General features: G+C 68.2%; 47 protein-coding genes, 1 tRNA gene and 1 pseudogene (2 of these 49 cut by a window edge). 31 read left to right on the top strand and 18 right to left on the bottom strand.

All coding sequences use genetic code 11. From position 1 onward, the window contains the following. From ACG0Z3_RS00485 to ACG0Z3_RS00445, 9 genes are all read right to left on the bottom strand, one after another. Positions 1-1099, bottom strand: partial view of a PAS domain-containing sensor histidine kinase gene (locus tag ACG0Z3_RS00485; RefSeq protein ID WP_394394436.1) — the beginning only. Its footprint begins 1697 nt before the window's first position; the window shows 1099 of its 2796 coding nt (coding positions 1-1099); its start codon is at positions 1097-1099; the stop codon falls past the left edge of the window. Next, the gene (locus tag ACG0Z3_RS00480; protein WP_394394435.1) at positions 1074-2177 is read right to left on the bottom strand and encodes an ABC transporter substrate-binding protein; all 1104 of its coding nucleotides are present in this window, start codon (positions 2175-2177) and stop codon (positions 1074-1076) included. The genes ACG0Z3_RS00485 and ACG0Z3_RS00480 overlap by 26 nt, the downstream gene beginning before the upstream one ends. Continuing rightward, on the bottom strand, positions 2174-4351 hold the full coding sequence (locus tag ACG0Z3_RS00475; protein WP_394394434.1) for a putative bifunctional diguanylate cyclase/phosphodiesterase: 2178 nt from the start codon (positions 4349-4351) through the stop codon (positions 2174-2176). Before ACG0Z3_RS00475 ends, ACG0Z3_RS00480 begins: the two co-directional genes overlap by 4 nt. Before the next feature lie 160 nt (positions 4352-4511). Continuing rightward, on the bottom strand, positions 4512-5276 hold the full coding sequence (locus ACG0Z3_RS00470) for a rhamnogalacturonan acetylesterase (protein ID WP_394394433.1): 765 nt from the start codon (positions 5274-5276) through the stop codon (positions 4512-4514). Between the two features lie 7 nt (positions 5277-5283). After that, positions 5284-6591: a pectate lyase family protein gene (locus ACG0Z3_RS00465; RefSeq protein WP_394394431.1), complete on the bottom strand. Its 1308-nt coding sequence runs from the start codon at positions 6589-6591 to the stop codon at positions 5284-5286. An 8-nt stretch (positions 6592-6599) separates the two neighbouring features. Further along, positions 6600-9509: a TonB-dependent receptor domain-containing protein gene (locus tag ACG0Z3_RS00460; RefSeq protein WP_394394430.1), complete on the bottom strand. Its 2910-nt coding sequence runs from the start codon at positions 9507-9509 to the stop codon at positions 6600-6602. A gap of 52 nt (positions 9510-9561) precedes the next feature. After that, the gene (locus ACG0Z3_RS00455) at positions 9562-12366 is read right to left on the bottom strand and encodes a pectinesterase family protein (protein WP_394394429.1); all 2805 of its coding nucleotides are present in this window, start codon (positions 12364-12366) and stop codon (positions 9562-9564) included. Positions 12367-12397: 31 nt separating this feature from the next. Further along, a complete protein-coding gene (locus ACG0Z3_RS00450; protein WP_394394428.1) occupies positions 12398-12961 on the bottom strand; it encodes a PEP-CTERM sorting domain-containing protein in 564 nt (187 codons plus the stop codon). Between the two features lie 11 nt (positions 12962-12972). Continuing rightward, entirely contained in the window at positions 12973-15915 is a 2943-nt protein-coding gene (locus tag ACG0Z3_RS00445) for a TonB-dependent receptor (RefSeq protein ID WP_394394427.1), read from the bottom strand. Positions 15916-16355: 440 nt separating this feature from the next. Between ACG0Z3_RS00445 and kduD the strand changes: the two genes are divergently transcribed. From kduD to ACG0Z3_RS00340, 21 genes are all read left to right on the top strand, one after another. Continuing rightward, complete coding sequence (kduD, locus tag ACG0Z3_RS00440; protein WP_394394426.1) at positions 16356-17117, top strand: 2-dehydro-3-deoxy-D-gluconate 5-dehydrogenase KduD; 762 nt, start codon at positions 16356-16358, stop codon at positions 17115-17117. Between the two features lie 171 nt (positions 17118-17288). Then, the gene (locus ACG0Z3_RS00435) at positions 17289-18458 is read left to right on the top strand and encodes an oligogalacturonate lyase family protein (protein WP_394394425.1); all 1170 of its coding nucleotides are present in this window, start codon (positions 17289-17291) and stop codon (positions 18456-18458) included. Further along, on the top strand, positions 18455-19549 hold the full coding sequence (locus ACG0Z3_RS00430; protein WP_394394424.1) for a pectinesterase family protein: 1095 nt from the start codon (positions 18455-18457) through the stop codon (positions 19547-19549). The genes ACG0Z3_RS00435 and ACG0Z3_RS00430 overlap by 4 nt, the downstream gene beginning before the upstream one ends. Then, on the top strand, positions 19546-20775 hold the full coding sequence (locus ACG0Z3_RS00425) for a pectate lyase family protein (RefSeq protein WP_394394423.1): 1230 nt from the start codon (positions 19546-19548) through the stop codon (positions 20773-20775). Before ACG0Z3_RS00430 ends, ACG0Z3_RS00425 begins: the two co-directional genes overlap by 4 nt. A gap of 51 nt (positions 20776-20826) precedes the next feature. Then, complete coding sequence (kdgR, locus tag ACG0Z3_RS00420) at positions 20827-21633, top strand: DNA-binding transcriptional regulator KdgR (RefSeq protein WP_394394422.1); 807 nt, start codon at positions 20827-20829, stop codon at positions 21631-21633. Between the two features lie 113 nt (positions 21634-21746). Continuing rightward, positions 21747-22766, top strand: a complete 1020-nt coding sequence (locus tag ACG0Z3_RS00415; RefSeq protein ID WP_394394421.1) for an NADP-dependent oxidoreductase — start codon at positions 21747-21749, stop codon at positions 22764-22766. Beyond that, complete coding sequence (locus tag ACG0Z3_RS00410; RefSeq protein WP_394394420.1) at positions 22766-23215, top strand: GNAT family N-acetyltransferase; 450 nt, start codon at positions 22766-22768, stop codon at positions 23213-23215. Before ACG0Z3_RS00415 ends, ACG0Z3_RS00410 begins: the two co-directional genes overlap by 1 nt. After that, complete coding sequence (locus tag ACG0Z3_RS00405) at positions 23212-24099, top strand: SDR family oxidoreductase (protein ID WP_394394419.1); 888 nt, start codon at positions 23212-23214, stop codon at positions 24097-24099. The genes ACG0Z3_RS00410 and ACG0Z3_RS00405 overlap by 4 nt, the downstream gene beginning before the upstream one ends. A gap of 18 nt (positions 24100-24117) precedes the next feature. Beyond that, on the top strand, positions 24118-25362 hold the full coding sequence (locus tag ACG0Z3_RS00400; protein ID WP_394394417.1) for a TIGR03862 family flavoprotein: 1245 nt from the start codon (positions 24118-24120) through the stop codon (positions 25360-25362). A 50-nt stretch (positions 25363-25412) separates the two neighbouring features. After that, a complete protein-coding gene (locus ACG0Z3_RS00395; RefSeq protein WP_394394415.1) occupies positions 25413-27731 on the top strand; it encodes a Tex family protein in 2319 nt (772 codons plus the stop codon). A gap of 151 nt (positions 27732-27882) precedes the next feature. Continuing rightward, positions 27883-30129: a TonB-dependent receptor plug domain-containing protein gene (locus ACG0Z3_RS00390; protein ID WP_394394413.1), complete on the top strand. Its 2247-nt coding sequence runs from the start codon at positions 27883-27885 to the stop codon at positions 30127-30129. A 61-nt stretch (positions 30130-30190) separates the two neighbouring features. Further along, positions 30191-31291, top strand: coding sequence for a patatin-like phospholipase family protein (locus ACG0Z3_RS00385; RefSeq protein ID WP_394394412.1), 1101 nt, complete (start codon positions 30191-30193; stop codon positions 31289-31291). A 183-nt stretch (positions 31292-31474) separates the two neighbouring features. Further along, positions 31475-33382: a threonine--tRNA ligase gene (gene thrS, locus ACG0Z3_RS00380; protein ID WP_394394410.1), complete on the top strand. Its 1908-nt coding sequence runs from the start codon at positions 31475-31477 to the stop codon at positions 33380-33382. Positions 33383-33453: 71 nt separating this feature from the next. After that, positions 33454-33999, top strand: a complete 546-nt coding sequence (gene infC, locus ACG0Z3_RS00375; protein WP_394395349.1) for a translation initiation factor IF-3 — start codon at positions 33454-33456, stop codon at positions 33997-33999. Positions 34000-34120: 121 nt separating this feature from the next. After that, on the top strand, positions 34121-34324 hold the full coding sequence (gene rpmI / locus ACG0Z3_RS00370; protein ID WP_028601240.1) for a 50S ribosomal protein L35: 204 nt from the start codon (positions 34121-34123) through the stop codon (positions 34322-34324). Between the two features lie 26 nt (positions 34325-34350). Next, on the top strand, positions 34351-34707 hold the full coding sequence (rplT, locus tag ACG0Z3_RS00365) for a 50S ribosomal protein L20 (protein ID WP_025564000.1): 357 nt from the start codon (positions 34351-34353) through the stop codon (positions 34705-34707). Positions 34708-34794: 87 nt separating this feature from the next. Continuing rightward, positions 34795-35838: a phenylalanine--tRNA ligase subunit alpha gene (pheS, locus tag ACG0Z3_RS00360; RefSeq protein WP_394394407.1), complete on the top strand. Its 1044-nt coding sequence runs from the start codon at positions 34795-34797 to the stop codon at positions 35836-35838. 30 nt (positions 35839-35868) lie between these two features. Continuing rightward, on the top strand, positions 35869-38295 hold the full coding sequence (pheT, locus tag ACG0Z3_RS00355) for a phenylalanine--tRNA ligase subunit beta (RefSeq protein ID WP_394394405.1): 2427 nt from the start codon (positions 35869-35871) through the stop codon (positions 38293-38295). A gap of 11 nt (positions 38296-38306) precedes the next feature. Further along, on the top strand, positions 38307-38675 hold the full coding sequence (locus ACG0Z3_RS00350; RefSeq protein ID WP_394394403.1) for an integration host factor subunit alpha: 369 nt from the start codon (positions 38307-38309) through the stop codon (positions 38673-38675). 35 nt (positions 38676-38710) lie between these two features. Next, complete coding sequence (locus ACG0Z3_RS00345) at positions 38711-39226, top strand: MerR family transcriptional regulator (protein WP_394394401.1); 516 nt, start codon at positions 38711-38713, stop codon at positions 39224-39226. A gap of 33 nt (positions 39227-39259) precedes the next feature. Then, positions 39260-39336, top strand: a tRNA-Pro gene (locus tag ACG0Z3_RS00340). Positions 39337-39505: 169 nt separating this feature from the next. On the opposite strand, the pseudogene ACG0Z3_RS00335 reads toward ACG0Z3_RS00340, so the two are convergent. Further along, positions 39506-40175: pseudogene (locus ACG0Z3_RS00335) on the bottom strand (IS256 family transposase); the annotation flags it as partial. Positions 40176-40245: 70 nt separating this feature from the next. Between ACG0Z3_RS00335 and ACG0Z3_RS00330 the strand changes: the two are divergent. Next, positions 40246-41037 (top strand): PEP-CTERM/exosortase system-associated acyltransferase, encoded by a 792-nt coding sequence (locus ACG0Z3_RS00330; protein WP_394394399.1) that lies wholly within the window; start codon positions 40246-40248, stop codon positions 41035-41037. Positions 41038-41120: 83 nt separating this feature from the next. Here ACG0Z3_RS00330 and ACG0Z3_RS00325 read toward each other — a convergent pair whose 3' ends face one another. From ACG0Z3_RS00325 to ACG0Z3_RS00300, 6 genes are read right to left on the bottom strand one after another with little or no spacing between them, the layout of a single operon-like run. Then, a complete protein-coding gene (locus ACG0Z3_RS00325) occupies positions 41121-42224 on the bottom strand; it encodes a porin (RefSeq protein ID WP_394394397.1) in 1104 nt (367 codons plus the stop codon). Between the two features lie 32 nt (positions 42225-42256). Then, positions 42257-43549: a gallate dioxygenase gene (locus tag ACG0Z3_RS00320; RefSeq protein ID WP_394394396.1), complete on the bottom strand. Its 1293-nt coding sequence runs from the start codon at positions 43547-43549 to the stop codon at positions 42257-42259. 45 nt (positions 43550-43594) lie between these two features. Then, positions 43595-45310: a subtype B tannase gene (locus ACG0Z3_RS00315; protein ID WP_394394394.1), complete on the bottom strand. Its 1716-nt coding sequence runs from the start codon at positions 45308-45310 to the stop codon at positions 43595-43597. A 54-nt stretch (positions 45311-45364) separates the two neighbouring features. Beyond that, positions 45365-46396 (bottom strand): TRAP transporter substrate-binding protein, encoded by a 1032-nt coding sequence (locus ACG0Z3_RS00310; protein WP_394394393.1) that lies wholly within the window; start codon positions 46394-46396, stop codon positions 45365-45367. 23 nt (positions 46397-46419) lie between these two features. Beyond that, on the bottom strand, positions 46420-47742 hold the full coding sequence (locus ACG0Z3_RS00305; RefSeq protein WP_394394392.1) for a TRAP transporter large permease: 1323 nt from the start codon (positions 47740-47742) through the stop codon (positions 46420-46422). After that, positions 47739-48248, bottom strand: coding sequence for a TRAP transporter small permease (locus ACG0Z3_RS00300; protein WP_394394391.1), 510 nt, complete (start codon positions 48246-48248; stop codon positions 47739-47741). Before ACG0Z3_RS00300 ends, ACG0Z3_RS00305 begins: the two co-directional genes overlap by 4 nt. A 147-nt stretch (positions 48249-48395) precedes the next feature. On the opposite strand from ACG0Z3_RS00300, the gene ACG0Z3_RS00295 reads away from it, so the two are divergent. Both ACG0Z3_RS00295 and ACG0Z3_RS00290 read left to right on the top strand, forming a co-directional pair. Continuing rightward, a complete protein-coding gene (locus ACG0Z3_RS00295; RefSeq protein ID WP_394394389.1) occupies positions 48396-49304 on the top strand; it encodes a LysR family transcriptional regulator in 909 nt (302 codons plus the stop codon). 154 nt (positions 49305-49458) lie between these two features. Continuing rightward, positions 49459-50448, top strand: coding sequence for a Bug family tripartite tricarboxylate transporter substrate binding protein (locus ACG0Z3_RS00290; RefSeq protein WP_394394388.1), 990 nt, complete (start codon positions 49459-49461; stop codon positions 50446-50448). Positions 50449-50497: 49 nt separating this feature from the next. Here ACG0Z3_RS00290 and ACG0Z3_RS00285 read toward each other — a convergent pair whose 3' ends face one another. Beyond that, entirely contained in the window at positions 50498-51391 is an 894-nt protein-coding gene (locus ACG0Z3_RS00285; RefSeq protein WP_394394387.1) for a helix-turn-helix domain-containing protein, read from the bottom strand. Positions 51392-51497: 106 nt separating this feature from the next. Between ACG0Z3_RS00285 and pobA the strand changes: the two genes are divergently transcribed. Then, on the top strand, positions 51498-52670 hold the full coding sequence (pobA, locus tag ACG0Z3_RS00280; RefSeq protein WP_394395347.1) for a 4-hydroxybenzoate 3-monooxygenase: 1173 nt from the start codon (positions 51498-51500) through the stop codon (positions 52668-52670). Here the strand turns inward: pobA and ACG0Z3_RS00275 are convergent. Further along, positions 52649-53557, bottom strand: coding sequence for a LysR family transcriptional regulator (locus ACG0Z3_RS00275; RefSeq protein ID WP_394394385.1), 909 nt, complete (start codon positions 53555-53557; stop codon positions 52649-52651). The two genes, pobA and ACG0Z3_RS00275, sit on opposite strands and share 22 nt — an antisense overlap. Positions 53558-53652: 95 nt before the next feature. Here ACG0Z3_RS00275 and ACG0Z3_RS00270 point away from each other — a divergent pair, with 95 nt between their 5' ends. The 6 genes from ACG0Z3_RS00270 to ACG0Z3_RS00245 all read left to right on the top strand — a co-directional run. Further along, positions 53653-54351, top strand: a complete 699-nt coding sequence (locus ACG0Z3_RS00270; RefSeq protein ID WP_394394383.1) for a substrate-binding domain-containing protein — start codon at positions 53653-53655, stop codon at positions 54349-54351. Positions 54352-54386: 35 nt separating this feature from the next. Further along, the gene (locus ACG0Z3_RS00265) at positions 54387-55415 is read left to right on the top strand and encodes an amidohydrolase family protein (RefSeq protein ID WP_394394381.1); all 1029 of its coding nucleotides are present in this window, start codon (positions 54387-54389) and stop codon (positions 55413-55415) included. Between the two features lie 2 nt (positions 55416-55417). Beyond that, the gene (gene ligK / locus ACG0Z3_RS00260) at positions 55418-56101 is read left to right on the top strand and encodes a 4-carboxy-4-hydroxy-2-oxoadipate aldolase/oxaloacetate decarboxylase (RefSeq protein WP_394394379.1); all 684 of its coding nucleotides are present in this window, start codon (positions 55418-55420) and stop codon (positions 56099-56101) included. Positions 56102-56107: 6 nt separating this feature from the next. Beyond that, complete coding sequence (locus ACG0Z3_RS00255; RefSeq protein ID WP_394394378.1) at positions 56108-57019, top strand: amidohydrolase family protein; 912 nt, start codon at positions 56108-56110, stop codon at positions 57017-57019. A 148-nt stretch (positions 57020-57167) separates the two neighbouring features. Beyond that, positions 57168-57608 carry a protocatechuate 4,5-dioxygenase subunit alpha gene (ligA, locus tag ACG0Z3_RS00250; protein ID WP_394394377.1) on the top strand — a complete coding sequence of 147 codons (441 nt, stop codon included), beginning with the start codon at positions 57168-57170 and terminating at the stop codon, positions 57606-57608. 2 nt (positions 57609-57610) lie between these two features. Then, on the top strand, positions 57611-57671 hold the start of the coding sequence (locus tag ACG0Z3_RS00245; RefSeq protein ID WP_394394376.1) for a class III extradiol dioxygenase subunit beta. 806 nt of this gene lie beyond the right edge of the window; the window shows 61 of its 867 coding nt (coding positions 1-61); it begins with the start codon at positions 57611-57613; its stop codon lies off the right edge, out of view.

Raw genomic sequence — 57671 nt, 5'->3', positions numbered from 1 at the left:
TGAGCGCCATGCGGTCCAGGTCGGTCAGCAGCGCACTGATCTCGCGCACCTGGCGCCGGCGCGGGCGGCGCACGCCGAAGTTGCCCAGCGCCAACTCGTGCGCCGTGGCTGCCGCCTCGGCCAGCGGCTGCGCCATGCGCGCCGCCGAGAACGGCGCCACGAGCAGGGCCACGGCCAGCGCCACGCAGAAACCGGCGAACACCATCCACACCGTGGCGCGGTAGGACTCATGGGCCATGCCGCCGTCCGCGATGGTCTCGATGACCCAGCCCAGCCGGGGCACCTGCACCGCGCCCACCAGCAGGCGCCGGCCATCCTCGGCGGCGATGGAGGCCGGCAGCGGCCGGCCCTGCAGCACGGCCTTGAACACCGGCGATGTGCGGAAGTCGTCGAAGGCCCAGCCGAAGCCGTCGCGCTGGCTGGCGCCCAGGAAATGCCCCGTGCCATCAACCACCACCAGCCCGAGGCCGGCCTCCGCGCCGTCGCCCAGCAGGATGCGCAGCAGACGCTGCGGCGACAGCTCGAAGATGGCGATGCGGTCGCCGAAGCGCAGGCCCATGGCCACGGCCCGGGTACCGCTGAGCACCGAGAGGTACTCGTCCGTCCACACCACCGCCGGCGCGGCGGCGTCGTCGCCGACGCGAGCCCGCAGCGCGCGCACGAAGGCGCTGCGGCCCAGGTCCAGGCCCACCAGCGACGCGGCCAGCGCCTGGTTGCCCGACGGCAGGCCCAGTGCCTCCACGCGGTCGTTGGCGGCCAGCAGGTAGACGGCGTCGAACAGGTCCCCCTCGCGGGCGAACCGGTTGGCCAGCGCCGGCAGCTCCGCAGCGCCCGCGGTAGCAGCGGCCCCCACAAGGTGGCGCGGCGCGAGCTCGACAGCCGTCAGGAACTGCCCCAGCTGCAGCGACGCGGCCTGCGCCCGGGTCTGCAGCTCGGCGCGCGTGTTGCGCTCGATCTGCGGCAGGCGGTACGCGAGGATGGCGCCGCCCACCAGCACGAAGATGACCGTGACGGTGAGCACCAGCGTGCCCGCCAGCCACGCCCGCACGCCCAGGCCGCGCGCGGCCAGCGCCTCAGCCCACGACTTGAAACCGGCCATGGATCACTTCGGCAACACGCAGCTTGCGCCGGGAGTCCCCGAAGGCGTCGAAGCGCCAGGACTCCTGCAGGCCGATGTAGGGGCCGCCCTCCAGCAGCGCGCGCTTCAACGCGGCCGCCCCGGTGCCGGCGCGGGCCAGCCCGTGGGCAAGGGCCTGCACGGCGTCGTAGGCACTCACCGAGGCGAAGCCGGGCGGCTCGGCAAAGCGCTCGCGATACCGCGACGCAAAGGCCAGGTAGGCGGGGGAACGGTCGTCGCGGTCGAAATACTGCGGCGTGCGCACCCCCTCCACGGTGGCGCCACCGAGCTGGATCAGGGACTCGGTGCCGCCCCAGCTGGAGGTGCTCCAGCGCGCCGCACCCAGCCCGCCGTTGCGCAGCGACTGGACGAGGCGCGCCGTGTCCACGGCGCTGCAGATCAGCAGCACATGGTCGGGCCGCGCCGCCAGCACGGCCGCCGTCGCCTGCAGGTAGCTGGCGTCATCGCCGGAACGCATGGTGGCCTGCACCACCACCGCCATGCCCAGCCGGCCGGCCACCTCCGCATAGCGGCGCGCCCAGTCGGAGGAATAGGCCTGGTTGCTCAGGTCCAGCACGATGGCCACGCGCCGTGCGCCACGGCGGTGGTCGTCCCGCACCTGCACCGCCACGAAGTCGCCGATGCTCGGGCAGGCGCGCAGGAAGAAGTCGTCCTGGCCGCTGAGCAGCGTCGTCGTCGCCGACGGGCTGACGGTGACCAGCGCTGCCGCATTGATGTCGGGCAGGATGGCCTCGGCCATGCCGCTGGTGACGGGGCCCACCACCGCGATCACGCCCTCGCCCGCCAGCCGCCGCACGGCCTGCCGGGCGGTGTCGGCGTTCTGCGCGTCGTCGGCCACATGCAGCGCCAGCGGCCGCCCGGCCACGCCGCCGGCCGCGTTGATGTCGTCCACGGCCAGCCGCGCGCCGTGGTGGGCGGCCGCGCCCAGGTCGGCCGTACGGCCGGTGATGCCGGCCAGCAAACCCAGCCGCCACGGCGTCGACGGGCTGCAGGCCGCCAGCCACGGCAGCGCCGCCAGCACGGCCTCGCGGCGCCTCATGCGGCCGGTCCGCCGGCCTGGGCCCGCAACCAGGCCTGCAGCTCCACCAGCGGCATGGGCCGGGCCCTCAGGTAGCCCTGACCCTCGTCGCAGCCCAGCGCCGCCAGGGCCTGAGCCTGTTCGGGGGTTTCGATGCCTTCGGCCAGCACGCGCATGTCCAGGTGGTGGCCGATGGAGACCATCAGCTCGGCGATGCGGTTGCTGCGGCCATCGCCGCGCAGGCCGCGCGTGAAGGAGCGATCGATCTTGACGCGGTCCACCGGCATGCGGTCTAGGTAGCTCAGCGACGAATAGCCGGTGCCGAAGTCGTCGATGGCCAGCGACACGCCCAGGCCCTTGAGCGCATGCAGCGTGTCCAGCAGCTGCGCCTCGCCCGTGACGGCCAGCGACTCCGTGATCTCCAGCTCCAGCACCTGCGCCGGCAGGCCGCTGTCGGCCAGCGCCTGGCGCACGGTGCCGACGAAGTCGCCCGCCTGCAGCTGCAGCACCGACACGTTGACGCCCATGCGCAGGTCGGCCCAGCCCGCCTCGCGCAGCGTCAGCAGCGCCTGCAGGGCCGTGCGCAGCACCCACTCGCCGGTCTCGACGATGAGGCCGGCGCTTTCGATGACCGGGATGAAGCGGTCCGGCGGCACCATGGTGCCGCTGGCATCGCGCCAGCGCAGCAGCGCCTCCACGCCGCAGATGCGGCCGCTGGCGATGTCCCACTGCGGCTGGAAGGCCAGCGACAGCTGCTCGCGCGTGGGCGCGTCGGCGAAGGCCTGCAGCAGCTGCATGCGGGCACGGGCGTTGGCCTCGTAGTCGGCATCGAACCAGGCCGTACCGCCCCGCCCCTGGTCCTTGGCGCGCTTGAGCGCCAGCGACGCCTGCTGCAGCGCCTGGGCCGGCAGCATCGTGCCCCCGAACAACTGCACCAGGCCGATGCCGGCCGTGATGCGCACCGGCTCCTGCCCGACCTGGAAGGGCTCGCGGCACAACTCGCACAGGTCCGGCCCGCCCGCCGGCAGGCCGTCGGTCAGCAGGGCCAACTGGTCGGAGCCGGTGCGGGCCAGGAAGGCCTCGTCGCCGACCAGCGCGCGCACGCGCGCCGCGAAGGCCTGCAGCAGCTGGTCGCCGCAGTCGTCGCCGAACATGTCGTTGATGCCGGCGAAGCCATCGATGTCCAGCAGCGCCAGCACGGCCGGACGCTCGGGCAGGCGCCGCGCCAGTTCCTCCAGCAGCGCCGTGCGGTTGGGCAGGCCCAGCAGCGGGTCGAAATAGGCCAGCAGCCGCAGGTGCTCGCTGAGCACGACGGTGGATGCGCTGAGGTCGAGGTTGCGGCACAGCACCTCCATCAGCTGCAGCGACACGTTGGCCACCGGCTTCTGCGCCCGCGCCACCACCACCAGCCCGCGCTCACCCGGCAGGCCTATCCAGGCGGCCAGCGAGTTGGTTTCCATGCAGATGCCACGGCTGGCCGCGCACTGCCACGCGCGGGCCGCGCACCAGGCGTCGCTCAGCCCTGCCAGCGTGGCAGCTGCGGCGGCCTCTGGCGGGCCGGCCAGCAGCCGCAGGTCGGCCGGCAACGCGCCGGGCGGCACCTCGAAGACATGGGCCTGCACCGGCACGCCCAGCGGCTGCTCCAGCCCGGCCACCAGGCCGCGCGCGAAATGCGCCAGGTCGGGCAGGCTGGAAAGCCGGCTCGTCAGGTCCAGCGTGCCCTGCAGGAAGTGGCGCTGCGTCAGGCCCTGGTGCAGTTGGTCGTAGGCGCGGATGGCGGTGAACAGCGCGACGAAAAGCTTGGCCCGCGTCAGCTCGCTCTTGGTGCGGTAGTCGTTGATGTCGTAGGCCGCGACCGTGCGCTCGTCGGGCGCGAAGCCGGGCTGGCCGGTGCGCAGGATGATGCGGGTGTCCTGCAGGCCCAGCCGGCCTCGGATCTCCTCGATGACATCCAGCCCGGCGGACACGGTCTCCATGACCACGTCCAGCAGGATGACCGCGACCTGGGATTCGCGCTGCAGCACGGCCAGCGACTCCGCCGCCGAGTACGCATGCAGCAGCCGCAGCGGACGGCCGAGGATCTCGACGTCGCGCAGTGCGAATGTGGTGCTTTCATGGACCTCGGGGTCGTCGTCAACGACCAGCACGGTCCATGGCGAGACGGCCCGGACCTCGCCGGCGTCCGACTCTGGCATGAACTCGATCTCCGGTTCATCGCCAGGTGGTATCGCTTGCAATCCGTCGCCCGAGTGCATGCGCCATCCTATCCCGACTATCCCAGCGCCAAGCTGACACCAGCTTGAGCTCGGCTGGCGGCCTGGGACACCGCAAACGATGGCAGGGCGTGCCGGCGCCTCAGGGCTGCAGCGTGCGGGCGGCAGCCAGCTCGGGCCGCAGCGGGAGCAGGCCGTCGAGCACCTGGCCAGAGAACAGTGCCGCGCCCTTGGGGCCGAGGTGGGTGCGATCAAAGCGCGGCGGCGCCTCGGCCAGCGTGTCCGCGGCGGCCTGGCCCATGGCGGCCACGGCGGCGTGGCTGATGGCGTTCAAGTCAAGCACCGGCACGCCCTGCTCCGCGCCCACCCGCTGGATGGCGTCGGCCCAGGGGCGCAGATCGTTGGGCAGCTCGCCGGCCTTGAAGGTGCGGCGAGTCAGCGGCGTCAGCAGCACCACATCGCCGCCGGCGGCGCGCACGTCCTTCACGTAGCCGGCCATGTTGGGACCGAACTCGGTGGCGAGGTCGGTCGAGCGGCCAGGCTTGCCAGGCTGGTCGTTGTGGCCAAACTGGATCAGCACCAGCGTCTTCTGGCGGCCCGAGCCGGCGGCCTTGCCTTCGTTCAGCAGGGCCATCACGGTGTCCCACAGCCCTTCGGCGCGGAAGCTCATGCTGGAACGCCCGCCACGCGCCAGGTTGATGCAGGCCACCTGCTGCAGCCGCGCGCACAGCGCGTTGCCGTAGCCACTGCGCGGCGCCATCGTCGAGTCACCGACGAGGATGACGCGCGGGCCGGTGGCGACGTTGGCGGTGGTTTCAGCCGCCTTGGGTGCCGAGGCGGCGGGCACGGGCTGGGCCGAGGCGGCACTGATCAGCAGCGCCAGCAGGGAGGGGAACAGGAGCTTCATCGTGGAGTCAGGGTTTGGTGAGGCCAGGCCAGCCGGCCTTGGGGCTCATGTCGTCGAGGTTCCAGTCGTCGGGCCTGAACGCACGTCGGGTCGGTGCGTGGCGCGGGTAGCCCAGCGCGTTCTCCACTTCCGAGTCGATCAGCTTGCCGCGGCCCTGGGCCAGGTCGGCCAGCAGCTTGGCGTCCAGCGGGTCGCGGGCCCAGGGGCGTGCGCCGACCTGGGGCGGCAGCTCGCGCGCCAGGTCGGCCGCTGGGAGGATGGCCAGGCCGGCCGGCAGCTCGGGCTGCGGCAGCACGATGAGCTTGCCCGTCGTCTGCGCGTTGTTGCCCAGCAGCGGCACGGGCCGGCCCTGGGTATCGTGCGCGAGGTTGTCGGTCATGTGCAGCGCCAGGTCGCCCTGGCCCAGCATCGTGAAGAAGGCCGTGCCGGGCACGGTGCTGGGGCCATGGCGCAGCGTGTTGCCCACCAGCGTCAGCCGGCCGGTCTGCCAGGGCTGGCCGGTCCATTCGTGGGCCAGCAGGTTGTAGTGCACCGCACGGTCGCCGGGGTTGAAGATGAGGTTGTTCACCATCGCGCCCTGCGCACCGCCCTTGAACAGCGCGTTGCGCTGGCGGTTGGACGCGTAGACGTTGCCGTACAGCAGCACGCCGCTGGTGTTGTCGTGGATGAGGCTGCCCTTGCTGTGCTCGCCCTTCTCGTGCACCGAGTGGCCCAGGCCCTCGTACAGCAGGTTGTGGCTGTAGGTGATGCGGTGTGAGGTCGCACGGCGCCAGTCCTCGGGCGTCGCGCCCTCGAAGCGCGGGCCGCTGGCGGAGAGGTTCTCGTCCGTGGCCCAGGAGAAGCTGCAGTGGTCGACGATGACGTCGCGTGCGCCGCCCAGCGCGGAGATGCCGTCCTGGTCGCCGCCACCCTTCTTGGGGCGGCCGAACTCGCCCGGGCGGAAGCTCAGGTGCTGGATGACCACATCATGCGTCGCGACGGTCGTCTCGGCCTTGATGATGTGGATGCCCGGGTCGGGCGCCGTCTGGCCGGCCAGCGTCAGGTAGGGCTGCGTGATCTTCAGGGGCTGGCCGCCCATGTCGATCACGCCGCCCACCTCGAACACGACGATGCGCGGCCCGCTGGCCTCGATGGCGGCCTTCAGGCTGCCCGGGCCGTCGGCGGCCAGCGTCGTCACCTTGATGAGGCGGCCGCCCCGGCCGCCCTCGGTCTGCGTCCAGCCCTTGTGGGCAATGCCGGCCGCGTGAACGGGCGGTGCCATCGGGGCCGACAGCGCCAGCACGAGCCCGGCCAGGGCCAGCATCTTGAACGTCATCGCGATCCTCAGAAGAACGTGTACTCGGCCGTGACGCGGTAGGCGCGGCCCATCACGTCGGCGTTGCTCAGCAGGTAGCCGTCGAAGCGGGTGTTGGCCGTCAGCACCGGGTAGACGTTGGTCAGGTTGTTGACGCCCACGCTCAGCTTCAGGTTCTTGATGCCGCCGTAGCTGGCGCTGAGGTTGTACTGCTTGTAGGCCTTCACGTCGGTGTAGGTGGACGTGCCGCGCGGGGTCAAGTCGGTCAGGCCGCTGTTGTAGCGCTGCGAGACCTGCGTGGACCAGTTGCCCAGGCGCCAGGCCACGGCAGCCGTGTGCTTCCAGCGGTAGACGATCTGCTGCGCGGTGGCCAGGCCGGCGTTGGGGCCCACGTAGCGGGCGTCACCGGTGAGGATGCCGACGTTGTCCAGCATCGCGCCGCCCTTCTCCACCGAGAACGAGTACTTGTCGTAGTAGCTGCCGTCGAGCTTGAAGTTGAAGGTACCCAAGTCCTTGGTGCGCAGCTGGTAGGTGGCGGCGACATCCAGGCCGCGCATGTTCATGTCGCCGCGGTTGGCCTGGCTGGTCAGGATGTAGTTGATGGTGCCATCGGCCTTGCGCAGGATGTTGGCGCTGTACTTGGCAGGCTGCTGCTGCACCTCGGCCAGCGTCAGAGCGCCCAGCACATCCTTGACCTTGAGGCTCCAGTAGTCCACCGTCACCAGCAGGCCACGCATCGGCTCGAACGCGCCACCGATGGACCAGCCCTCGGACTTCTCGGGCTTGAGGTGGCTGTTGTCGGGCGACTTGGTCCAGTAGTCGGTGATGACGTTGCAAACCTTGGACGCGTCAGCGCCCGGCACGGCCGTGCCGGTGTTGGTGGTCAGCGGCGTGGCGCTGGGGCACAGCACGGGGTCATCCATCTGCACCTGGCGCACCTCGGGCGTCGGGTTCTGGATGTCCATGATGGAGGGGGCGCGGAAGCCCGTGTTCGCCGAGGCACGCAGCATCAGCTCGGTCATGGGCTGGTAGCGCACCGACAGCTTGGGGTTGACCGTGGTGGTCTTGAGGTCGCTGTAGGTGTCGGAGCGCACGGCGCCGTTGACGCTCCACTGCTTGGTCAGCGGCGCGTCGATTTCGGCGACGACGGACTTGATGTCGCGGTGCAGCTTGGCTGCCACGCCGGTCGGGTTCTCGCCGACGATGTCGTCCTTCAGCACGACGCCGGCGCTGCTGATGTTGTAGTTGCCGTTGGCCAGCTTGGCGACGTAGTCCAGCGGCGCGGCATGCACCTTGGCCTCGTCACGGCGCAGCTCGCCGGTCACGGCCAGCACCAGCGGACCGCCCTTGAGCTGCATCAGCTCGCGCGTCAGCGTCGCGTCGATGGCCTTGTTGTAGGCCTCGTTCTTGCGGTAGACGTAGTCACGCAGCTCGATGCTCTTGAGGTACTCAAGGCCGGCGGCGTCCTGCGGGCCGAAGGGGTTCAGCGTGCCGTTGGTGAAGCCTTCCTGTGCCTTGCTGTACAGCAGGTAACCGCCGCCGGTGGCGGTGTTGCGCTGCGAGTGGCCGTAGTTCAGGCCCACGCGGTAGTCCCAGTTCCACACCGAGCCCTCGGCGCTCAGCACCAGGCGGTCGTTGATCTGCTCGTCGTTGCGGTAGGCCGCGCCCAGCTCGCCCGGGCCCCACTGGAAATAGACCAGCCGGTTGTTCATGTTCAGCGCCGAGACGGTGCCGGGCGTCTTGGTCGAGTCGATGAACATGGCCGGCGAGTTGGTGCCGTCGTTGACACCCACCACGTTGACCAGCGGCGTGATGCCCTTGCCCGGATAGAACTTGCTGGTCGACGGGATGGTGTAGGTGGTGGCCGGCTCGTTGGAGCTGGGCAGCTGCATGCCGCGATACTTTTCGACCGTGAAGGCCGAGTGCAGCAGCTCCAGGCTGACGCGGTGGCCGCCGGCCACGTTCATGCTGCCCTTGGCGAACAGGTTGGTGATCTTGCTGCCGTCGGACACGGCATCGAAGAAGTTGGGGTCGCGGTAGCAGCCGGCATTGCTGTAGCTGACCGGCGTGGCGACGCTGCCGGCGCCCAGCGTGGGCAGCGAGTAAGGCGCCACGCAGCCCGTGGCGAAGCTGGAGTTGTAGTTGTTGTTGTTGCGGTTGCCCGAGGCAGACGACGCCGAGAAGCCATAGTTGGCGATGGGGCTCTGGTTCTTGTTGCTGGGCGCTACCGAGAAGCCGAGTTGCGTCAACGCCGAGCCGTCGTACAGCTCCGGACGGTCGCCCTTGAACAGGGCCGACTTGCTCTGGTGGTCCAGCGATCCGTAGATGTTCCAGCCGTCGGCGGCCAAGTCGCCGAAACCGGCGATTGCAGCCACCGCCTTGGTCTGGCCGGGGCTGGAGCGCTCGGGCGCGTTGAAGTCCAGCTTCAGCTTGGCGCCCTTGAACGTGTCCTTCATGACGAAGTTCTGCACGCCGCCGATGGCGTCGGAGCCATAGATGGACGAGGCGCCGTCACGCAGTGTCTCGGCGCGGTCCATGGCCATGCGCGGGATGACGTTGGCCGAGACGTACTGGTCCTGCAGCGGCTCGTTGGCCAGGCGGCGGCCGTTGAGCAGCGTCAGCGTGCGCATCGGGCCCAGCCCGCGCAGGTTCAGCACCGGACCGGCCGCACCGGAGTTGAAACCCATGGACTGCGACTGCGGCAGCTCCAGCAGCAGATCCTTGAGCTCGGTGTGGCCGCGCGCCTCCAGTTCCTCAGCCTTGTTGACCGAGACCGGCAGCGCCGTCTCGCCGGCCAGCCGCTTGATGGAAGAGCCGGTCACCTGGATGCGCTCCATGGTGACGGGGGCGGCAGTCTCCTGCGCCTGGGCGGCGCCGGTCAGCGCGAAAACGGCGGCAGCACACAGCGTGAGCTGGCTGGGAAGGCGGGCGTGGGTCATGGTTCGGTTCTCCTGGTGTCGTGTCTTGTGTCGTGATCGGGCCGTGCCCGTCTCAGGGGGTAGGCACCCAGCCGCCGGGCGAGCCGGTGGCGATGGTGGACTTGCGGAAGATGTCGGCGCGGCTGGTCAGGCTGCTGGTGCTGTCCAGCGTCTTGGCCAGCTGCACGGCGGCAGGCACGCCGCTGACAGTCACGGTCGCCAGGCCCAGGCGGGCAGTGGTGTTCAGCAGGTTGCCGTCCAGATCCCGGCTGCCCGACTCGCGCCAGCCGGCAGCGTCGGTGGCGCCGCCGTTGGCAGTGCCGGCCCAGGGCGGCGGGTTGGAGCTGCAGGTGCCCTGCCCCGTACCGGTCTTGCTGGTGCCGGTACCGCTGCACCAGCCGATGGGCAGGATGTGCGGGCCGATGCGGCTGTTGATGAAGGCGATGTTGTCGACGTAGGCGGTGCTGGTCGTGCCGCCGCTGCGCGCCAGGTAGGCCGACGTCACGCCGGGGCCGGCGGTGAGCTGGCTGTTCAGGAACACGAAGCCCGTGTCACCCGCCGTGGCGCGCGCCTGCAGGATGTAGCCGGGCGAGCTGCTGGACCCGTCCAGCACGCTGCGGATCTCGCAATCCTCGAACAGCGCGGCCATCACGTTGCCCCAGATGAAGTCCACGTTGCCAGCCACCAGAGAGTTGTAGACCCACACATAGCCCTTGAGCTGCAGCGTGTCCTGCTCGGAGATGAAGTTCATCTCACGCGCCACCAGACGGTGTGCAGCGGGCGTGGTGCTGGTGTTGAAGTAGATCGCCTCGGCCTGGTTGTCGTAGATGGACGCGCGGGCATGCGGGTTGACCAGCGTGAAGTTGCGCAACTGCAGCAGGTCGCTGCTCTCGACCAGCAGCACCGAGCGACCGCCGCCCAGCACGCGATGGCCCACGACGCGGCCGCCGGTAGTCAGCGTGCTGGGGGCCGACGTGGCGCTGGTACCGCTGCCGCTGTTGAGCGACTCGAAGTTCAGCCGGCCCACCTGCACGCCGTCGCGGCTCTCGCCCACCAGGCTGAGGTTGGCAACGTTGCGCAGCATCAGCAGCTCGGGGTAGAGGCCGTTGCGGATGCTGATGGTCTTGGGCGTGGCCACCGTGTTGCACGCGCTGGACGGGCTGCCGGTGGAGCACCAGCTCATGACCCAGTTCAGCGCGCCCTGCACGCTGCGGAAGTCGGCCGTCGTGCCGTCGTCATCCACCGTGACGCTGGTCTTGCTAGCCGGTGCGCTGCGGGTGGTGAAGCTCCAGCTCAGGCCCGCGAACGGCGAGTTGTTGATGCTGCCGCTGAAGGCGGCCGCATCGACGCTGACCGTGTAGGCGGTGTCAAAGGCCAGGCGGTTGCTGCGCAGCCGGATGACGGCCTGGTTGCCAAGCACGCTGACCGGCCGGTACCAGACGAAGCGCGCCCGCGCGGCGTTCTCGGGCATGGCGCCCAGCGCCAGCGCGTCGATCTCGAGGTTGGTGCGCGGGATGACAGTCTGGGTGTCGGTGGACGACGGCGCGTTGGACAGATCCAGCCGGTCCACCACCACGCCATCGCTGGCGCGGCGCACGGTGATGGCGCCGCTGCCGGTCAGCACGGGTGCGGCATCGAAAGCGATGGCCAGCGGCGTGTCGATGTGCACACCGGTCGCGTTGCGCGCCGGCTCCACGCTACCGGGCACCACGCCCACGCCGCCGGTGCCGCTGATCTGGGTGCTGATCTTGCCGGCACCGGCACGCGCCAGCGCATTGGCCTTGACCAGAGCCGCCGGCCGCGCAGCGAAGGCATAGGGCACGCTCCAGCCAACGTTGGCCGACACGGCGCAGGCGCCCAGGGGCGCGCCGTTGAGCGTGGAGCCGGCGTCGGCAAAGCTGCTGGCCGCGTCGGGGTTGAGCGTCTGCACGACCGAGGCACAGCCCGGCGCCGCGCCGTTGATGGCGTGCACGTTGGCGTGCGAGATCACGCGCGCACCGGTGCCGATGCCCACGCTGTAGCTGTGCGCATAGACCGGCGCTGCCTTGCTGCCCGCGTGGTAGTTGTTCAGCAGGTGCACCTGGCCGTGGCGCACGCGCGGCGCGCGCTGCGCGACGCTGGTGAACACGTTGTTGGCGATGGTGACCTTGAGGCGGCCGATGTCCGCCGTGTAGCTGTCGGAGTGGCCGATCAGCATGGTCTTGTCGTGCCGGTCGATGACGTTGTGGCTGACCGTCACGTGGTTGGCACCACGCGTGATGTCGATCGCGCCGTCGTGGCACTGGCGCGGCTTGCCGTTCTCGATGGGCAGCTGGTCGTCGGTGATCGGCGCGTCGGTGATGGTGTTGCGGTCGATCCAGACGCGCTCGGCACCCTGCACCGAGATGGCGTCGTAGGCCGCGTTCCAGCTGCCGCTGCTGCCGTCGGTCGGGTCCCACACGGGCGCCACGTCGCAGGGCGCCATGATGGCCAGGTTGCGCACGATGACGTTGGCCACGCCAATGATCTCGATGCGGCCGTTGGCCAGGCCCGCGCCCGGGCCGGCGCCGATCAGCGTGGTGTTGGACGGCAGGCGCACACCGGCACGCTGGTCCTGGTCGGCACGGCTGGCGAAGGGCAGGCCTTCGCTCATGTCGATGCGGCCCACGACCTTGACGATCTTGGGCAGCGTGCCGCCGCTGGCCAGCGCGGTCAGCAGCTGCTGGCGGTTGGTGACGGTGTAGATCTGGCTCAGGCTGGCGGCCGAACCGCCGGTGGTGCCGCCGCCCAGGGCGGCGAAGCCGTCGGCCGGCGCGGCCTCGCGCGCCGGGTCGACCTGGGAAAACGCAGGCAAAGGCAGGGCCAGCAGCGCGCTCAGCGCCGCAAGGGGCAACTTCATACGACCTCCTGGAAACGAAGGAAGACGGGGCTCAGCGCCGGATGCGGCGGCGCAGCGCCAGGCCAAGCAGGCCCAGGGCCAGCAGGGCCGCGGGGGCGGGCTCGGGCACGGGGGCCAGGGCCAGCTGGGCGTCGACGTAGGCGAAATTCGTGTCGGTGCGGGCGTCCGTCAGCGTCAGGCGAACGGACTGCGGGCTCAGCAGCTCGAACTGCAGGCTGCCCGACAGCAGCGGCGTGAGCGCGCTAAGCGTGGGCCGGGCCAGTCGCAGCCCGGCATCGGCAAAGCTGAGCTCGATGACGCGGCTGCCCAGCTCGCCGGTGCCGCTGTTGTCCCACAGGCGCAGCAGGCCGCTGCTGTCCAGGTCCAGGCCCAGGGTGGCGTCGGCGGACATGAACTCGATGTCGCCGTCGAGCACCGGCGCGGCCTGGCCGGCCACGTAGTCCTGCAGCGTAGGGTCGAAACCCGACAGGGCCTGGGCGTCGCCGCCCAGCGTGGCGCTGACCCGCGTGCCGGGCGGGAGCACAGCGGCCGAAGCCGCCAGCGACGCCGTCGACGCAAGCAGCGCTGCCGCTGCCAACACAGAGAAGCGCTTCATGGCGGACCCTCTCAGAACTTGTAGCGGCCGCCGATGATGAACTCGCGGCCGGTGTAGTTGTTCACCACCACGTTGTCCATGGCGCGCGAGATGAACTGGTCGTTGGGCTGGTTGGTCAGGTTGGCGGCCTCGAACGTGACCTCCAGCTGCTTGTTGATCTTGTAGCCCATCGACAGGTCGACGTTGAAGGTCTTGTTCTTGCCCGCCACGTCCTGGTTGTTGCCGGCCGGCACTGCCGTCAGGAAGGCCGAGCGCGCCGAGGTGGACACGCGGCCGCTGAAGGTGCCGTCGTCGTAGTACAGCGACGCGTTCCAGGACCGCGGCGACAGGTTGACCAGGTCTTCCGTGACGGTGGAGGCGCCCACCGCGGTGGTCGACAGCACATAGGCCATCTTGGACTTGACCTGCGTGTAGTTGGCCAGCATGCCGAAGTTCTTGCCCCAGCCCGGCAGGAAGCTGAAGGGCTGTTGCACGTTGATCTCGAAGCCACTGAGCTTGCCGCCCGGGGTGTTGACCGGCGCGCTGAAGCGGAAGACCTCGTCGCCCGTGAAGTTGCTGGGCAGCAGCGACATGGGCAGGCCGCTGTCCTTGTAGGGCGCGTCGTAACCCTTGGTCAGCACATAGCTCTTGATGTCCTTCTGGAACAGGCCCAGACCGATGAAGGCGTTCTTGGCGTGGTACCACTCGATGTTGGCGTCCACGGTGGTGGCACGGAAGGGGTCCAGCGCCGGGTTGCCGCCGGTGTAGTGCAGCGTGCCGGTGGTGGACAGCGTGCCGCCGGGGCTCAGGCTCTGCAGCGGCGGGCGGGACATCACCTTGGCCACAGCCGCGCGCACGATCACGTCCTTGGCAAGGTTGACCGACACGTTGGCCGAGGGCAGCCAGTCGTTGTATTCCCGCTTGGCGGTGACCAGGCTGCCGCCACCGGTGGCCAGGTAGCCGTTGGCGACGATGGCCGTCTTGACGTGGCGCAGGCCGGCGTTGCCGCGCACGGCCATGCCGGCCAGGCGGGTCTCGAAGTCGGCCATGAACCAGGCGCCGGTGTCGGTCTCGGTGATGGCGCGGTTGCCGCTGCGCCCCGTGCCGTTCGTGACAGAACCCAGTCGGAAGTCACCGGGGCCGCCAGCCACGCCGCTCTTCAGGCAGTTGCAGTAGATGTCGTAGAGCGCGGCGATGGCGTCCAGGTTGGGGATGACCCAGGACGTGATCGAGCCAGCCGGCAGGTTCTGGCCCTTGCCGAAGCCTTCCACGCGTGTCACCAGCGCATTGGGCAGCGCGTTGGCGGGCAACGTCGCCATCGTCTCATTGGCGGTGCTGACGTTGACGCCGCGGCGGAAGTCATAGCTCGTGAAGCTGAAGCGCTTGTAGCTGACGCCACCCTTGAGCGTCAGGCCGTCCATCGCATCCCAGGCCAGGTCGAAGGTGGCGACATCCTGCTTGTTGGTCACGCCGTTGGGGCGGATGCGGATTTCGCTGGGCGTGAAGTTGGCGATGCTGGTGGAGCCCACCGGCACGCCGCGGATCTGCAGCGCACCGCTGGGGTCGTTGGGATTCAGGTTGCCGTAGGTGATCAGCGGCGCCCGGTCGTCGCCACGGGCGTCGAACACATAGCCATCGACATTGGGCGCATCCAGCGTCGTCGTCGTCTGGATGGGGTTGTTGAAGCGCGACTTGGCGGTGCCGATGCGAACGGTGGCCTTGAGCGTGTCGCCGATGTCCTGCTCCATCGTCAGCGTGGGCTGGGTGAACTCGGTGCTGAGCTTGTCAAAGCGCGACTCGGAGCGGATGTCCACGCCGTTGAACTTGCCGTAGACCATCTGGCCGGCGGCGTTGTACTCGGCCGCCAGCACGCTGGTCTGCTGCTTACCACCCTGCGACAGGTTGCGACTGAAGGAGATGGCCTCCAGGAAGTCCTCCTGGCGCGTCGCGTCGAGCTTCGAATACATCATGTCGAAGGTCAGCAGCGTGGTGTCCGACGGGCGCACCTGCACCGAGCCGGTCAGGCCCAGGCGGGACTGGTCATGCGTCAGACGGCCATAGCGCGGCAGGCGCGGGTGGAAGTTGGCGGCCGACGACGCCGTGTTGTAGGCGGCAACGTTCTCGGTCGTGTTGGGCAGGCGGGCCGCCGTGGTGGACGGGCCGCACAGCGCCGTGGCCGGCGTCGTCGACGGGCTCAGCGGCGTCACGCCCACCGGCGAGCACCAGCCGCCGCTGGACGGGCCGTTGTCCCAGCGCACGGTGCTGAAGCCTTCCTCAAACACCTCACGCTTGGAGTAGGCGCCAGAGAACAGCACGCCGATCTTCTTGTCGGCAAAGGTGTTGGAAATCAGGAACGAGGTCTTGGGCGTGGTCTTGCCGCGCAGCTCGTTGTAGGTGCCCTTCACGGACATCGCCGCCACGAAGCCCTTCATGTCGAAGGGGCGCGCGGTCTGCAGGTCCACGGTGGCGCCCAGCGATCCCTCGTCGACGTCGGCGGAGCTGCTCTTGCGCACGGTCAGCGAGCTGAACAGGTCGGCGGCGAAGACGTTGAAGTCGAAGGCGCGGGTGCGGTTGGCACCGCCCGAGCTGTCGGTGCCGCCGGTGGTGGCCAGCGCCTCGATGCCGTTGATGCGGGTGCGGGTGAAGTCACCGCCCAGGCCGCGCACCGTGATGTTGCGACCCTCACCGGCGTCGCGGTCGATCACCACACCCGGGATCCGCTGCAGCGACTCCGCCAGGTTGGTGTCGGGGAACTTGCCCATGTCCTCAGCCTTGATGACATCGACGATGCCCTTCTCCTGCCGCTTGGCATTCAGCGCGCTTTCCAGCGAAGCGCGGATGCCTGTGACGGTGACAGTTTCCAGCTGCGCGGCGGGCGCGGCCGCCTGCTGCGCCCAAGCGGGCGCGACGACGAAGGCGGCGGCCAGCGCCACAGGGCTGAGGGCCAGACGGCGGGACGGACGGAATGCGGGCATGAGGGTCTCCTGGTGCATGGCCTCCTAGCGCGACAGGCGCTGGCGGCTCGGGGTCTTGAATGGGGGCGCAGGCCCGGGCGCACGCAGGGCACCCGTTGGTTCTTGTCTCCGGCTCCGCAGCAGTGCGGGCACCGGTTTTGCCGCAACCACAGGGGCCGCAGCGAGGAAAACAGGCCGGCTTGATCGCTGGCTTGTGGACGATGATAGGGTGAAGCTGGCAAAATCGGAACAGTGGTTCACTAAATAGAAACCATGATTCCGTGGCGCAGCTCCGACGGTCTAAGCTTCGAGCGGCAAAAGATCTGGAACCGCGTTTCAATTCCAACTCTCCTCCACGGCACTCGCCGGACAGGCGGCTCGGCCGCCACGCCGCAAGGCATGTCCCGGCCCGCCGCCCTTCATCGACGCAACTGGTGCCCCGCGCGCCTCGGACAACAACAATGGTTCTTCAACACTTCAACCTGGCCGGCAAGACGGCCATCGTGACCGGCTGCAACACGGGCCTGGGCCAGGGCATGGCTGTCGCGCTCGCGCAGGCCGGCGCCGACGTCGTGGGCGTCAACGTGTCCGAGCCTGACGAAACCAAGGCGGCCGTCGAGGCCCTGGGTCGCAAGTTCCTGGACCTGCGCGCCAACCTGGGCGACATCAGCTGCATCCCCGACCTGGTGGCCCAGGCCAAGGCGCTCAATGGCGAGGTTCACGTGCTCGTCAACAACGCCGGCATCATCCGCCGCGAGGACGCCATCAAGTTCTCCGAGGCTGACTGGGACGACGTGATGGATCTGAACCTGAAGTCGGTCTTCTTCCTGTCGCAGGCCGTGGCCAAGGCCTTCATCGCCCAGGGCAAGGGCGGGAAGATCATCAACATCGCGTCGATGCTGAGCTTCCAGGGCGGCATCCGCGTGCCGTCCTACACCGCCAGCAAGAGCGGCGTCATGGGCATCACGCGCCTGATGGCCAACGAGTGGGCCGCGCACGGCATCAACGTGAACGCCATCGCCCCGGGCTACATGGCCACCAACAACACGGCCCAGCTGCGCGCCGACGAGAACCGCAACGCCGCCATCCTGGAGCGCATCCCCGCCGGCCGCTGGGGCAAGCCCGAAGACCTGGCCGGCCCGGTCGTGTTCCTGTCGTCGCCCGCTTCTGACTACGTCAACGGCTACACCATCGCCGTGGACGGCGGCTGGCTGGCCAGGTAAAGCAGCCCCTCGCCCAGCCTCGCCGCGCTGAATGCGGGCGAGTCTGGTCGGTCCCCCAAGGGGACGGCGATGCTCGCGGCATTGAGCCGCTCGCACATCGCCAGCACGGGCCGGCTTGGGGCGGCCCGGCGCTCGGCCCCAAAGGCCACTGCACCAACGAGGATGCCCTCCATGAAATCCACCGAACGCAAGTTTGAATTCCTCACCCGTGAGGACCCCGACACCGGCGCCCGCGTCACGCGACTGACGCCGCCCGAGGTCACCTGCCATCGCAATTACTTCTATCAGAAGTGCTTCACGAGCGACGGCCGCAAGCTGGTGTTCGGCGGCGAGTTTGGCCCCAACCCCAGCCCCAACTGGAACTACCACCTGCTGGACCTGGACACGCAGCGCTGCATCCAGCTGACCGATGGCGCAGGCGAGAACACATTCGGCGGCTTCCTGAGCCCTGATGACAAATACCTGTACTTCGTGCGCGCCACGCGCCAGTTCATTCGCCTGGACTTGGCCACGCTGAAAGAGGAAGTCCTCTACGTCGTGCCGGACGGCTGGGTGGGCTACGGCACCTGGGTCAGCAACAGCGCCTGCACCAAGATCGTCGGCATCGAGATCGCTGCGGACGACTGGTTTCCGCTGAGCACCTGGCAGAAGTTCAACGAGATGTTCCACAAGCAGCCGCTTTGCCGGCTGTTCAGTGTGGACCTGGCCACCGGGCAGCGCACCGTCATCCTGGAGCAGCGTGGCTGGCTGGGCCACCCGCAGTACCGTCCGTTCGACGACAACACCGTCGCCTACTGCCACGAAGGCCCGCACGACCTCATCGACGCGCGCATGTGGTTCATCAACGAGGACGGCACCAACCGCCGCTGCGGCAAGGAACACCTGGACGGCGAGAGCTGTACCCATGAGTTCTGGGTGCCGGACGGCAGCGCCATGATCTACGTCAGCTACAACCACAGCTCACCTGAACGCTGGATCTGCAGCCTGGACCCGGTCACGCTGGAGAACAAGGTGCTCACCACCATGCCCCAGTGCTCTCACCTGATGAGCAACCACGACGGCACGCTCATCGTCGGCGACGGCTGCGGCAAGGTCAGCAACGACAGCACGGCCAGCAACGAGATGCTGACCGGCGACCCCTACCTGCACGTCTTCGACCTCAAGGCGGGCACCACGCGCAAGCTCGCCCGCCACGACAGCGGCTGGGGCGTCTACAAGGACGACCGCCAGGTCACGCATCCCCACCCCAGCTTCACGCCCGACGAGAAGCAGGTGCTGTTCAGCTGCGACAAGGAGCGCGAGAACGGCGTGGAGCCGGCGCTCTACCTGGTGGACCTGTGAAGCTGCTGCCCGCCCTGGCCCTGGTCGTGCTGGCGGGCGCCAGCCAGGCGCAGTCACGCCCGCAGCTGAGCGCCGAACAGGCCGCCCAGCACACGGTGGCCGCCTACCTCGGCGACTGGGCGCCCGCGCCGCTGGCCGACCTCGGTGCCGCCGCGCCCGACTTCACGGTCAGGCCGGGCGAGTCCGTGCAGGCCGCCATCGACAAGGTGCCGGCAGACAGCAAGGACAGCACCAAGCGCTGGGTCATCCACATCCAGCCGGGCACCTACCGCGGCCCGGTCTGCATCAAGGACAAGGCCCCCCTCGCACTGGTCGGCAGCGCGATCGACGCGGCCGCCGTCGTGCTGGTGGACAACCGCTTCTCTGGCAAACCGAAGGGCGAGAACGAACCCGCCCACCCCTGCTGGCCCGAGCTCGGCAAGACCACCATCGGCACCAGCGGCAGCACCAGCCTGCTGGTGCAGAGCAACGATGTGCAGCTGCTGTCGCTGACCATCGCCAACGACGCCATGGACGGCGTGCGCCGCGGCGAGGCCTACCCGCCCGGCGTGGGCGAGAGCGGCGGCGCGCAGGCCGTCGCGCTGACGCTGATGGGCGACCGCCTGCAGCTCGACAACGTGCGCCTGCTCGGCCACCAGGACACGCTCTACGTGAAGCGCCGCACGCCGCAAGCGCCGGCCCGCCAGCTGATTCGCCACAGCCTGATCGCAGGCGACGTGGACTTCATCTTCGGCAATGCCACGCTGGTCATCGAGCACTCCACCATCCTGACCCGCGCCAACCGGCGCACGCCCGGCCACGGCGGCATCATCCTGGCACCCAGCACGGCGCCCGACGTGCCGCACGGCTTCCTCATCACGCACAGCCGCCTAGTCGGCGAACCCGGCATCGCCCCCGGCGCCAGCGCCCTCGGCCGCGCCTGGGATGCCGGCGTCAAGCACGGCACCTGGGTGGCCGGTGTCAGCCCCAACGGCCTGGCCGTCGTGCGCGACAGCGAGATCGGCGCCCACGTGGGCCCGTGGCAGGCCAGCACCTCGCGCCGCCCCTTCGACGCGGCCACGAACCGCCTGCACGAGTACAACAACCGATGACCCGCCTGACCCGCCGCGAACTGCTGGCCCTGGCCGCACTGCCTGGCTGCGCCGCACTGCCGACAGTCGACGAACGCCCGCTGGGCTGGGCCGCCGTGGGCCAGACCACCGGCGGCGCCGGCGCCCGGCCCGAGCACATCCTCGACATCCGTGACCGCGCTGGCCTGGACGCGGCACTGCGCCTGGGCGACACACCCAAGATCCTGCGCATCCACACGATGATCGACCTGGGCCCCGGCGACGCCGAGCAGTGGCGCGACCCGGCCTTCGACGCCGCCGCCTTCGACCGTGCCTTCGACCCCGCCACCTGGGGCCGCAGCGACCCCGTTGGCCCGCTGGAAGACGCCCGCGCGCGCTCAGCCAGGCGCCAGGCCAAGGCCATCGTCGTGCGCCTGCCGTCCAACACCACGGTGATGGGCGCCGCGCCCGGCGCCGGCTTCCGGCACGGTACGCTGCTGCTGGACAAGGTCAGCAACATCGTGCTGCACGACCTGCGCCTGCACGACGCCTTCGATCACTTCCCCGAATGGGAGCCGCGCGACAACGGCCACGGTGAATGGAACTCCGCCTACGACCCGGTCAGCCTGACCGGCGCGCAACGCGTGTGGGTACACCACTGCCACCTGGACGACGGCGACCGCCCCGACCACCTGGCCGCCACGCGCCTGGGCCGCCCGGTGCAGCACCACGACGGATTGCTGGACATCACACTGGGCAGTGACCTCGTCACCGTGTCCTGGTGCCGTTTCCAGAGCCATGACAAGACCATGCTCATCGGCGGCGACGACAAGCTCGTCGGCGATGACGGCAAGCTGCGCGTCACGCTGCACCACAACCACTTCCATGGTTGCAAGGAACGCACGCCGCGCGTGCGCTTTGGCCGCGTGCACGTGGCAGGCAACCTGTTCACGGCCGACCGCGCCGAGGACTTCGGCTACTCGCTGGGCATCGGCCACCAGTCCCGCATCGTGGCCGAGGCCAACAGCTGGGCGCTGCCCGACGGCATCAGCGCCGACCGGCTGATCCGCCGCCTCAAGGGCAGCGCGCTGGCCGACGGCGGTGGCAACCGCCTCAACGGCCGCCCGGTGACGCTGGGCGCCCAGGGGCTGTCCACCGACGTCGGCTGGCGCCCCGCAGACGCCTACGGCGCCTCCGCGCTGAAGTTCCCCGCGCTCGATCGTCTTGTTGAGCAAATCCGCGCCGGCGCCGGGCCCCGCCGGGCCTGAGTCAGAATCCGCCCCTCAGTTCCTGGAACAAGCGCCCGAAAGAACCAAAACATGGATGAGGACATTGGCGACGCCAAACAGCCGGAATCGGTTGCCGCCGTACTGAAGGTGTTCGCCATCCTGAACGCCCTGGGCGAGCGCAGCGACATCGGCATCACCGACCTGTCCGTGCGCCTGGCCATGCCCAAGGCCACGGTCTACCGCTTTCTGCAGACCATGAAGAGCCTGGGCTATGTGCGCCAGGAGCCCGATAGCGAACGCTACGGCCTGGCCATGCGCATGTTCGAGATCGGCGCCAAGGCCCTGCCCTCGCCTGACCTCGTAGACCTGGCCAAGCACCCCATGCAGATGCTGGCCGATGCCACAGGCGAGACCGTCCACCTGGGCAGTCTCATCGACAGCGAGATCATCTACATCCACAAGGTGGACTCGCGCCACATGCTGGGCATGTACTCGCGCGTCGGCCGCCGCGCGCCCATCCACTGCACGGCCATCGGCAAGGTGCTGATGGCCTGGGAGCACCCGGAGCGCCGCGACGCCATCCTCGATGGCGCCGAGTTCAAGCGCTTTCGCGACAAGACCATCACCGAGCGCCCGGCCTTCCTGGCTGAGCTGGCCCAGGTCAACAAGCAGGGGTTCGGCGAAGACCGCGAGGAATTCGACGACCACATCCGCTGCCTGGGCGTGCCTATCTTCGACCGCCTGGGCCAGGCCATCGCCGGCATGAGCGTGTCCTTCCCCACGTTCCGCTTCGACGAGGCGCGCGCGCCCGACGTCGTGAAGATGCTGCAAAAGGCCAGCCGCGACATCTCCGAAAAGCTCGGCTGCACCAACTTCCCGCTCAAGTCGCCCGACTGAGCTCCGAAAAAGCACGACCGTGCTTTTCTGTCGCCGATGGGACGTGCCACGTCCCCCGGCCCATGCTTCAATGCCCTCCGCTGGCCGGGACGCCCCCGGCCCTGGAGACCCGCATGAGCACCACCAACCGCCAGATCGTCCTCGCCGCCCGCCCCAAGGGTGAGGTCACACCCGACAACTTCCGCCTCGTCGAGGCCGCCCTCGCGCCGCTGGCCGAGGGCCAGGTGCGCGTGCGCAACCACTTCCTGAGCCTGGACCCGTACATGCGCGGCCGCATGAACGACAGCAAGAGCTACGCAGCGTCGCAGGCCATCGACGAGGTCATGATCGGCGGCACGGTCGGCGAGGTTGTCGAGTCCAGGAACGCCCATTTCGCCGTCGGCGACAAGGTCGTCGGCATGGGTGGCTGGCAGGAGTTCCAGACCGTGGACGCCACACAGCGCGGCGTGCTGCAGAAGGTGGACACGACGCACATCCCGCTGTCCGCCTATCTCGGCGCCGTCGGCATGCCCGGCGTGACGGCCTGGTACGGCCTCGTGAAGATCATCAACCCCAAGGCCGGCGAGACAGTGGTAGTGAGCGCCGCCAGCGGCGCGGTCGGCTCGGCCGTGGGCCAGCTCGCCAAGGCGCGCGGCGCCCGCGCGGTGGGCATTGCCGGCGGCGCGGACAAGTGCCGCTACGTCGTCGAGGAACTGGGCTTCGACGCCTGCATCGACTACAAGCAGCATGGCGACGTGCGCTCGCTGTCCGCCGCGCTGAAGGCCGAGTGCCCGAACGGCATCGACGGCTACTTCGAGAACGTCGGCGGCTACATCCTGGACGCCGTGCTGTTGCGCGCCAACGCGTTCAGCCGTGTGGCCATGTGCGGCATGATTTCCGGCTACGACGGCCAGCCCATCCCCATGGCTGCACCGCAGCTCATCCTCGTCAACCGCATGAAGGTCGAGGGCTTCATCGTGTCCGAGCACATGGAGGTGTGGCCCGAGGCGCTGAAGGAGCTGGGCGGCCTCGTCGCCACTGGCAAGCTCAAGTACCGCGAGTCCGTGGCCCAAGGCCTGGAGAATGCGCCCGAAGCCTTCATGGGCCTGCTCAAGGGCAAGAACTTCGGCAAGCAGCTCGTCAAGCTGGTCTGATGAACTGGACCTGCGTCCCGTTTGCCGAGCTGACGGTGCAGCAGCTCCACGACGTGCTGCGGCTGCGCTCCGAGGTCTTCGTCGTCGAGCAGCACTGCGTGTTCCTGGAGATCGACGGCCTGGACCCGCTCACCTGGCATCTGCTCGGTGTGGGCGATGACGGCCGGCTGCTGGCCTACACACGGCTGATCCCGCCTGGAGTGAAGGCGCCCGACGCGCTCATCAGCCGCGTCGTCACGTCGCCCGCCGCACGAGGCGGCGGCAGTGGGCGCGCGCTGATGGCCGAGTCCATCGCGCGCTGTGAAGCCCTATGGCCCGGCCACGCCATCACGCTTCACGCACAGGCCCACCTGGAGCGCTTCTACGGCAGCTTCGGCTTCGCGCCCTCGGGCGAGCCCTATGTCGAAGACGGCATCCCCCACATCGAAATGAGAAAGCCCCTGCCATGAGCAAGCAAACCGCAGTCATCACCGGTGCCGGCTCCGGCTTCGGCCTGGAAACCGCCCGCCTCGCCGCCCGGCGCGGCATGAACCTTGTGCTCGTGGACGTGCAGGCCGACGCGCTGGACAAGGCCGTGGCCGAGTTCGCAGACGTCGAGGTGCTGGCCCGCGTCGTCGACGTGGCCAAGGCAGACCAGATGGAAGCACTGGCCAAGGCTGTCGAAGCGCGCTTCGGCGCGCCGCACTTCGTCTTCAACAACGCCGGCGTGGGCTCCGGTGGCCTGATCTGGGAGAACGCCCTCAGCGACTGGGAATGGGTGCTGGGCGTGAACCTGATGGGCGTCGTGCACGGCGTGCGCCTGTTCACGCCCATGATGCTGGCCGCTGCGAAGGCCGATCCCGCTTATCGCGGCCACATCGTCAACACCGCCTCCATGGCCGGCATGCTGAACCCGCCCAACATGGGCGTGTACAACGTCTCCAAGCACGCGGTGGTGTCGCTGTCCGAGACGCTCTATCAAGACCTGTCGCTTGTGACCGACCAGGTTCATGCCTCGGTACTGTGCCCCTTCTTCGTGCCCACCGGCATCAGCCAGAGCCATCGCAACCGGCCGGCCGACCTGCCGATGTCCAAGGCCACCAAGAGCCAACTCATCTCCCAGGCGCAGACCGACAAGGCCGTGTCCTCGGGCAAGCTCACGGCGGCAGACGTAGCGACGCTGGTGTTCGACGCCATCGACCACGGCAAGTTCTACATCTTCAGCCACCCGCAGGCGCTGGCCGGCGTGCAGACACGTCTGGAAGACGTGATGCAGCTGCGCAACCCCACCGACCCGTTCGCGGACCGTCCCGAGATCGGTGCGGCGCTGCGGGCCAAGCTGCGCGCCGACTGAGGCTGGGACAATCGGGGCATGAGCTCCCCCGATTCCATCGCCATCATCGGCGGCGGCCCCGCCGGCCTGATGGCCGCCGAGGTGCTGGCCGCTGCCGGCCAGCACGTCACCGTCTTCGATGCCAAGCCCAGCGTCGGCCGCAAGTTCCTGCTGGCCGGCAAGGGTGGCCTCAACCTTACGCACGCCGAGCCGTTTGCACCCTTCCTCGGCCGCTTCGGCGCGCGCGCCGCACACATCGAGCCGCTGCTGCGTGAATTCGATGCCGACGCGCTGCGCGCATGGGCTGCGGGCCTGGGCGTGGACACTTTCGTCGGCAGCTCCGGCCGAGTGTTCCCCGCCGACCTCAAGGCCGCGCCGCTGCTGCGCGCCTGGCTGCAGCGGCTGCGTGCCGCCGGCGTGAAGTTCGCGATGCGCCACCGCTGGACCGGCTGGGCCGACGACGGCTCGCTGCGCTTCGACACCCCCGACGGCGAACGCCTCGTCACGCCACGCGCCACGCTGCTGGCGCTGGGCGGCGCCTCCTGGCCTCAGCTCGGCTCCGACGGCGCCTGGGCGCCCTGGCTGGCCGCACGTGGCGTGGACGTCGCGCCGCTGCAGCCCGCCAACTGTGGCTTCGACGTCGGCCCCACAGCCGCCCACGCCGGCGCCCCCGGCTGGAGCGAGCGCTTCGCGACCGAATTTGCCGGCCAGCCGGTCAAGCCGGTGGCGCTGGCCACCGAGGGCTTCGACAGCCGCCCAGGCGAGTTCGTCATCACGGCCACCGGCATTGAGGGCTCACTGGTCTACGCCGCCAGCGCCGCGCTGCGCGAGCAGATCGCCCGCGACGGCCACGCCACGCTGCAGCTGGACCTGCTGCCGCAACTGACACCCGAACGCGTGCTGGCCGAGGTACGCCACCCGCGCGGCAGCCGCTCGCTGTCGTCACACCTGAAGAGCCGGCTGAACCTGAGCCCGCTGAAGCTGGGCCTGCTGCATGAGCTGTTGACGCGCGAGCAGATGCTGGCCCCCGCCACGCTGGCCGCTGCACTGAAGGCCCTGCCGCTGACGCTGCACTCGACCCGGCCCGTGGCCGAGGCCATCAGCACCGCGGGCGGCGTGCGCTTCGAGGCGCTGACCGGCGGGCTGATGCTGCAGGCCCTGCCCGGCGTGTTCGTCGCTGGCGAGATGCTGGACTGGGAAGCCCCGACGGGCGGCTACCTGCTGACCGCCAGCATGGCCAGCGGCCGGGCAGCGGCGCTGGGTCTGACGCGCTGGCTCGGTTAGGCCAAAATCCTGGGCTTTTCGCGTCACGCCAGGGCCCCGTTTTGGACCAATTGATCGTTTCCCAGATTGCTGCTGAGCTGAAGGTTCGGCCTGCCCAGGTGCAGGCTGCCGTCGACCTGCTGGACGGCGGCGCCACCGTGCCCTTCATTGCCCGCTACCGCAAGGAGGCCACCGACGGCCTGGACGACATCCAGCTGCGCGAGCTGGACGCCCGCCTGGCCTACCTGCGCGAGCTGGCGGATCGCCGCGAGGCCGTGCTGAAAAGCATCGCCGAACAAGGCAAGCTGACGCCCGAGCTGGAAGTCGCCATCAAGGCCGCGCCCACCAAGCAGGAGCTGGAAGACCTCTACCTGCCCTACAAGGTCAAGCGCCGCACCAAGGGCCTGATCGCCCGCGAGGCCGGGCTGGAGCCGCTGGCCGACGCGCTGTTCGCCGACCCGTCGCTGGACCCGCAGGTTGAGGCCGCGAAGTTCCTGAACGCCGAGGCCGGCTTTGCCGACACCTTCGCCGTGCTGGACGGCGTGCGCGATCTGCTCTCCGAACGCTGGGCCGAGGACGCGGTGCTGGTGGGCAAGCTGCGCGAGTGGCTGTGGGAGGAAGGACTGTTCCAGTCCAAGCTGATGGACGGCAAGAACGGCGAGCTGCCCGACAACGCCAAGTTCCGCGACTACTTCGACTACGCCGAGCCCATCAAGACCGTGCCGTCGCACCGCGCGCTGGCCGTCTTCCGCGGCCGCACGCAGGAGCTGCTGGACGCCAAGCTGGTACTGGACGAAGAACCCGTGGCCGGCCAGCCCGGCCTGGCTGAGAGCCGCATCGCGTCGCACCTGGGATGGCGCCATGCCAATCGCCCGTCGGATGCGCTGATCCGCAAGAGCATCGGCTGGACCTGGAAGGTCAAGCTGAGCCTGAGCCTGGAGCGCGACCTGTTCGCCCGCCTGCGTGAAGCCGCCGAGGCCACCGCCATCAAGGTCTTCGCCGAGAACCTGCGCGACCTGCTGCTGGCCGCACCCGCCGGCAAGCGCGTCGTCATGGGGCTGGATCCGGGCATTCGCACCGGTGTGAAGGTGGCGGTGGTGAGCGACACCGGCCGAGTGCTGGACACGTCCACCGTCTACCCACACGAGCCGCGCCGCGACTGGGACGGCTCGCTGCACACGCTGGCCAAGCTCTGCGCGACGCATGGCGTCAACCTGATCGCCATCGGCAACGGCACCGCCAGCCGCGAGACCGACAAGCTGGCCGGCGAACTGATCAAGAAGCTGCAGGCGCTGGACGCCGACGTCAAGATCGAACGCGTCGTCGTCAGCGAGGCCGGCGCGTCGGTCTACTCAGCCTCCGAGTTCGCCTCCAAGGAACTGCCCGACCTGGACGTGAGCCTGCGCGGCGCCGTCTCCATCGCGCGCCGCCTGCAAGACCCGCTGGCCGAGCTGGTCAAGATCGACCCCAAGAGCATCGGCGTCGGCCAGTACCAGCACGACGTCAACCAAAGTGAGATGGCGCGCGCGCTGGACGCAGTTGTCGAGGACTGCGTGAACAAGGTCGGCGTGGACCTGAACACCGCGTCGCAGGCGTTGCTGGCCCGCGTGTCGGGCCTGTCGGCCTCGGTCGCCAGCAGCATCGTGCGCTGGCGCGATGCCAACGGGTCATTCCGCAACCGCCAGCAGCTGCTGGACGTGACGGGCCTGGGGCCCAAGACTTTCGAGCAGGCCGCCGGCTTCCTGCGCATTCGCGGTGGCGACAACCCGCTGGACCTCAGCGGCGTGCACCCCGAGACCTACCCGCTGGTCGAGAAAGCCTTGGCGCTGCTGAAGCGCTCGGCCGACGAGATCGTTGGCCGCAGCGAGGTGCTGCGCACGCTCAAGCCCGAACTGCTGGCCGACGACAAGTTCGGCCTCATCACGGTCAAGGACGTGCTGGCCGAACTGGAGAAGCCCGGCCGCGACCCGCGCCCGGATTTCAAGGTCGCCCGCTTCAACGACGGCGTCGAAGACGTGAAGGACCTGCAGCCCGGCATGCTGCTGGAAGGCACGGTCAGCAACGTCGCACAGTTCGGCGCCTTCGTCGACCTGGGCGTGCACCAGGACGGGCTCATCCACGTCAGCCAGCTGAGCAACAAGTTCGTCAACGACGCGCGCGAGGTCGTCAAAACCGGCGACATCGTCAAGGTCAAGGTGCTGGAAGTGGACCTGGCCCGCCAGCGCATCTCGCTGACGATGAAGCTCGATGCCCAGGCGCCGCGCGGCGCCAAGCAGGACAACGCCTTCCGCCCCGCCGCCCGCAACGAACGGGCCGGTGGCGGCGCGCGCGACACGCAACCGGCTGGCGGCAACGCGATGGCGGCGGCCTTCGCCAAGCTCAAACGCTGACCTTCGGCACTGACACGAACTGCTGTCAACATGCGGCCCGCGCCACGGGTCGTCGACTGACACCCGCCAAACTGCAACCGGTCGCAGCCCGCCTGCGGCCGGCTGGCAGGCCCGCTATGGTGCGCGCCATCCTGCATCCTCGGAGTCCTTCTTGAAAACCCCTGCCCTCGCCCTGCTGCTCCTGCTCAGTCCCGCCCTGGTTCTGGCCCAGCAGGAGGTCGACCGCGCCTCGAACAACTCGCCGACACCCGGCAACCAGCAGCTGGAGCGCGTGTCCGTCTCGCGCACGCAGACCGACACCGACCTGCGCCGCCGCGAGCCCGTGGCCAAGCAGCTGTACGGCCGCGACGAGTTGGACAAGTACGGCGACACGCAGCTCTCCGACGTGCTCAAGCGCCTGCCGGGCATCAACGTCTCCGGCGGCCAGCTGCGCATGCGCGGCCTAGGCGGCGCCTACACGCAGATCCTGGTCAACGGCGAGCCGGCGCCCCCGGGCTTCAGCCTGGACAACCTGAACCCGGCGCAGGTCGAGCGCCTGGAAGTCACCAAAGCCCCCACCGCCGACCAGAGCGCGCAGGCCATCGCCGGCACGCTGAACATCATCCTGAAGGACGCCCCGCGCGTTGTGCAGAAGGACCTGCGCCTGGGCCTGGCCTACGCGAGCGAGAAGCCGGTCATCAATGCCGGCTTCACCTACGGCGATCGCGTCGTCGGCGGCGTGGGCTTCGTGCTGCCGATCTCGGTCTACCAGTGGAACTTCGTCAACGAAACCGAAGGCGACCGCGTACGCGACAAGGGCGTGACCGGCATGAGCAATGTCGGGCGCGACCGTGCCTTCGGCCGCGGCTTCAACATCTCGCCGCGCCTGAACTGGAAGCTCGACGACGACGAGACGCTGACGCTGCAGGGCTTCTTCGTGCAGAACAGCTTCCGCAACGAGGGCGAGAACACCACCACCGTGCTGTTCTCGGGCGCCAGCAGCGTGCTGCCGCAGAGCCTGCTGGACACCACGCGCAACCGCGGCACCTTCTCGGCCAACCGCGTCAACCTGCAATACAACAACCGCTTCGGCGAGGATCGCCGCATCGAGCTGCGCGCGGGCACCGGCAGTGGTGGCGCAGACTTTGACTTCGATTTCTTCGGCCGCAACAAGGACGGCTCGCAGGCCATCGACCGCTTCACGTCGGGCGACAACCGCAACCGCAACACCAGCCTGTCCGGCAAGTACAGCCAGTACGCGGGAGAAGCCCACACCATCACGACCGGCGCCGAGCTGGAGCGCCGCACCCGCGACGAACGCCGCCGCACGCAGCAGATCGACTACCGCAAGACCAACCCGCAGCTGGAAGACCTGCTGACGGGGGTCGAAGGCCAACCCTTCAACGCGACGATCACCCGCTCGGCCGCCTACCTGCAGGACGAGTGGGAAATCAACAAGCAATGGTCGGCCTACGCCGGCGTGCGCCATGAGCAGATCAAGATGGCCAGCGAAGGCGACGGCAGCCAGTTCACCAGCACCAGCAAGGTCACGACGCCGCTGCTGCACCTGAACTTCAAGCCCGACCCCAAGGGCCGCGACCTCGTGCGCGCCAGCCTCACGCGCAGCTACAAGGCAGCGGACGTGCAGCAGCTCATCGCCCGCCCGACCGTCAACACCGACTACGAGGTGCGCGGCCCGAATGCGCGCATCAACACCGAGCTTGCCCCGGACCGCATGGGCAATCCGTTGCTGAAGCCGGAACTGGCCACCGGCCTGGACGTGGCCTTCGAGAAGTACCTGCCCGCAGGCGGCCTGGTGTCGGTCGGCGTGTTCCACCGGCGCATCACCAACCTGATCCGCACGGACCGGCCGCGCCTGATGACGGTGCCCTATGCCGATACGCAGCGCTACGTCATCACGCAGATCAACCTCAGCAAGGCCACGACCCAAGGCCTGGAGCTGGAGGTGAAGGGGCGTGCCGGCGAGCTGTTCCCGAGCCTGTTCGAAGCCAGCACCGCGCTGAACCTGCGTGCGTCGCTGAACCTGTACCGATCTTCCGTCGGCGACATCCCCGGCCCCGACAACCGCCTGGAGGGCCAGCAGCCCTGGCAGTTCAATTTCGGTGCCGACTACCGTCTCAAGAGCCTTCCGATCAACATGGGCTTCAGCGCCCAGATCGCGCCTGAGTTCGACGTGCGCCAGAGCGTGCTGCAAAGCCAGACCTCGCTGGCCTCGCGCTCGCTCGACGCCTTCGCCGCCATGCAGGTCAGCAAGCAGGACAGCGTGCGCGTGAGCGTCAACGGCCTGTTCCAGCCCAAGCAGGGCACGCGCGTCGTCATCGTCGGCACGCCGGACTACAACCGGAACGAACGCGAGCCAGTGCCCTGGTGGTCGGTGAACTGGGAACACAAGTTCTGACGCCCCGCGCCGTCCCGGCCGCGTCACGCGACGCAGCCCGTGTCGGCTATCTTGTCGGGCGATGAGTTCCTCCCCCGCCCTTCAAGTCTTCGCCGGCCCCGCCGCCCGCGCGCGGCTGGCCGAGCGCGGCCTGCGCGCCGATGATGTCGGCCTGATTCCGGCCGCGGCCGGCGGCCCCAAGGGGCTGATCCTCAACGGCCTGGACCGCTTCATCTTCGGCGACTGGCTGGCGCCCAGCCGCCACCCGGTTCACCTCGTCGGCGCCAGCATCGGCGCCTGGCGCATGGCCACAGCCGCGCTGGCTCACCGCGACGTGGCCCACGCGTTCAACGTGATGGCCGAGGCCTATGTGACGCAGGAGTACGACGTGCTGCCGGGCGAGAAGCGGCCGCGGCCCGAGGGGGTCAGCCGGCGCTTCGGCGAGATCCTGGCCGAGATCTTCGAAGGCCGTGAGGCCGACGTGCTCGCCCACCCGCGCTATCGGCTGCACATCGTCACGTCGCGTGGCCAGAACAAGGGACTTGGCTTGCTGGCGCGCGAAGGTCGACTGCGCACGCCGCTGGGCTACCTGGGCGCGTTTGCGGCCAATGCAGTGTCACGCCCGCTGCTGGGCCGGTTCCTGGAACGCGTCGTCTTCTCCGATGCGCGCGACCGCCTGCCGCTGAAGCTCAACGACTTCACGACGCGCGAGGTGCATCTGTCGCGCACCAACCTGCGCGGCGCGCTGCTGGCCAGCTGCTCCATCCCGTTCTGGCTGCGCGCTCAGCATGACCTGCCCGGTGCCCCGCGTGGCGCCTACTGGGACGGCGGCATCACCGACTACCACCTGCACCTGGACTACCGCGCGCTCCAGGCATGCGCGGCGCCGTTGGTGCTGTACCCGCACTTCCAGCGCCAGGTCGTGCCCGGCTGGCTGGACAAGGCGCTCAAATCCAGACACCGCTCGACCGCCTTCCTCGACAACGTCGTGCTGCTGTGCCCGTCACCCGCGTGGATTGCCACGCTGCCCGGCGCCAAGCTGCCGGACCGCCAGGACTTCATGGCGCTGGACGCCGACGAGCGCCGCCGCCGCTGGCGCGTGGCTGTCAGCGAAAGCCAGCGACTGGCTGATGAATTCGCTGCGTTGGCGCAGCGCGACTCGATTTTGGCGCTACCGCTTTAGAATCGCGGCTCCCTCCCCTCACAAGAGCGAGAAAGGCACCCTGGTTATGACACCGCGAACTACGACCACCACCTTCACCGGTAACTAGTCGGCCGCGGCACGTCACGTCTTCTCGCCCTTCACGGGCACGAACAAAGCGCGGCACCTGGCCGCGCTTTTTTGTTTTCGCTCTTGGAGCACCCCATGATTTCCATCCAACTCCCCGACGGCTCCCGCCGTGAGTACCCCGCCGCGCTGACGGTCGGCGACGTCGCCGCCAGCATCGGCGCCGGCCTGGCCAAGGCCGCCCTCGGCGGCAAGGTCGACGGTCAGGTCGTCGACCTCAGCCACGTCATCGACCGCGACGTCCAGCTCGCCATCGTCACCGACAAGGACGCCGACGGCCTGGAGCTGATCCGCCACTCCACGGCCCACCTGCTGGCCTACGCCGTCAAGTCGCTGTACCCCGACGCCCAGGTCACCATCGGCCCGGTCATCGAGAACGGCTTCTATTACGACTTCGCCTACAAGCGCCCGTTCACGCCCGAGGACCTGGCCGCCATCGAGTCCAAGATGACCGAGCTGGCCAGGAAGGACGAGAAGGTCGTGCGCCGCGTGCTGCCGCGCGACGAAGCCGTGGCCCACTTCAAGGCGCAAGGCGAGGCCTACAAGGCCGAGATCATCGAGAGCATCCCGGCCGACCAGGACGTGTCGCTGTACGCCGAAGGCGCCTTCGAGGACCTGTGCCGCGGCCCGCACGTGCCAAGCACGGGCAAGCTCAAGCACTTCAAGCTGATGAAGGTGGCCGGCGCCTACTGGCGCGGCGACCACCGCAACGAGCAACTGCAACGCATCTACGGCACGGCCTGGGCGACCAAGGACGACCTGCAGAAGTACCTGACGATGCTGGAGGAAGCCGAAAAACGCGACCACCGCAAGCTCGGCAAGGAACTGGATCTGTTCCACATCGACGAGCACGCCCCCGGCGTCGTCTTCTGGCACCCGAAGGGCTGGACGGTGTGGCAGGAGGTGGAGCAGTACATGCGCCGCGTCTACCGCGACAACGGCTACCAGGAGGTCAAGGGCCCGCAGCTGCTGGACAAGACGCTGTGGGAAGCCACGGGCCACTGGGACAAGTACCGCGAGAACATGTTCACGACGGAATCGGAGAAGCGCGACTACGCGCTCAAGCCGATGAACTGCCCCGGCCACATCCTGATCTTCAAGCAGGGCGTGAAGAGCTACCGCGACCTGCCGCTGCGCTTCGGCGAGTTCGGCCAGTGCCACCGCAATGAGCCCACCGGCGGCCTGCACGGCATCATGCGCGTGCGCGGCTTCACGCAGGACGACGGCCACATCTTCTGCACGGAAGACCAGATCCAGGGCGAGGTCACCGCCTTCACGGCGCTGCTGCAGAAGGTCTACAAGGACTTCGGCTTCACGGACATCATCTACAAGCTGTCGACACGCCCCGAGAAGCGCATCGGCAGCGAGGAAAGCTGGGACAAGGCCGAGCACGCGCTGGCCGAGGGCCTGCGCGCGTCGGGCTGCGATTTCACCTACCTGCCCGGCGAAGGTGCCTTCTACGGCCCCAAGATCGAATACACGCTCAAGGATGCGCTGGGCCGCGAGTGGCAGTGCGGCACGATCCAGGTCGACCCCAACATGCCCGAGCGCCTGGACGCGGCGTTTGTGGACGAGGACGGCGAGCACAAACGCCCGCTGATGCTGCACCGCGCCATCGTCGGCAGCCTGGAGCGTTTCATCGGCATCCTCATCGAACAGCACGCCGGCGCGCTGCCCACCTGGCTGGCTCCGACACAGGTTGTTGTCGCCAACATTACGGATGCGCAGGCCGATTACGTGGCTGAAATTGTGAAATCGCTGCAAAAACAAGGGCTTAGGGCCTCAGCCGATTTGCGCAACGAGAAGATCACCTATAAAATCCGCCAGCATTCCATGCAAAAGCTGCCGTACATCCTCGTCGTAGGCGACAAGGAAAAGGCGAATGGCAGCGTTGCGGTACGCGCCCGTGGCAACCAGGACCTCGGCGTGATGCCTCTGCAGGACTTCCTCGACAGGATCTCCGCAGACATCACCAACAAGGTCTGAAAGAGCCGTCCGGGCGCGCTTTGTTTTATTTGAGGCCCCTCGCCTTGGGGCCTTGTTGAAAGGTCCACACCATCGCTACGTTTGCCGACCGTCGCGCGATTCCGGAGCGCAAGCACCGCCTGAACCGCGAAATCATGGCTCCCGAAGTCCGCCTGAACGGCCCCGAGAATGAACCCATCGGGATCGTCAGCATCCAGGAAGCCCTGCGCATGGCGGGCGATCTGGACGTGGACCTGGTCGAGATCTCCCCCACCGCCAATCCGCCGGTCTGCCGGCTGATGGACTACGGGAAGTTCAAGTACATCGAGCAAAAGCGCGCTGCCGAGGCCAAGTCCAAGCAGAAGGTCATCGAGATCAAGGAAGTCAAGTTCCGCCCGGGCACGGACGAAGGTGACTACCAGATCAAGATGCGCAATCTGCGCCGCTTCATTGCCGAAGACGGCGACAAGGGCAAGGTCACGCTGCGCTACCGGGGCCGCGAGATCACGCACCAGGACATCGGCATGCGCCTGCTGGAGCGGATTCGCGACGAACTGGCCGACGTGGCCGTGGTCGAGAACATGCCGAAGCTTGAGGGCCGCCAGATGATCATGGTGCTGGCCCCCAAGAAGCGGTAAGCAGTTTTTGAAGTTCAACCGGCAGGTTTGGTCGCCTGCCGGTTCACAAGTCTCCTGAGGCCAACAAGCGTGGCGGGCTCACCGCCACCGCCCCAGGGACACACTTAAAAGGAGCATTCACATGCCCAAGATGAAGACCAAGAGCAGCGCGAAAAAGCGTTTTCGCGTTCGTCCGGGTGGCACCGTCAAGCGCGGTCAGGCGTTCAAGCGCCACATCCTGACCAAGAAGACCACGAAGAACAAGCGTCAGCTGCGCGGCGCCGTGAACGTGCACGAAACCAACATGGGCCACATGGCTCAAATGTTGCCTTTCGCCGGCCTGTAATCCACCAAGACTAGAAGGAGAAACATATGCCTCGCGTCAAACGTGGTGTTACCGCTCGCGCCCGTCACAAGAAGGTCCTGGCTCTGGCCAAGGGCTTCCGCGGTCGTCGTAAGAACGTCTTCCGCATCGCCAAGCAGGCGGTGATGAAGGCGGGCCAATACGCCTACCGTGACCGCCGCACCAAGAAGCGCGTGTTCCGTCAGCTGTGGATCGCCCGTATCAACGCCGCCTCGCGTGGCCTGGGTCTGTCCTACAGCAAGTTCGTGGCGGGTCTGAAGAAGGCCCAGATCGAGATCGACCGCAAGGTCCTCGCCGATCTGGCCGTCAACGACCCGGCTGGTTTCGCCAGCATCTTCGCCAAGGTGAAGGCCGCGCTCGCCTGATTGCGAACTGCTCCGGCGCGAGCTGGAGCCCGCAACTTTTGAGGGCCGGCCCACCAGGGTCGGCCCTTTCTCATTCCGAATTCCCGAATGTCCGATCTCGACGCTTTGCTGCAAGCGGCACAGGCCGACTTTGCCGCCGCCCCCACGCCCGCCGAACTGGAGAACGCCAAGGCGCGCTTCCTCGGCAAGTCCGGCCGTGTGACCGAACTGATGAAGGGCCTGGGCGCCCTCAGCATCGAGGAGAAGAAGACCCGCGGCGCCGAGATCAATCAGACCAAGGTTGCCATCGAGGCCGCCCTCACGGCCCGTCGTGATGCACTGGCCGCCGCCGAGCTCGAGAAGCAGCTCAAGGCCGAAGCCTTGGACGTGACCCTGCCAGGCCGCCAGCGAGGCACCGCCGGCTTGCACCCGATCACCCGCGCGATGGAGCGCATCGAGGCCATCTTCGGCTCCATGGGCTTCGACGTCGCCGATGGCCCCGAGATCGAGACCGACTGGTACAGCTTCTCGGCGCTGAACAACCCCGAGAACCACCCGGCCCGCTCGATGCAGGACACGTTCTACGTCGACATGAAGGACGAGAACGGCAGCTGGCTCAACCTGCGCCCGCACACCAGCCCGATGCAGATCCGCTACGCGCAGGCGCACGCCAAGCGCTATGCCGGCCAGGAGACCATGCCCGAAATCCGCGTCATCGCGCCGGGCCGCACTTACCGCGTCGACAGCGATGCCACCCATTCGCCCATGTTCCATCAGGTCGAAGGCCTGTGGGTCGGCGAGAACATCTCGTTCAAAGACCTGAAGGCGGTCTACCTGAACTTCATCACCGCCTTCTTCGAGACCGACCAGCTGCAGCTGCGCTTCCGCCCCAGCTACTTCCCGTTCACCGAGCCCAGCGCCGAGATCGACATCATGTTCGAGAGCGGCCCACTGAAGGGCCGATGGCTGGAAGTCTCAGGCTCGGGCCAGGTACACCCGCAGGTCATCCGCAACATGGGCCTAGACCCCGAACGCTACATCGGCTTCGCCTTCGGCTCGGGCATCGACCGCCTGGCCATGCTGCGCTATGGCGTCAACGACTTGCGCGCCTTCTTCGACGGCGACCTGCGTTTCCTGTCGCAGTTCAAGTAATCCGCCCAGCCACCGAGTTCACGAGTCACCATGCAATTCCCCGAGTCCTGGCTGCGCGAGTTCTGCAATCCGCCGCTGTCCACTGAAAAACTGGCCGAACTGCTGACCATGTCTGGCATGGAAGTGGAAGAGCTGAGCCCCGTTGCTCCCCCCTTCCACGGCATCGTCGTCGCCGAGATCCTCGAAGCCGAGCAACACCCCAACGCCGACAAGCTGCGCGTCTGCAAGGTCAACGCTGGCGGCGAGCTGCTGCAGATCGTCTGCGGCGCCCCCAACGCCCGCGTCGGCATCAAGGTGCCGCTGGCCACCGTCGGCGCCGAGCTGCCGCCCGGTGAAGACGGCAAGGCCTTCAAGATCGGCGTCGGCAAGCTGCGCGGCGTCGAGAGCTTCGGCATGCTGTGCTCGGCCCGCGAGCTCAAGCTCAGCGAAGACCACGGCGGCCTGCTGGAGCTGGCGGCGGACGCCGTCATCGGCGAAGACATCCGCAAGCACCTGAACCTCGACGACACGCTGTTCACGCTGAAGCTGACGCCCAACCTGGGCCACGGCCTGAGCGTGTTCGGTGTCGCGCGTGAAGTGGCTGCGCTGACCGGCGCACCGCTGCTGAAGGCCGAGTTCCCGGCCATCAAGCCGACGCTGGATGACAAGCTGCCGGTGCACGTCGAAGCCACCGACCTGTGCGGCCGTTTCTCCGGCCGCATCGTCAAGGGCATCGACACCAAGGCCAAGACGCCCGCCTGGATGGTCCAGCGCCTGGAGCGCTGCGGCCAGCGTTCGGTGACGGCCCTGGTCGACATCTCGAACTACGTGATGTTCGAGTACGGCCGCCCCTCGCACATCTTCGACCTCGACAAGATCAGCGGCGAACTCGTCGTGCGCTGGGGCCGGAGCGGCGAGCAGCTCAAGCTGCTGAACGGCAACACTGTTCAGCTGGACGAGAAGGTCGGTGTCATCGCCGATGCACGCGAGGTCGAGTCCCTCGCTGGCATCATGGGCGGCGACCACACCGCCGTGTCCGACGACACGAAGAACGTCTACGTCGAAGCCGCCTTCTGGTGGCCCGAGGCCGTCATGGGCCGCGGCCGGCGCTACAACTTCTCCACCGACGCCGGCCACCGCTTCGAACGCGGGGTCGATGCCTCGCAGACCGTCGAGCACATCGAGCGCATCACGCAGCTCATCCTCGACATCTGCGGCACGGCCGATACGAAGGTCGGCCCGATGGACGATCAGTCGCCCAACGCGCCGGTCGCCAAACCCGTGACGCTGCGCGTCGCCCGCGCTGCCAAGGTCATCGGCATGCCAGTGACGCAGGCCGACTGCGAGAAGGTCTTCACCCGCCTGGGTCTGCCGTTCACTGCCGCAGACGGCACCATCACGGTGACCCCGCCGAGCTGGCGCTTCGACATCCTGATCGAGGAAGACCTCATCGAGGAAGTCATCCGCGTGATGGGCTACCCGACGCTGCCGTCCACGGCGCCGCTGGCCCCCATCGTCGGCCGCACCGGCTCGGAGTCGCGCCAGGCCAAGCACGCGCTGCGCCGCGCCGTGGCCGCGCGCGACTACTTCGAGACCATCAACTTCAGCTTCGTCGAGGAGCGCTGGGAGCGCGAGCTGGCCGGCGTCGCCGACCCGATCAAGCTGCTGAACCCCATCGCTGCGCCGCTGTCGGTGATGCGCACCAGCCTCATCGGCAGCCTGGTGCAGGTGCTGCGCCACAACCAGGCCCGCCGCGCGACGCGCGTGCGCGTGTTCGAGCTGGGCCGCGTGTTCAAGCGGGACACCACGGTCGCCAGTGGCCCGCTGTCGGTCGCCGGCATCGCCCAGCCACTGCGCCTGGGCGGCCTGGCCTGGGGCCCGGCCGAACAGCAGCAATGGAGCCAGCGTGACCGCGCCGTCGACTTCTTCGACGTCAAGGGCGATCTGGAAGCCCTGTTCGCCCCGCAGACGCTGAGCTTCGATGCCGCCGAGCACCCGGCGCTGCACCCGGGCCGCAGCGCCCGCGTGAGCCTGAACGGCACCGTCATCGGCGTCGTCGGTGAACTGCACCCGCGCTGGCGTCAGGCCTACGAGATCAGCGGGGGCGCGCCTGTTGTCTTCGAACTGGACCTCGACGCCGCACTGAGCCGCACGCTGCCTCAAGGCCAGCCGCTGCCCCGCCAACAGGCCGTGCAGCGTGACCTCGCGCTGGTCGTGAAAGACAGCGTCAGCCACGATGCCCTGGTGGCCAGCATCACCACCGCCGGCGGCACGCTGCTGCGATCGGTCCGGCTCTTCGACGTCTTCAAGCCAGCAGCCGGCGCCACGACCGACCTGCAGGCCGACGAGCGCAGCCTGGCCGTGCGGCTGGAGTTGCTGGACGACGAAGCCACCTTGACTGACGAGCGCATCGATGCCGCCGTATCGGACATCGTTGCCGCCACCGTGTTGCAGCTTGGCGCTCGCTTGCGCGGGTGACAGGAGAAACCATGGACGCCCAACACGACAAGAAGGACCCGGTTGCCGTCGTCATTGGCAGCCTCGAGACGCCCACCCTGACCAAGGCAGAACTCGCGGAGTTGCTCTTCGACAAACTGGGCCTCAACAAGCGCGAGTCCAAGGACATGGTCGAAGCCTTCTTCGACATCCTGCACGACAGCCTCGTCAAGGGACAGGACGTGAAGCTCTCGGGCTTCGGCAATTTCAACATCCGTCGCAAGGCGCCACGCCCGGGCCGCAACCCACGCACTGGGGAATCCATCCCCATCAAGGCCCGCAACGTGGTGACCTTTCACGCCAGCCACAAACTCAAGGGCCAGGTGCAAGGCGACGCGCCGGCCTCGGAAGACTTCGAGTAGAGTCTGGCTCCCTTTCGCGAACTTGTTGATTTGCAATGGAAAAGGCGCTTCCCGCCATCCCCGCCAAACGCTACTTCACCATCGGTGAGGTGAGCGAGCTGTGCGGCGTGAAGCCATACGTGCTGCGCTATTGGGAGCAGGAGTTCAACCAACTCAAGCCCATGAAACGGCGCGGCAACCGGCGCTACTACCAGCACCACGAAGTGCTGTTGATCCGCCGCATCCGCGACCTGCTCTACGACCAGGGTTTCACGATCAGCGGCGCACGCAACCAACTCAGCGAAGGGCTGCCCGTGACGGCAGCACAAAGCTTCCGCGATGAAGCCGAGGCCGCGCGCGCTCATGACGAGGATGCTGTCGACGAATTCAGCACCGAAGGTGCCAGCGAGTTGCTGCTCACGGCGGCCGCACGCGCCTGCACACCGGCTGCCCGCCCCTTGAAAGCCGCAGAGGCATCGCTGACGCTGTCCATCGAGCCGATCGCCCAACTGACCTCGCTGGAGCAGGTTCGAGCGGAGCTTCTGGCAATTCGCTCCGCTTTGTTGATCTGACGACAAAATCTGCGTTATACTTATTGGCTCAGTCGGGGCGTAGCGCAGCCTGGTAGCGCACTTGCATGGGGTGCAAGGGGTCGCGAGTTCGAATCCCGCCGTCCCGACCATTTTTATTGAAGCAGATCAAGGACTTAGAAGCGAAAGCCTCTAAGTCCTTTTTCCTTTCTGGCTCCAGTTTCGGCTCCAGTTTCGGCTCCAGGGGGATACCCAGGGGGATACCGAGCGCGGGCTTTCTGGGAACGTCCGCTCATGGAAGTCGCTGTCGCTGTCGCTGTCGCTGTCGCTGATGACGAGCTTGACGCCGCGCAGGCCGCGTCGGTTCAGGCTGCGCAGGAACTCCGTCCAGAACGGCTCCGCCTCGCTGGCGCCGACCTTGATGCCCAGGACCTCGCGCTGGCCGTCGGTGTTCACGCTCACGGCCACTATGACCGCCACGCTCACGCTACGCCCGGCCTCGCGCGTCTTGACATAGGTCGCATCGATCTACAGGTACGGCCAGTCGCCTTCGATCTGCCGGTTCAAGAACGCGCCAACCCGCTCGTTGAGTTCGGCACACAGCCGTGACACCTGGCTCTTGGACACGCCGCTCATGCCCATGGCCTTGACCAGGTCGTCCACGGAGCGCGTGGAGATGCGCTTTGATGTACGCCTCCTGGATCACCGCCGTCAACGCCTTCTCGGCGGTTCTGCGCGGCTCCAGGAACTCGGGGAAGTAGCTGCCCTGGCGCAGCTTGGGGATCTTGAGCTCGACGCTGCCAGCGCGCGTCTCCCAGGTTCGATCTCGAAAGCCATTGCGGCTGTTCAAACGCTCGGCGCTCTTCTCGTCGTAGCCGGCGCCACAGCGGGCCTCGACATCGATCTCCATGAGCCGCTGGGCCATGAACTGCACCATCTGGCGCAGCACATCAACGTCGGCTCCCTTCTCGGCCAGTTCGGCCAATGCCATAGTGGAGGCACATCCGGTAAACGCACCCACATGGCTTGCTACCATGCAGCAACAACAAAGGGGGCACTTCATGACTGATCCGAACGAAACCAGGGATCTGGCCGGAGCCTTTCAGAAGTACTTCACCATCGCACCGGCGTTAACCCCCGAGGACCGCAACGAGGTCTATCGGATTCGTCATGACGTCTACTGCCGGGACCTGGGCTGGGAGCCCGTCCGCGCCGACGGGATGGAGACCGATACTGCGGACAAGCACTCGGTGCATTGCCTGCTGCGCAAGCAGGGCACGGGCGAGCCCGTGGGCTGCACCAGGCTGATCCTCGCGAAGGGCCAGGAAGCGCTGCCGTTCGAGGACAGCTGCCGGCACGTGCTGGACCGCAGCCTCGTCGATCCGAGCCAGCTTCCACGCGACACCATCGGCGAAGTGTCGCGGCTCGCCGTGGTCGGCGCATTTCGCCAGCGCAAGGGCGAGCAAAACATGGCGATGACGTCGGCGTCCGAGACAAACTTCGCGATGGACCAGCCGATGCCGCGTTTTCCGTTCATCCCCGTGAGCCTCTACCTGGCTGCGGCCGCCGTGGCAAGGCACCTGCAGGTCGAGCATGTGTTCGTGCTGACGGAGCCGCGACTGGCCAGTCATTTCTCGCGCATCGGCTTCGACATACGAACGGTCGGTGGCGAGATTGAGCACCGCGGCATACGCGTGCCGTCGTTGCTGAGCTCAAGCAAGGTCGTAGAAAACCTTCGGCCCATGATCCGCCCGCTGTACGACATCGTGCAGCAATCCGTCGAGGCAAGCTTTGCCAGGCACCCCGAAGTCCGGAGCGCCCTCAAAGACGCGGGCTGGTGCCGCCAGACCTGAGGCCCGCGTCGGCCTGAGCCCGGCCTCGCATCGCATCCTGCCGCAGCGCCCGCGCCACCTGGGCGCCACACGCAGGATGGGCCTCAGAAGCTGTGGCGCACGCCCAGCGCCAGGCCGGTCTGGCTGCCACCGGCCACCGGGCCGCTGCCGGCCGCCGCATTGGAGACGCCCAGCGCCAGCGTGCCATCGTTGCCGATGTGGCCTGCGGTCGCGTAGACCGCCGTGCGCTTGGACAGCGCGTACACGCCCCGCACGGCCAGCAGTGTGGCCTGGTTGGCCGTGTTGCGGTAGTCCAGCTTGAAGACCTGACCGTCCAGCGTGAACGCGGGCGTTACAGGGTAGCTGGCGCCCAGGTACCAGAGCTGACTCTTAGGCGTCGTGGCGCTGGCCTGGTTGTTGCGGTCGATGACGCCCGCGCCCAGCTTCACGCCGACGATGCGCACCCAGCCTGCCACCGTGGCGCGGCGGTCGGTCAGGCCGCTGCTGGTGAGGCCGGCAAAGGCACCGGTTCCGCCACGGATCTCGTCCACCGCCGCGGACAGGCCCCAAGTCGGCGTGTCGTACTTGGCCAGCACGGACCACTGGCGACACGCCTTGTCGTCGGCTGCGTTCTCGCCGGCGCAGTTGGTGCCTGAGGGGCTGGGGCCGGCATTCACGGCATCACGACCGAAGCTGTACGTGGCGCCCAGCGTCACGCCGCTGAAAGTGCCGCGCCAGGCAATGCTGTTGTCCACGCGCGAGTTGGGCAGGTAGCTGTCCAGCGAGCCGGACCCGAACATGGCGGGGCCCAGGATGTCGGCATCCAGCTGCGACCAGAAAAGCATGGAGTACTGGCGGCCCAGGGTCACCGTACCGAAGCTGCCCTGCAGGCCCACGAAAACCTGCCGCCCCCAGGCGCGGCCGCCCTGGTTCAGCGTGCCGCTGTCCACCCCCAGCCCCTGCTCCAGCGTGAACACGGCTTTCAGGCCGTCGCCCAGGTCCTCAGTACCGCGAAAGCCCAGGCGCGACGGCGCCATGCCGCCGGTCAGGCCGGGCATGCGCTTGAGGCTGCCGCCCGTGGCGCCGACGTTGCTCAGCTGCTCCACGGCGGCGTCCAGCAGGCCGTAGATGGTGACGTTGGACTGCGCGTGGGTAGCGCTGGCGGCGGCCAGGGCCAGTGCGCCGATGGCGAATGCGTGCTTGTTCATGGGAAGTCTCCTTGTTGTGGTGAGTGAAGAGATCAGGCGCTCTTGGGCGGGTTCCAGTCCAGCGGGCCGGCCTGCTTGCCGGCCACCGAGTACAGAGCCTGGGTGTTGCGGGTGCGCTGGAAGGCTTCCAGCGTCTCGCCGCGCATCGCGGCGTAGATGTGCAGGTTGGACACACCGATCACGGCGCCCAGCTTCTCGAGCATGAAGAAGATGACACCGTGGTGGATCAGGCCCTGCCAGTCGCGGCGGCGCACGAGGTCGCGTTCCACCTCGGGCAGCTGGGCAGCCTCGAATGCAGCCTCCTCGTCGGCCAGGAAGGCGGCGCGCACCTCGAGCTGCACGAGGGCATGCAGAAAGCGGTTCAGCCGGTAGGCCTTGACGCTGCGGGCCAGCGTGAACGGGTGGGTGCCGGGAAGCTTTTCCACCCCGATCAGTTGCTCGGCCATACGGGTACGGTGGCGCTGCAGCACCGTGGGTGGCAATACCTGCGCCACGGGCTCGTAGATGGCGGTGGCGATGCCGGTCATGGACGGCAAGTAGTAGTCGCGGTGCAGGCAGTTCACCTGCGCCGCCAGAGCGCCGCGCATGACCAGCCACATGATGACCTCCGCCCCCTCCAGGCCGCCCAGCTCGGCGTACTCGGCCTGCGTCATGTCGGCCAGCGCCTCGGGGTCGTTCTGGAACAGGTCCAGGAAGCGCGCGTCCCACGCGGTGTTGTTGAAGCCGGCGCGCTCGCCGTGCACCTGGTGGGACAGTCCGCCGGTGGCGACGATGGCGACCTTCAGATCCTCGGGGTAGCTCTCGATGGCACGGCGCAGCGCCTGGCCCAGCTTGTAGCAGCGCCGCGCGCTGGGGATGGGGAACTGCAGCACGCCCATCTGCAGGGGCACCAACTGCACGGGCCAGGCCGGCTCGTGCGGGCACATCACCGACAGCGGCGAGAAGCAGCCATGATCCAGGCCCCGATCCTGGAAGAAGGACAGATCGAATTCCTCGGCCATCAGCGACTGTCCGATGTGGGCGGCCAGCTGCGGGTGGCCCTGCGCGGGCGGCAGGTCACGCGCGCCGCCGCCCTCGTCCGCCACCGCCCACTGCTCACCCACGCCCAGCGCGAAGGCCGAGTAGTGGTCGAAGAAGAAGGACGTGACGTGGTCGTTGTAGATCAACAGCAACACATCGGGCTTGCGATCGGCCAACCACTGCTGGACCGGCTCGAAGGCCTTGAAGATGGGCGACCAGGCAGGGTCGTCGCGCTTGTCGCGGTCAAAAGCGAAGCCGATGGTGGGCGTGTGGGAGGCGGCAATGCCGCCGATGATCTGGGCCATGGTGTGAGCTGCTCGCGGCAGGCGTGAACCCGCCGCATCGGTGGGTTAGGGGTTAGCGTCGAGCTTGGCCTTGATCCAGGCAAAGGCTTCCTGCACGTCGTAGTTGCCGGCGTGGCCCACGAGGTAGGGGAACTTGAAGCTCACCTCCTTCACGGACGTATCGCTGCGGATGGCGTGGTAGAGCAGCGTCTGCATGACGAAAGCCGTGTCGCGGTCCACCATGCCGTGGCGCACGTACCAGTACGGCGCGCTATCAGCTGCCGTTCCCAGGTAGGCCAGCGGGTTGATCAGCTTGAGCTGGGTGTTCAGCGGCGTGCTGCTCAGCGCGGTGACTTGCGCCCAGGTCAGGCCGGTGTCGTCGGTACCCGAGCCGTCGCCGGTGGCGGCGTTGTTGTTCCAGCTCCACTCGGTGAAGTTGGCGTAACGCGCCGTAGCCGTGCCGAACAGGTTGGTCTCGCCGCTGACGTTCCAGGCGCCGGTGGTCGCGTTGCGGTTGCCGGTCACGCCCACGGGGTCGAAGGCCACCACCGTCTTCAGCGCCTGGTTGGCGGCGACGTAGTTGATGAACTTCGCGTAGTCGATGGCCGCGACCGTCGCGCTGCTGCCCGTGCCGCTGAGCGTCAGCCAGTCGTTGGCCAGCGTGGCTCGGCTGGTAACGAAGTTGCCGCCCAGCGCCGGCACGGCCGTGCCCTTGGCGATCTGGCGCTCCAGCTCGGCCTTCACGAAGGCCAGCGTACTGTCGCGCAGGCCCTGTGCCGTCAGCGCAGCGCCGCCTTCCAGCTTCAGGCCGAGGTTGTCCACATAGGCCGGGAAGCGCGCGGCGATGGCCGTGGACGCCGCGGGCTGCTGCCCCGCATTGAATGCCACGCCCCCCAGTGCGCCGGTGTTGGCGTTGCTGCGAACGGTGCCGTATTCGTACTCGTAGCCCGCGTCGGCATTGCCCAGGTTGTTGATGGGGCAGTAGGCCACGGCGGCGAACACGTCATCCTTGATCGTGCTGGCCAGGCTGGCCCCGGCGCCCTTGAGGCCGGCGGCGCCGACCTCGTCGAGATAGGGCAGGTAGTCGGCGCTGTTGCCGCTGGCCGCCACGGCCGCCGTCAGGCCACCGCCGCCGCTGGTGCCGGTCATGACGATGCGCTCGGCCGAGCCCGGCATCAACGCGTCGTTCAGCCGCAGGTAGCGGATGGCGGCCTTGGCGTCCACCACCGGGGCCGGCGCCTTGCCGCTGAAGCGGCCGTCCTCGGCCACGGCACCGCCGCGGCTGCGCGTGCCGACGTTGACGAACACATAACCCGCCTTCAGCGCGGCACCCACGTTGTCGGTGTCGCTGGTGCTGACGAACTTGGCACCCTCGACGATCGTCGTCGCCACGGGGCTGGCCCACCAGCCCCCGTTGTTGACGAGGAAGACCAGCGCCGTCTTCTGGTTGGTGGCCTGCTCCTCCGGCACCGAGACGATCATGCTCTGGTAGGCGTAGGGATCGGCCAGCGTGACCGCGCCGTTGCCCAGGCCCGCCTGGGCCAGCAGCATCTTGACGGGCTTGGCCACGTAGACGATGCGGTACTGGCGCAGCTTGAACGCCACGCCGTCGACGGTGACATTGACCGTCGTGTACTTGGTGGCGTCGAACTTCAGCGCGGCGTCCTCGGCATCCACGGCGACGGTCTCCGTGGGCGCCACGGGGTCAGGGTTGCTGCCGCCGCAGGCGGTAGTCAGGGCGGTGGCGCAGGCAAGCGCCACCCAGGTGAGTCTCAGGGTCATGGGTGTCTCCGGGCCTCTGTGAGGGCCTGTGGTGCGATGGGGATTGGGGTCGCGTTAGCGTGCTGCCGCATGCTTTGCGATCAGGGCCTTGGCGTCTTCCAGCAGCTTGGCGCCGGCCAGGCCCTTGGCGTCCATGTCCTTGACCCAGTCGGCGGCCAGCTTGTTGCCGAGCAGCTTCCAGGTCGCCAGCTCCGCGGCAGGGATGACGTTGACGGACGCCGGCGCGACGAGCTTCTTGCCCTCCATGTCAGCCTGCAAGAAGGCCTTGCCGATCTGGCCCGACAGCGACTGGCCGCTGTTCGCATCGATGACCTTCTTCAGCTCGGCAGGCAGCGATTCGTACTTGGCCTTGTTCATCGCGAAGATGAAGGTGGACGTGTAGAAAGCCGGCTGCGCCGGGTCGGTCTCGGCATGGAACTTGGCCAGCTCCTGCAACTTGACCGAGGGCACGACCTCGTAGGGCACGACGGCACCGTCGATGACGCCCTTGGACAGCGCATCGCCCACCTGCGGCACCGGCATGCTGACGGGCGTGGCCCCCAGCATCGCGATGAACTTGTTGGTCTGGCGCGTAGGTGCGCGCAGCTTCAGGCCACGCAGGTCGGCCATGCTCTTCACGGGCTTGCTGGCCATGTGGAACACGCCGTCGCCATGCACATGAAAGGCCAGCGGCTTGACGTCCTTGAACTCGCTCTGCGCATGCAGCTGCACGAAGTCCCACAGCGCCCTGCTGGTGGCCTCGGGGCTTTGCATCATGAAGGGCAGCTCGAAGGCCTCGATGCTGGGGAAGCGGCCTGCGGTGTAGCCGGGGAGCGTCCACACCACGTCGGCGACGCCGTCGCGCACCTGGTCGTACAGCTGCGGTGGCGTGCCACCCAGCTGCATGGACGGGTAGAGCTGGCACTTGAGCTTGTTGCCCGACTCCTTGGCGACCTTGTCGCACCAGGGCTGGATGAACAGCGTGGCCGCGAACGACGTGGGCGGCAGAAAGAAGTGCACCTTCAGCGTGACCTCTTGGGCGCTCGCCTGAATGGGCAATGCAGCGGCTGCAACCAGGCCGCATGCGGCCAGGAAGTTGAATTTCATGAATGTCTCCTGGGGTCTAGGTCTTAGGTCAGCAAATGCACGAGCCAGAGGGCCGTGGCGGGGAACCCAATCAGCAGGGCCAGTCGCAGGCCGTCAGTGATCAGGAAGGGCACGACGCCCTTGTAGGTCTCGACCATGGGCACATCACGCGCCAGGCCGTTCATGATGTAGACGTTCAGCCCCACGGGCGGAAAGATCATGCCGATCTCGCAGACCGTCAGGATCAGGATGCCGAACCACAGCGCCTTGTCCGCGCCGCCCAGACCGAAGAAGTCCATGCCCATGATGACGGGAAACAGGGTGGGCACCGTGAGCAGGATCATGCTCATCTCGTCCATCACGCAGCCCAGCAGCACGTAGAAAACCATCACGCCGGCCATCACCATCAGCGGCGAGATCTGCAGGTGGCTCACAACATCGGCCAGCTGCGCGGGCAACTGTGACAGCGCGAGCGCCGCGTTGATCATGTCGGCACCGATGAAGATCAGGAAGATCATGCCGCTGGTCTGGGCCGTCGTGCGAACGGCGGCAACGAACTTCGCGCGGTCCATCTCGCGGCGGATCAGCGTGATCGCACAGGTCAGCACGTTGCCGATGGCCGCGCCCTCCGTGGCCGTGAACAGGCCGCCGTAGATGCCGCCAAACACGACGGCGAAGATGGTGACGATGGGCCAGACCTTGAGGCCGGCCGCGACCACCTCGGCGCGCGACGCAGCCTGGGCCGGCGGCGCGTCCTGCGGGTTCAGCCGCACCATCACCGCGATCGCGATGATGTAGCCCACGGCCGCGATCAGCGCCGGCACATAGGCGGCGAGGAACATCTTGGTGATGTTCTGCTCGGTCAGGATGGCGTAGACCATCAACGTGACCGACGGCGGCAGCAGCACACCCATCGTGCCGCCCGTGGCCAGCGCCGCCGTGGACAGCCGCCCCGAGTAGCCGATGCGGCGCATCTGCGGGTAGGCGACCTGGGCGATGGTGGCGGTGGTCGCGACCGTCGAGCCCGAGATGGAACCGAAGGCCGCGCAGGCCAGCACGCCGGCCATCGCCATACCGCCGCGGAAGCGCCCAAGCAACGCATTCGCGAAGTCGAACAAGGCCTTGGACAGCCCGCCCTGCACGGCGACCGCGCCCATCAACATGAACAGCGGGATGACGGACAGGTCGTACACCGACACGCGGCCGTAGACGGCGCCCTTCAGGTGCGCCAGCAACGGATCAAATCCCGACAGGAAGATGTAGCCCAGCGCGCCGGGCATGAACATCGCGATCGCAATGGGCACGCGCACCGCCATCAGCACCAGCATGGCGCCGAACATCGACAGGCCAATGGACATCGTGCTCATGCGACGCCCTCCCCGCGCAGCTGCGCCACCGCCTGCACGGCGCCGATGACGACGCACAGGCTCAGCCCGGGCAGCATCAGCAGGTAGGGAATCCACAGCGGCAGATCCATCAGCATGGAGCGCTCCTGCGACGCCTGCATGGACAGGCCGCCCGCCGCCACACGCCAGGTGATAAGCGCGACGACGGCCGTGTAGAGCAGCGTGCCGAAGGCATCCATGCGGCGCTGGGTGGCTGCACGCGCGCCGCTGGTGAAGAAGTCCACGATGATGTTGGCGCGGCGGAACTGCGTGTAGGGCAGGAAGCTCGCCACGACGATGGCGCCCCCCAGCTGCACCAGCTCAACGTCCCCCAGGATGGGGTGGGCGAAGAAGGCGCGCCCGATGACGCTGACCGTGGTCATCAGCGCGACGGCGCTGAGCACCAGCGCGCCCAGTGCGGCGCTCGCGTCGCAAAGCCATTCCAGTCGGCGCATGGACGGCTGCGCGCCGAGGTTGTGTGAAGTCAACGAAGTCTCCTCAAGCGGCCGCTGCGGTGGCGGCGTGGTCCCGATGTCTTGATCCACGTCAAGATGCGGCGGCAGTCTAGGAATGGCGGTCGACGGCCAGAAGATGATGGGCAGGAGGTCGCGATAACCGATGGTTATCATGAAGCCATGAAGCTGACCCATCTGCGCGCTCTGGTGGCGGCCATCGACCAGGGCAGCCTGCGCGCGGCAGCGCGCCAGCTGGGCGTGTCGCAGCCGGCGCTGACCAAGATGCTGCGCGAGCTGGAGCGCGAGCTGGCAACGACGCTGCTGCTGCGCTCCACGACCGGCGTGCTGGCCACCGCGCAGGGCATGGTGCTCTATGAGCGGGCGCTCGCCGCCGACCGCGAGCTGACGCAGGCGGTGGAGCAGATCCAGCAGCTTGGCGGCCGCATGACGGGGTCGCTCGCCATCGGCGCCGTGCCGCTGGCCGTGATGCTGTTGGTGCCCGAGACGCTGCGCACCTTCGGCCGCGAGTTCCCGCAGATCCAGCTACGCATCTTCGAAGAGCTTTACATCGAGCAATTGACGCGGCTGCGCAAGGGCGAGGTGGACATCGCGCTGGGCCCGCTGCCCGAGCACCTGCCGGCTGGCGAGTTCGTCGTCGAGACGCTGATGCCCATCGACATGGTCATCATCGTGCGCAAGGGCAACCCGGCAGCACGCGCGCGACAGCTGGCCGACCTGGCCGAGCTTCCCTGGGTCTACACCGGCGCGACGGCCGATTCGGGCTACGCCAAGATCCTGTTCGAGAGCCATGGCCTGAAGCCGCCGCCGGCCGGCGCGCTCGTGAACTCCACGCTCGGCCTGCTGTCGCTGATCGCCAGCGGCAACTACATCGGCCTGCTGCCGCGCCAGATTGCGCAGCACCCGTTCGCACGCCAGTACCTGGAGGTCGTGCCCGTCGCGGAGGGCCCACTCAAGCTGACGGTGGTGGCGCTGGCCCGCACCGACACGGCCGTCAAGCCCAGCGTGCGCCACTTCATGGCCCACCTGCACCGCGCGGCCCATCATCTGACCCAGGCCGACGCGGGCTGAGTGGCCCGGTCGCCATGCCGGCGCCGCATAACAGCTAGCGTCACCCTCCGCTTGTGGGCCGGGGGCCGGTTCCGAAAAATCGACCCAGCACCAGGCCCATACGCGCGTGGCGCATCACGCCCGAGAGCGATTCAGACAACAACCGGAGACGACGATGAGGCTGAAGACCCTGGGCGCACGCCGCAGCGTGCTGGCTGGCTTGGCCCTGTTGCTGGGCCTGGCAGGCCCGGCCTTGGCAACGGACTTCCCCAACAAGCCCGTGCGCATCCTGACGCCCTTCCCCGCCGGTTCCGGGCCCGAGACCGTGTTGCGCCTGCTGGCCGAGAAGCTGCAACGCCGCTGGGGCAAGCCCGTCATCGTCGAGAACCGGCCGGGCGCCAACGGCTTCATCGCGATCGACGCATTCAAGCGAGGCGCGACCGACGGCACCGACCTGATCCAGCTCGACAACGTTCACCTCGTCGCCTACCCGCACCTGTTCCGCAAGCTGCCCTACGACCCGGCGCGCGACTTCGAGCCCGTGGCGCCGCTGTTCCGTACCTACTTCTTCGTCGCGGTCGGCGCGGCCAGCCCGTACAAGACGGTGGGCGACATCCTGGCCGACGCCAAGGCCCATCCGGGCGAGCTGAACTACGGCTCTTGGTCGGTCGGCAACCCGGTGCACCTGGGCTCGGCGCTGCTGGAGGCCATGAGCGGCACGCAGATGCAGCACGTCGTCTACAAGGAAACCTCGCTGCTGTATGCCGGCGTCGCCAGCGGTGAGCTGCGCTGGGCGCTGGGATCGCTGGCCACGGCCGGCCCGCTGCAGCGGGCCGGCAAGCTACGTTTCATCGCCGTGACCGCGCCGCAGCGCCATCCGGCCTTCCCGGACCTGCCCACCGTGGCCGAGTCGCGCGGCCCGGCGGGCTACGAGGTGACGGGCTGGACCACCATCGCCGCGCCCAAGCAGCTGCCCAAGGCTGTGGCCGACAAGATCAACGCCGACATCGCTGCGGCCCTGGCAGAGCCCGACATCAAGGACCGCTACGCCGCGCTGGGCTACGAGCCCTTCCCGACGACGCGCGAGCGCTTCCATGCCTTCATCGCGTCGGAGTCGGCGAAATACGCCGACGTCATCCAGCGGGCCAAGGTGGCGCTGGACTGACTCGTCTCGCCGGGCGCGCCGGCACGGATGCCACGCGGCGCCACGCAGACTAGATGCGTGTGTCACGCCACTGCCTGGGCGACAGCCCCGTCAAGCGGCGGAAGAAGCGCGTGAAGTAGGCCGGGTCCGAGAAGCCCAGCGCGTCGGCAACCTGCCGCACCTGCAGCGTCGTGTAGCCCAGTTCTCGCTTGGCCTCCAGCAGCAGGCGCTGGTGCACCAGCGCCAGCGCCGAGCAATGCAGGTGGCTGCGGCAGATGCGGTTCATCTGCGCTGCCGTGATGCCCAGCGGCTCAACCAGCCTCGCCACTTCAGGATGGCTGCGGAAGTGCTGCTCCACCTGCTCCCGGTAGCGAGCCAGGTGCATGGCGGGCCGCCCCTCCGGCGCGACCTGTGCCGTCGCGGGCACCAGGCGCGGCTGGCGCGCCACCAGTGAGGCCAGCAGCAGGGCAGCCCCCTCCAGCGCCTGGCCACGCCAGCGCTGCGTGTCGTGGTACTCCTGCCCCAGCCCCGCCACCAGCGGCTGCAGGGCCTGGAATGCGGGGCCCTGCCGGGCCAGCCGCAAGGCGCGCGGATGCTCCAGCGCCGCCCATGCCCCACTGCGGGCCGCCACGCGCTCGCGCAACCAGTCCCGCTCCAGCGTGACGACATGACCTGAGGTGTCCGGCTCGAACTGGAAGCCATGGATGGTCAGCGGCGGCACCCACACCAGCGCCGGCGCGGCCAGGGCCAGCCGGTGGCTGTCGATCTGCACCAGGGCCCGCCCGCGGACGATGAGCAGCAATTGCATCAGGCCGCCATGCCGGTGCAGGCCGATTTCCCAATTGTGCAAGCGGCTTCGGTCCGAGATGGACTCCACATGCAGCCCATCCAGCGCCGCATCCCTTCCAAGCTCGCCATACAGCTCGTACAGCGGCGGCCTGACATCCTGGTGCCTGTCTTTCATGGGTTCGGATTGTGCAATTGCTGGCCGGGTCCGTGCATTCCTCCACGGCCCCGTCAGGCCTACGCTGTCGTGCATCGAATAACACCAAGGACGAGACATGAAGGCAGTGAGAACGCAGGTACTCATCGTCGGCGCAGGCCCCTCCGGCCTGCTGCTGGGCCAGTTGCTGAGCAGGGCCGGCGTGGACAACCTGATCCTGGAGCGACAGACCGGCGACTACGTGCTCGGCCGCATCCGCGCTGGCGTGCTGGAACAGACGACCGTCGACCTGCTGGAGCACGCCGGCGTGGGCGCGCGCATGCATGCCGAGGGGCTGGTGCACCATGGTTTCGAGCTGACCTTCGACGGCCAGCGGCATCACATCGACCTGAACCGGCTGACGGGTGGCCAGTCGGTCATGGTGTACGGGCAGACCGAGGTGACGCGAGACCTGATGCAAGCCCGCGCGGCGTCCGGCGCGCAGACGCTGTACTCGGCGTCCGACGTGGCGCTGTTCGGCTTCGACGGTGACCAGCCCGGCGCGCGCTGCACGGTGGACGGCGAGCGCCTGGAGATCCGCTGCGACTACATCGCCGGTTGCGACGGCTATCACGGCGTCAGCCGCGCCAGCGTGCCGCCCGACGCGATACGCACGCACGAGAAGCTCTACGCCTTCGGCTGGCTGGGCCTGCTCAGCGACACGCCGCCGGTCGGGCCCGAGCTGATCTACGGCCGCCACGAACGCGGCTTCACGCTGTGCAGCATGCGCTCCGCCACGCGCAGCCGCTACTACCTGCAGGTGCCGCTGACCGAGCAGGTCGGCGACTGGAGCGACGAGCGATTCTGGGACGAACTGCGTTCACGCCTGGACCCGGCCGCCGCCGCCGCGCTGGTGACCGGCCCGTCGCTGGAGAAGAGCATCGCGCCGCTGCGCAGCTTCGTCGCCGAGCCCATGCGCTTCGGCCGGCTGTTCCTCGCCGGCGACGCGGCCCACATCGTGCCGCCCACCGGCGCCAAGGGGCTGAACCTGGCGGCGTCCGACGTGCACTACCTGTCGCAGGCGCTGATCGAGCATTACCGCGAGCGCAGCGAGGCCGGCATCGAGCACTACTCGGCGCGCTGCCTGTCGCGCATCTGGAAGGCCGAGCGCTTCTCCTGGTGGTTCACCGGCCTCATGCACCAGTTGCCGCACGAGCCCGAGATCGACGCCAGGCTGCGCCGCGCGGAGCTGGAGTACCTGGTCAGCTCGGACGCCGCCATGGCGGCGATGGCGGAGAACTACGTCGGGCTGCCATGGTGAGACCCCGGCTCGCGCACCAGCTTCATCAGCAGCGCCGCCGTGCGCTGCGTCAGCGGCGTGGAGCGCTTCAGAGCCGGCGTGACCAGGCACAGCGTGGTCCGCACATCCACCCCCTTGAACGACGTGACGGCCAGGCGCTCCGGGTGCTCGAAGGCGCGCAGCGCGTCCTCGCCCAGCGCAGCATGGCCCAGGCCGGCGGCCACCAGGTCAAGGATGGCGGGCACGCTGGACACCTCCCACTGCACGCGCAGCGGCACGCCGGCCATCGCGGCGGCCTCCTCCATGCGCTTGCGGAACACCTGGCCGCGCTGCGGCATCACCAGCGGCAGGCGCGACAGCTGCTCCAGCGTCACCGGGCCGCGCGGCGCCTCCTTGACGGGGCTCAGCAGCTGCAGCGCCTCTTCCCGCAACGGCAGGATCTCCAGCGCCGGCATAGCCTCGGGGTTGTAGACCAGCGCGAGGTCCGCGCGACCGGACACCAGCCACTCGGTGACATGCGTGGAGAAGCCCTCCGTGATGACCAGCCGCGCACGCGGGCAGCTGGCGGCGAAGCCCTCGATCAGCGGCAGTGTCAGCAGCCGGGCCTGCGTGGGCGGCATGGCCACGACGATCTGGCCGACGGGCTCGTTGCGGTGTGCGCCGAGATCCTCGCGCGCCTGCGTCACCAGGTGCAGGATGCCCTGACCATGCTCCAGCAGCCGGCGCCCCGCCTCGGTCAGCGCCACGCCGCGGCCGTTGCGCAGAAACAGGGTCTCGTGCAGCTCGATCTCCAGCGCCCTCACCTGCCGACTCAGCGCTGGCTGGGCCACGCCCAGTACCAGCGCCGCCTTGCTGAAGCTGCCGTGCTCGGCCACCTGGATGAAGTACTCGATCTGGTTCAGGGTCATGCCCCCATCTTGGCAGATGCCATGCCGCGCCGCTATATCTGCTAGCCGCAGCCAGACCTAGCCTGATAGGACTGCACTGCGAAAAATCGCTCCCCATGAGTGCAGCTCTCACCCTGATCTCGTCCATGGCCACGCGCCACCTGCTGGCCGCGCTAGCGCAGGCGCATGCACAGGCCGGCGCACCGGCCACGCACCTGCAATCCCTGGGCGGCGTGGATGCCGCGCGGCGCGTGCAAGAAGGCGAGGCCGTCGACGTGGTGGTGCTGGCCAGCGACGCTATCGCCAAGCTACTGGCCGCCGGCTGCCTGCGGCCCGGCAGCGTGCGCCCCATCGCCGACTCCAGCATGGCCATCGCCGTGCGCGCCGGCGGCACGCCACCGGACGTCAGCGGCGAGGCCGCGCTGCGGGCCACGCTGCTTCAGGCGCGCCGCATTGGCTACTCCACGGGCCCCAGCGGCACTGCGCTGCTACAGCTGTTCGAGCAGTGGGGCCTGGCTGGCACGCTGAAAGACCGCCTCGTGCAGGCCCGCCCCGGTGTGCCGGTGGGCCAGCTCGTCGCCGACGGCGAGGCGGAGATCGGCTTCCAGCAGTTCAGCGAGCTGATGGACGTCGGCGGCATCACGATGCTGAGCATGCCGCCCGAGCTGGACATCGTCAGCCGCTTCAGCGGCGCCGTCGCGGCCAGCGCCGCGCAGCCTGCCGCCGCGCAGGCGCTGCTGGACTTCATGGCCAGCCCGGCCACCGCAGCACTCAAGCGACAGCACGGCATGCGCCCCGTGCCCGCGCTGCACTGATTCACCGAACACGCAACGACCCCGAGACCCTGCCCATGATCATCGACGTCCACGGCCACTACACGACCGCGCCAGCCGCCCTGGGCGCCTGGCGCGACCTGCAGATCGCCGGCCTGAAAGACCCGTCCAAGGCACCCAGCGCCAGCAGCCTGAAGATCAGCGACGACGAGCTGCGCGAGTCCATCGAGACCAACCAGCTCAAGCTGATGAAGCAGCGCGGCTCGGACCTGACCATCTTCAGCCCGCGCGCCAGCTTCATGGCCCACCACATCGGCGACTTCAACACCTCCGCCACCTGGGCCGCCATCTGCAACGAGCTGTGCTTCCGCGTGGCTCAGCTCTTCCCCGACCACTTCGTGCCCGCGGCCATGCTGCCGCAGTCGCCCGGCGTGGATCCGGCCACCTGCATCCCAGAGTTGGTGAAGTGCGTGGAGCAGTACGGCAACGTCGGCATCAACCTCAACCCCGATCCGTCTGGCGGCCACTGGACCAGCCCGCCGCTGACCGACCGCCACTGGTACCCCGTCTACGAAAAGATGGTCGAGTACGACATCCCCGCGATGATCCACGTCTCCACCAGTTGCAACGCCTGCTTCCACACCACGGGCGCCCACTACCTGAACGCCGACACCACGGCCTTCATGCAGTGCCTGACGGGTGATCTGTTCAAGGACTTCCCGACGCTGAAGTTCCTGATTCCCCACGGCGGCGGCGCCGTGCCTTACCACTGGGGGCGCTTTCGCGGCCTCGCGCAGGAGCTCAAGAAGCCGCTGCTGGACGAGCACCTGCTGAACAACATCTTCTTCGACACCTGCGTCTACCACCAGCCGGGCATCAACCTGCTGACCGACGTGATCCCAGTCAAGAACATCCTGTTCGCCAGCGAGATGATCGGCGCCGTGCGCGGCGTCGACCCGCAGACAGGCCACTACTACGACGACACCAAGCGCTACGTCGAGGCCACGGCCAACCTCACCGACGAGGAGCGCCAGCTGGTGTACGAGGGCAATGCCCGCCGCGTGTTCCCGCGCCTGGACGCGCAACTGAAAGCCAAGGGACTCTGACCATGTACGAACTCGGTGTCGTCTACCGCAACATCCAGCGCGCCGACCGCGCGGCAGCCGACGGCCTGGCCGCGCTGGGTTCCGCCACTGTCCACGAGGCCATGGGCCGCGTGGGCCTGCTCAAGCCCTACATGCGCCCCATCTATCCGGGCGCGCAAGTGTCCGGCACGGCCGTCACCGTGCTGCTGCATCCGGGTGACAACTGGATGATGCATGTCGCGGCCGAACAGATCCAACCCGGCGACATCGTCGTCGCCGCCATCACCGCCGAGTGCACGGACGGCTACTTCGGAGACCTGCTGGCCACGTCCTTCCAGGCCCGCGGCGCGCGCGCGCTGGTCATCGACGCCGGCGTGCGCGACGTGAAGACGCTGCAGCAGATGGGCTTCCCGGTCTGGAGCAAGTGCATCAGCAGCAAGGGCACGATCAAGGCCACCATCGGCTCGGTCAACATCCCGGTGGTCTGCGCCGGGATGTGGGTCACGCCGGGCGACGTCATCGTCGCGGACGACGACGGCGTCGTCTGCGTGCCCGCGGCGCGTGCCGTCGAGACGCTGGAGGCCGCCGCCAAGCGCGAGAGCTTCGAGGGCGAGAAGCGCGACAGGCTGGCGTCCGGCGTGCTGGGGCTGGACATGTACAAGATGCGCGAGCCGCTGGCGAAAGCCGGCCTGCGCTACATCGACTGAGCTGACATGACATTCACCAAGACCCCTGGCTGGCTGGACTGGTACGCCGACCCGATCAAGCCGCGCTTCCAGGTACCGGCTGGCGCCGTCGACGCGCACTGCCACGTGTTCGGCCCTGGCGCGCAGTTCCCGTTCGCGCCTGAGCGCAAGTACACGCCCTGCGACGCCAGCAAGGATCAGCTGTTCGCGCTGCGAGACCGCCTCGGCTTTGCGCGCAACGTCATCGTGCAGGCCACCTGCCACGGTGCCGACAACCGCGCCATGGTCGATGCCTGCCGGGCCTCAGGCGGCAAGGCTCGCGGCGTGGCCACGGTGAAGCGCAGCATCAGCGATTCCGAGCTGCAGGAGCTGCACGAGGCCGGCGTGCGCGGCGTGCGCTTCAACTTCGTCAAGCGGCTGGTGGACTTCACGCCCAAGGACGAGCTGATGGAGATTGCCGGCCGCATCCACAAGCTCGGCTGGCATGTCGTCATCTACTTCGAGGCCGTCGACCTGCCCGAGCTGTGGGACTTCTTCACCGCGCTGCCCACCACGGTTGTCGTCGACCACATGGGCCGCCCGGACGTCAGCAAGCCCGTGGACGGCCCCGAGTTCGAGTTGTTCCTGCGCTTCATGCGCGAGCACGGCAACGTGTGGAGCAAAGTTAGCTGCCCCGAGCGGCTGTCCGTCACAGGCCCACGCGCGCTGGACGGCGAGCAGGCAGCCTACCGCGACGTCGTCCCGTTCGCGCGCCGCGTCGTCGAGGCCTTCCCGGACCGCGTGCTGTGGGGCACCGACTGGCCCCACCCCAACCTCAAGGACCACATGCCCGACGACGGCCTGCTGGTGGACTTCATTCCGCACATCGCGCCCACCACCGAGCTGCAGCGCAAGCTGCTCGTCGACAACCCGATGCGCCTCTATTGGCCGGAAGAATGACCCCCCGTCCAAGGCGTACCTTGGCCGGTTCCACGAGGGGACGGCGATGCTCGCGGCGTTGAGCCGCCAGCACATCGCCATGGCGGGCTGGTTTGGGACCGGCCCAGCGCTCGGCCCGCAGCGAACACTGAAATCCAAGGGACACCCCATGCCACTTGAAAAGTCCTATCTCGACATCCCAGGCACCACCATCTTCGACGCCGAGCAGTCCCGCAAGGGCTACTGGCTCAACCAGTTCTGCATGTCGCTGATGAAGGCCGACAACCGCGCCCGCTTCAAGGCGGACGAGCGCGCCTATCTCGACGAGTGGCCGATGACCGACGCCCAGAAGGCCGCCGTGATGGCGCGCGACCTCAACGAGTGCATGCGCCTGGGCGGCAACATCTACTTCCTCGCAAAGATCGGCGCCACCGACGGCAAGAGCTTCCAGCAGATGGCCGGCAGCATGACCGGCATGACCGAAGAGGAGTACCGCAACATGATGGTGGCCGGTGGACGCTCCATCGAAGGCAACCGCCGCATCGGCGAGGACGGCGACGCCCAGGCGCACCGCCAGCCCCAAGGCCAGGCCGGCCAGGAGAGGAAGTAACCGTGGCCCGCATCACCGCTTCCGTCTACACGTCCCACGTGCCCGCCATCGGCGCGGCGCTGG

Origin of the sequence: Pelomonas margarita, assembly GCF_043555875.1 — a bacterium.
Taxonomy (GTDB): Bacteria; Pseudomonadota; Gammaproteobacteria; order Burkholderiales; family Burkholderiaceae_C; genus Pelomonas; species Pelomonas margarita.
This window is presented reverse-complemented; position numbering and strand designations above follow the sequence as displayed.

Excerpts from the sequence above, each read along its gene's own strand:
- ACG0Z3_RS00290 (WP_394394388.1), top strand. The coding sequence starts at position 49,459 with ATGAGGCTGAAGACCCTGGGCGCACGCCGCAGCGTGCTGGCTGGCTTG.
- ACG0Z3_RS00265 (WP_394394381.1), top strand. The coding sequence starts at position 54,387 with ATGATCATCGACGTCCACGGCCACTACACGACCGCGCCAGCCGCCCTG.
- ACG0Z3_RS00475 (WP_394394434.1), bottom strand. The coding sequence starts at position 4,351 with ATGCCAGAGTCGGACGCCGGCGAGGTCCGGGCCGTCTCGCCATGGACC.
- ACG0Z3_RS00315 (WP_394394394.1), bottom strand. The coding sequence starts at position 45,310 with ATGACCCTGAGACTCACCTGGGTGGCGCTTGCCTGCGCCACCGCCCTG.
- ACG0Z3_RS00480 (WP_394394435.1), bottom strand. The coding sequence starts at position 2,177 with ATGAGGCGCCGCGAGGCCGTGCTGGCGGCGCTGCCGTGGCTGGCGGCC.
- ACG0Z3_RS00465 (WP_394394431.1), bottom strand. The coding sequence starts at position 6,591 with ATGACGTTCAAGATGCTGGCCCTGGCCGGGCTCGTGCTGGCGCTGTCG.
- ACG0Z3_RS00455 (WP_394394429.1), bottom strand. The coding sequence starts at position 12,366 with ATGAAGTTGCCCCTTGCGGCGCTGAGCGCGCTGCTGGCCCTGCCTTTG.
- ligA (WP_394394377.1), top strand. The coding sequence starts at position 57,168 with ATGCCACTTGAAAAGTCCTATCTCGACATCCCAGGCACCACCATCTTC.
- ACG0Z3_RS00470 (WP_394394433.1), bottom strand. The coding sequence starts at position 5,276 with ATGAAGCTCCTGTTCCCCTCCCTGCTGGCGCTGCTGATCAGTGCCGCC.
- ACG0Z3_RS00295 (WP_394394389.1), top strand. The coding sequence starts at position 48,396 with ATGAAGCTGACCCATCTGCGCGCTCTGGTGGCGGCCATCGACCAGGGC.
- rplT (WP_025564000.1), top strand. The coding sequence starts at position 34,351 with ATGCCTCGCGTCAAACGTGGTGTTACCGCTCGCGCCCGTCACAAGAAG.
- ACG0Z3_RS00330 (WP_394394399.1), top strand. The coding sequence starts at position 40,246 with ATGACTGATCCGAACGAAACCAGGGATCTGGCCGGAGCCTTTCAGAAG.
- ACG0Z3_RS00310 (WP_394394393.1), bottom strand. The coding sequence starts at position 46,396 with ATGAAATTCAACTTCCTGGCCGCATGCGGCCTGGTTGCAGCCGCTGCA.
- ACG0Z3_RS00320 (WP_394394396.1), bottom strand. The coding sequence starts at position 43,549 with ATGGCCCAGATCATCGGCGGCATTGCCGCCTCCCACACGCCCACCATC.
- ACG0Z3_RS00405 (WP_394394419.1), top strand. The coding sequence starts at position 23,212 with ATGAGCAAGCAAACCGCAGTCATCACCGGTGCCGGCTCCGGCTTCGGC.
- ACG0Z3_RS00400 (WP_394394417.1), top strand. The coding sequence starts at position 24,118 with ATGAGCTCCCCCGATTCCATCGCCATCATCGGCGGCGGCCCCGCCGGC.
- thrS (WP_394394410.1), top strand. The coding sequence starts at position 31,475 with ATGATTTCCATCCAACTCCCCGACGGCTCCCGCCGTGAGTACCCCGCC.
- ACG0Z3_RS00350 (WP_394394403.1), top strand. The coding sequence starts at position 38,307 with ATGGACGCCCAACACGACAAGAAGGACCCGGTTGCCGTCGTCATTGGC.
- ACG0Z3_RS00275 (WP_394394385.1), bottom strand. The coding sequence starts at position 53,557 with ATGACCCTGAACCAGATCGAGTACTTCATCCAGGTGGCCGAGCACGGC.
- ACG0Z3_RS00445 (WP_394394427.1), bottom strand. The coding sequence starts at position 15,915 with ATGCCCGCATTCCGTCCGTCCCGCCGTCTGGCCCTCAGCCCTGTGGCG.
- ACG0Z3_RS00450 (WP_394394428.1), bottom strand. The coding sequence starts at position 12,961 with ATGAAGCGCTTCTCTGTGTTGGCAGCGGCAGCGCTGCTTGCGTCGACG.
- ACG0Z3_RS00385 (WP_394394412.1), top strand. The coding sequence starts at position 30,191 with ATGAGTTCCTCCCCCGCCCTTCAAGTCTTCGCCGGCCCCGCCGCCCGC.
- ACG0Z3_RS00415 (WP_394394421.1), top strand. The coding sequence starts at position 21,747 with ATGAGCACCACCAACCGCCAGATCGTCCTCGCCGCCCGCCCCAAGGGT.
- ACG0Z3_RS00285 (WP_394394387.1), bottom strand. The coding sequence starts at position 51,391 with ATGAAAGACAGGCACCAGGATGTCAGGCCGCCGCTGTACGAGCTGTAT.
- ACG0Z3_RS00255 (WP_394394378.1), top strand. The coding sequence starts at position 56,108 with ATGACATTCACCAAGACCCCTGGCTGGCTGGACTGGTACGCCGACCCG.
- pheS (WP_394394407.1), top strand. The coding sequence starts at position 34,795 with ATGTCCGATCTCGACGCTTTGCTGCAAGCGGCACAGGCCGACTTTGCC.
- ACG0Z3_RS00425 (WP_394394423.1), top strand. The coding sequence starts at position 19,546 with ATGACCCGCCTGACCCGCCGCGAACTGCTGGCCCTGGCCGCACTGCCT.
- pheT (WP_394394405.1), top strand. The coding sequence starts at position 35,869 with ATGCAATTCCCCGAGTCCTGGCTGCGCGAGTTCTGCAATCCGCCGCTG.
- ACG0Z3_RS00270 (WP_394394383.1), top strand. The coding sequence starts at position 53,653 with ATGAGTGCAGCTCTCACCCTGATCTCGTCCATGGCCACGCGCCACCTG.
- ACG0Z3_RS00325 (WP_394394397.1), bottom strand. The coding sequence starts at position 42,224 with ATGAACAAGCACGCATTCGCCATCGGCGCACTGGCCCTGGCCGCCGCC.
- ACG0Z3_RS00460 (WP_394394430.1), bottom strand. The coding sequence starts at position 9,509 with ATGACCCACGCCCGCCTTCCCAGCCAGCTCACGCTGTGTGCTGCCGCC.
- ligK (WP_394394379.1), top strand. The coding sequence starts at position 55,418 with ATGTACGAACTCGGTGTCGTCTACCGCAACATCCAGCGCGCCGACCGC.
- ACG0Z3_RS00435 (WP_394394425.1), top strand. The coding sequence starts at position 17,289 with ATGAAATCCACCGAACGCAAGTTTGAATTCCTCACCCGTGAGGACCCC.
- rpmI (WP_028601240.1), top strand. The coding sequence starts at position 34,121 with ATGCCCAAGATGAAGACCAAGAGCAGCGCGAAAAAGCGTTTTCGCGTT.
- ACG0Z3_RS00305 (WP_394394392.1), bottom strand. The coding sequence starts at position 47,742 with ATGAGCACGATGTCCATTGGCCTGTCGATGTTCGGCGCCATGCTGGTG.
- ACG0Z3_RS00345 (WP_394394401.1), top strand. The coding sequence starts at position 38,711 with ATGGAAAAGGCGCTTCCCGCCATCCCCGCCAAACGCTACTTCACCATC.
- kduD (WP_394394426.1), top strand. The coding sequence starts at position 16,356 with ATGGTTCTTCAACACTTCAACCTGGCCGGCAAGACGGCCATCGTGACC.
- ACG0Z3_RS00410 (WP_394394420.1), top strand. The coding sequence starts at position 22,766 with ATGAACTGGACCTGCGTCCCGTTTGCCGAGCTGACGGTGCAGCAGCTC.
- kdgR (WP_394394422.1), top strand. The coding sequence starts at position 20,827 with ATGGATGAGGACATTGGCGACGCCAAACAGCCGGAATCGGTTGCCGCC.